This window comes from Trichocoleus sp. FACHB-262 (genome assembly GCF_014696035.1).
Lineage (GTDB): Bacteria > Cyanobacteriota > Cyanobacteriia > FACHB-46 > FACHB-46 > Trichocoleus.
This window is the reverse complement of sequence record NZ_JACJPK010000072.1, coordinates 235,687-293,357: the sequence shown is the minus strand read 5'-3', so window position 1 is coordinate 293,357 and position 57,671 is coordinate 235,687. Positions and strand designations below refer to the sequence as shown.

At 50.3% G+C, this 57,671-nt stretch carries 45 protein-coding genes (2 of these 45 only partly in view); 23 read left to right on the top strand and 22 right to left on the bottom strand.

Annotation, left to right across the window (positions count from 1 at the left end; translation table 11 throughout):
• Window positions 1-2,411: the 5' portion of a DUF2157 domain-containing protein gene (locus tag H6F68_RS14555; protein WP_190559987.1), read on the bottom strand. The gene continues 1,504 nt to the left of window position 1, outside the view; only the first 2,411 of its 3,915 coding nucleotides appear in the window; its start codon is at window positions 2,409-2,411; the stop codon falls past the left edge of the window.
• A 724-nt stretch (window positions 2,412-3,135) separates the two neighbouring features.
• Between H6F68_RS14555 and H6F68_RS14550 the strand changes: the two genes are divergently transcribed.
• Window positions 3,136-3,342: a hypothetical protein gene (locus tag H6F68_RS14550; RefSeq protein ID WP_190433236.1), complete on the top strand. Its 207-nt coding sequence runs from the start codon at window positions 3,136-3,138 to the stop codon at window positions 3,340-3,342.
• 115 nt (window positions 3,343-3,457) lie between these two features.
• Here the strand turns inward: H6F68_RS14550 and H6F68_RS14545 are convergent, their stop codons facing one another.
• Window positions 3,458-4,876, bottom strand: a complete 1,419-nt coding sequence (locus tag H6F68_RS14545) for a cell wall metabolism sensor histidine kinase WalK (protein ID WP_190559985.1) — start codon at window positions 4,874-4,876, stop codon at window positions 3,458-3,460.
• A 229-nt stretch (window positions 4,877-5,105) separates the two neighbouring features.
• Here H6F68_RS14545 and H6F68_RS14540 point away from each other — a divergent pair, with 229 nt between their 5' ends.
• Both H6F68_RS14540 and rpsU read left to right on the top strand, forming a co-directional pair.
• Window positions 5,106-5,444: an RNA-binding protein gene (locus tag H6F68_RS14540; RefSeq protein WP_190433233.1), complete on the top strand. Its 339-nt coding sequence runs from the start codon at window positions 5,106-5,108 to the stop codon at window positions 5,442-5,444.
• Window positions 5,445-5,584: 140 nt separating this feature from the next.
• Entirely contained in the window at window positions 5,585-5,773 is a 189-nt protein-coding gene (rpsU, locus tag H6F68_RS14535) for a 30S ribosomal protein S21 (RefSeq protein WP_190433231.1), read from the top strand.
• A gap of 87 nt (window positions 5,774-5,860) precedes the next feature.
• Here the strand turns inward: rpsU and H6F68_RS14530 are convergent, their stop codons facing one another.
• Window positions 5,861-9,070, bottom strand: coding sequence for a glycoside hydrolase family 15 protein (locus H6F68_RS14530; RefSeq protein WP_190559983.1), 3,210 nt, complete (start codon window positions 9,068-9,070; stop codon window positions 5,861-5,863).
• 897 nt (window positions 9,071-9,967) lie between these two features.
• Between H6F68_RS14530 and H6F68_RS14525 the strand changes: the two genes are divergently transcribed.
• The 4 genes from H6F68_RS14525 (at window position 9,968) to H6F68_RS14510 (ending at window position 15,053) form a co-directional block, all read left to right on the top strand.
• On the top strand, window positions 9,968-11,287 hold the full coding sequence (locus H6F68_RS14525) for a DUF3644 domain-containing protein (protein ID WP_190559981.1): 1,320 nt from the start codon (window positions 9,968-9,970) through the stop codon (window positions 11,285-11,287).
• Between the two features lie 236 nt (window positions 11,288-11,523).
• On the top strand, window positions 11,524-12,288 hold the full coding sequence (locus H6F68_RS14520; protein ID WP_190559979.1) for a WecB/TagA/CpsF family glycosyltransferase: 765 nt from the start codon (window positions 11,524-11,526) through the stop codon (window positions 12,286-12,288).
• A 44-nt stretch (window positions 12,289-12,332) separates the two neighbouring features.
• A complete protein-coding gene (gene ftsE, locus H6F68_RS14515; protein ID WP_190559977.1) occupies window positions 12,333-13,145 on the top strand; it encodes a cell division ATP-binding protein FtsE in 813 nt (270 codons plus the stop codon).
• 240 nt (window positions 13,146-13,385) lie between these two features.
• Window positions 13,386-15,053, top strand: coding sequence for an ATP-binding protein (locus H6F68_RS14510; protein WP_190559975.1), 1,668 nt, complete (start codon window positions 13,386-13,388; stop codon window positions 15,051-15,053).
• Here H6F68_RS14510 and H6F68_RS14505 read toward each other — a convergent pair.
• From H6F68_RS14505 to H6F68_RS14495, 3 genes are all read right to left on the bottom strand, one after another.
• Window positions 15,050-16,177: a sister chromatid cohesion protein PDS5 gene (locus H6F68_RS14505; protein WP_190559974.1), complete on the bottom strand. Its 1,128-nt coding sequence runs from the start codon at window positions 16,175-16,177 to the stop codon at window positions 15,050-15,052. The two genes, H6F68_RS14510 and H6F68_RS14505, sit on opposite strands and share 4 nt — an antisense overlap.
• A gap of 74 nt (window positions 16,178-16,251) precedes the next feature.
• Window positions 16,252-18,168, bottom strand: a complete 1,917-nt coding sequence (locus H6F68_RS14500) for an ABC transporter ATP-binding protein (RefSeq protein WP_190559972.1) — start codon at window positions 18,166-18,168, stop codon at window positions 16,252-16,254.
• Between the two features lie 93 nt (window positions 18,169-18,261).
• Window positions 18,262-20,652, bottom strand: coding sequence for a response regulator (locus H6F68_RS14495; protein WP_190559970.1), 2,391 nt, complete (start codon window positions 20,650-20,652; stop codon window positions 18,262-18,264).
• 401 nt (window positions 20,653-21,053) lie between these two features.
• Here H6F68_RS14495 and H6F68_RS14490 point away from each other — a divergent pair, with 401 nt between their 5' ends.
• The gene (locus H6F68_RS14490) at window positions 21,054-21,656 is read left to right on the top strand and encodes a 5-formyltetrahydrofolate cyclo-ligase (protein ID WP_190559968.1); all 603 of its coding nucleotides are present in this window, start codon (window positions 21,054-21,056) and stop codon (window positions 21,654-21,656) included.
• Between the two features lie 21 nt (window positions 21,657-21,677).
• Here the strand turns inward: H6F68_RS14490 and alaS are convergent, their stop codons facing one another.
• Window positions 21,678-24,584 carry an alanine--tRNA ligase gene (gene alaS / locus H6F68_RS29050; protein WP_242065505.1) on the bottom strand — a complete coding sequence of 969 codons (2,907 nt, stop codon included), beginning with the start codon at window positions 24,582-24,584 and terminating at the stop codon, window positions 21,678-21,680.
• 402 nt (window positions 24,585-24,986) lie between these two features.
• On the opposite strand from alaS, the gene H6F68_RS14480 reads away from it, so the two are divergent.
• The 3 genes from H6F68_RS14480 to H6F68_RS14470 all read left to right on the top strand — a co-directional run bounded on the left by H6F68_RS14480 (window position 24,987) and on the right by H6F68_RS14470 (window position 29,519).
• The gene (locus tag H6F68_RS14480; RefSeq protein WP_190559965.1) at window positions 24,987-26,021 is read left to right on the top strand and encodes a diguanylate cyclase; all 1,035 of its coding nucleotides are present in this window, start codon (window positions 24,987-24,989) and stop codon (window positions 26,019-26,021) included.
• 359 nt (window positions 26,022-26,380) lie between these two features.
• The gene (locus tag H6F68_RS14475; protein WP_190559963.1) at window positions 26,381-28,213 is read left to right on the top strand and encodes a DMT family transporter; all 1,833 of its coding nucleotides are present in this window, start codon (window positions 26,381-26,383) and stop codon (window positions 28,211-28,213) included.
• Between the two features lie 37 nt (window positions 28,214-28,250).
• Window positions 28,251-29,519, top strand: a complete 1,269-nt coding sequence (locus H6F68_RS14470; RefSeq protein WP_190559961.1) for an inorganic phosphate transporter — start codon at window positions 28,251-28,253, stop codon at window positions 29,517-29,519.
• A gap of 100 nt (window positions 29,520-29,619) precedes the next feature.
• Here the strand turns inward: H6F68_RS14470 and cutA are convergent, their stop codons facing one another.
• Window positions 29,620-29,952: a divalent-cation tolerance protein CutA gene (cutA, locus tag H6F68_RS14465; RefSeq protein ID WP_190434982.1), complete on the bottom strand. Its 333-nt coding sequence runs from the start codon at window positions 29,950-29,952 to the stop codon at window positions 29,620-29,622.
• 128 nt (window positions 29,953-30,080) lie between these two features.
• On the opposite strand from cutA, the gene H6F68_RS14460 reads away from it, so the two are divergent.
• Window positions 30,081-30,788, top strand: a complete 708-nt coding sequence (locus H6F68_RS14460) for a DUF2834 domain-containing protein (RefSeq protein ID WP_190559959.1) — start codon at window positions 30,081-30,083, stop codon at window positions 30,786-30,788.
• On the opposite strand, the gene H6F68_RS14455 is transcribed toward H6F68_RS14460, so the two are convergent.
• The 3 genes from H6F68_RS14455 to H6F68_RS14445 form a co-directional block, all read right to left on the bottom strand.
• Entirely contained in the window at window positions 30,774-31,676 is a 903-nt protein-coding gene (locus H6F68_RS14455; protein ID WP_190559957.1) for a carbohydrate ABC transporter permease, read from the bottom strand. The genes H6F68_RS14460 and H6F68_RS14455 overlap by 15 nt on opposite strands.
• A gap of 86 nt (window positions 31,677-31,762) precedes the next feature.
• Entirely contained in the window at window positions 31,763-32,218 is a 456-nt protein-coding gene (locus H6F68_RS14450; protein WP_190559955.1) for a hypothetical protein, read from the bottom strand.
• A gap of 37 nt (window positions 32,219-32,255) precedes the next feature.
• Entirely contained in the window at window positions 32,256-34,037 is a 1,782-nt protein-coding gene (locus H6F68_RS14445) for an NAD+ synthase (RefSeq protein ID WP_190559953.1), read from the bottom strand.
• Window positions 34,038-34,208: 171 nt separating this feature from the next.
• Here H6F68_RS14445 and H6F68_RS14440 point away from each other — a divergent pair, with 171 nt between their 5' ends.
• Window positions 34,209-34,697, top strand: coding sequence for a hypothetical protein (locus tag H6F68_RS14440; RefSeq protein WP_199300083.1), 489 nt, complete (start codon window positions 34,209-34,211; stop codon window positions 34,695-34,697).
• Window positions 34,698-34,715: 18 nt separating this feature from the next.
• Here H6F68_RS14440 and priA read toward each other — a convergent pair whose 3' ends face one another.
• A complete protein-coding gene (gene priA, locus H6F68_RS14435) occupies window positions 34,716-37,244 on the bottom strand; it encodes a primosomal protein N' (protein ID WP_242065504.1) in 2,529 nt (842 codons plus the stop codon).
• 762 nt (window positions 37,245-38,006) lie between these two features.
• Here priA and H6F68_RS14430 point away from each other — a divergent pair.
• The 3 genes from H6F68_RS14430 to H6F68_RS14420 all read left to right on the top strand — a co-directional run bounded on the left by H6F68_RS14430 (window position 38,007) and on the right by H6F68_RS14420 (window position 40,210).
• Complete coding sequence (locus H6F68_RS14430; protein WP_242065503.1) at window positions 38,007-39,242, top strand: RpoD/SigA family RNA polymerase sigma factor; 1,236 nt, start codon at window positions 38,007-38,009, stop codon at window positions 39,240-39,242.
• A gap of 103 nt (window positions 39,243-39,345) precedes the next feature.
• A complete protein-coding gene (locus tag H6F68_RS14425) occupies window positions 39,346-39,861 on the top strand; it encodes a GNAT family N-acetyltransferase (protein WP_190559949.1) in 516 nt (171 codons plus the stop codon).
• A 142-nt stretch (window positions 39,862-40,003) separates the two neighbouring features.
• Window positions 40,004-40,210 carry a glycogen debranching protein gene (locus H6F68_RS14420; protein ID WP_190559947.1) on the top strand — a complete coding sequence of 69 codons (207 nt, stop codon included), beginning with the start codon at window positions 40,004-40,006 and terminating at the stop codon, window positions 40,208-40,210.
• A gap of 5 nt (window positions 40,211-40,215) precedes the next feature.
• Here H6F68_RS14420 and H6F68_RS14415 read toward each other — a convergent pair whose 3' ends face one another.
• Window positions 40,216-41,241: a nuclease-related domain-containing protein gene (locus H6F68_RS14415; protein WP_190559945.1), complete on the bottom strand. Its 1,026-nt coding sequence runs from the start codon at window positions 41,239-41,241 to the stop codon at window positions 40,216-40,218.
• On the opposite strand from H6F68_RS14415, the gene H6F68_RS14410 reads away from it, so the two are divergent.
• Window positions 41,242-42,153 carry a peptidase gene (locus H6F68_RS14410; protein ID WP_399313997.1) on the top strand — a complete coding sequence of 304 codons (912 nt, stop codon included), beginning with the start codon at window positions 41,242-41,244 and terminating at the stop codon, window positions 42,151-42,153. It abuts the gene before it with no gap.
• Window positions 42,154-42,159: 6 nt separating this feature from the next.
• On the opposite strand, the gene H6F68_RS14405 is transcribed toward H6F68_RS14410, so the two are convergent.
• The 3 genes from H6F68_RS14405 to H6F68_RS14395 are packed head-to-tail and all read right to left on the bottom strand — an operon-like array spanning window position 42,160 to window position 45,490.
• Window positions 42,160-43,062, bottom strand: a complete 903-nt coding sequence (locus H6F68_RS14405; RefSeq protein WP_190559943.1) for a transglutaminase family protein — start codon at window positions 43,060-43,062, stop codon at window positions 42,160-42,162.
• Window positions 43,063-43,092: 30 nt separating this feature from the next.
• Window positions 43,093-44,043: an alpha-E domain-containing protein gene (locus H6F68_RS14400; protein ID WP_190434935.1), complete on the bottom strand. Its 951-nt coding sequence runs from the start codon at window positions 44,041-44,043 to the stop codon at window positions 43,093-43,095.
• Between the two features lie 13 nt (window positions 44,044-44,056).
• Window positions 44,057-45,490 carry a circularly permuted type 2 ATP-grasp protein gene (locus tag H6F68_RS14395; protein ID WP_190559941.1) on the bottom strand — a complete coding sequence of 478 codons (1,434 nt, stop codon included), beginning with the start codon at window positions 45,488-45,490 and terminating at the stop codon, window positions 44,057-44,059.
• 220 nt (window positions 45,491-45,710) lie between these two features.
• Here H6F68_RS14395 and H6F68_RS14390 point away from each other — a divergent pair, with 220 nt between their 5' ends.
• Window positions 45,711-46,361, top strand: coding sequence for a zinc ribbon domain-containing protein (locus H6F68_RS14390; RefSeq protein WP_190559939.1), 651 nt, complete (start codon window positions 45,711-45,713; stop codon window positions 46,359-46,361).
• Here H6F68_RS14390 and H6F68_RS14385 read toward each other — a convergent pair.
• Window positions 46,358-47,446, bottom strand: a complete 1,089-nt coding sequence (locus tag H6F68_RS14385) for a potassium channel family protein (protein ID WP_399313992.1) — start codon at window positions 47,444-47,446, stop codon at window positions 46,358-46,360. The genes H6F68_RS14390 and H6F68_RS14385 overlap by 4 nt on opposite strands.
• 162 nt (window positions 47,447-47,608) lie before the next feature.
• Here H6F68_RS14385 and H6F68_RS14380 point away from each other — a divergent pair, with 162 nt between their 5' ends.
• Entirely contained in the window at window positions 47,609-48,286 is a 678-nt protein-coding gene (locus tag H6F68_RS14380) for a TrkA family potassium uptake protein (RefSeq protein WP_190434922.1), read from the top strand.
• Window positions 48,287-48,436: 150 nt separating this feature from the next.
• A complete protein-coding gene (locus tag H6F68_RS29390; protein WP_255525014.1) occupies window positions 48,437-48,562 on the top strand; it encodes a hypothetical protein in 126 nt (41 codons plus the stop codon).
• 196 nt (window positions 48,563-48,758) lie between these two features.
• Here H6F68_RS29390 and H6F68_RS14375 read toward each other — a convergent pair whose 3' ends face one another.
• Window positions 48,759-50,396, bottom strand: coding sequence for a sodium:proton antiporter (locus H6F68_RS14375; protein ID WP_190435114.1), 1,638 nt, complete (start codon window positions 50,394-50,396; stop codon window positions 48,759-48,761).
• Between the two features lie 198 nt (window positions 50,397-50,594).
• Between H6F68_RS14375 and H6F68_RS14370 the strand changes: the two genes are divergently transcribed.
• Entirely contained in the window at window positions 50,595-51,863 is a 1,269-nt protein-coding gene (locus tag H6F68_RS14370) for an acetylornithine/succinylornithine family transaminase (protein ID WP_190559937.1), read from the top strand.
• 186 nt (window positions 51,864-52,049) lie between these two features.
• Here H6F68_RS14370 and cax read toward each other — a convergent pair whose 3' ends face one another.
• A complete protein-coding gene (gene cax, locus H6F68_RS14365) occupies window positions 52,050-53,147 on the bottom strand; it encodes a calcium/proton exchanger (RefSeq protein WP_190559935.1) in 1,098 nt (365 codons plus the stop codon).
• A 102-nt stretch (window positions 53,148-53,249) separates the two neighbouring features.
• Here cax and H6F68_RS14360 point away from each other — a divergent pair, with 102 nt between their 5' ends.
• Entirely contained in the window at window positions 53,250-54,284 is a 1,035-nt protein-coding gene (locus H6F68_RS14360; RefSeq protein WP_190559933.1) for a VOC family protein, read from the top strand.
• Between the two features lie 214 nt (window positions 54,285-54,498).
• Here H6F68_RS14360 and H6F68_RS14355 read toward each other — a convergent pair whose 3' ends face one another.
• Genes H6F68_RS14355 through H6F68_RS14345 form a run of 3 tightly spaced genes read right to left on the bottom strand, consistent with a single transcriptional unit; the run spans window position 54,499 to window position 57,415 of the window.
• The gene (locus H6F68_RS14355; protein WP_190559931.1) at window positions 54,499-55,809 is read right to left on the bottom strand and encodes a CHAT domain-containing protein; all 1,311 of its coding nucleotides are present in this window, start codon (window positions 55,807-55,809) and stop codon (window positions 54,499-54,501) included.
• A 24-nt stretch (window positions 55,810-55,833) separates the two neighbouring features.
• Entirely contained in the window at window positions 55,834-56,640 is an 807-nt protein-coding gene (locus H6F68_RS14350; protein WP_190559929.1) for a DUF1838 domain-containing protein, read from the bottom strand.
• 58 nt (window positions 56,641-56,698) lie between these two features.
• Window positions 56,699-57,415, bottom strand: a complete 717-nt coding sequence (locus tag H6F68_RS14345) for a Uma2 family endonuclease (protein ID WP_190559927.1) — start codon at window positions 57,413-57,415, stop codon at window positions 56,699-56,701.
• 178 nt (window positions 57,416-57,593) lie between these two features.
• On the opposite strand from H6F68_RS14345, the gene H6F68_RS14340 reads away from it, so the two are divergent.
• Window positions 57,594-57,671: the beginning of a hypothetical protein gene (locus H6F68_RS14340; protein ID WP_190559925.1), read on the top strand. Its footprint extends 621 nt past the window's final position; the window shows 78 of its 699 coding nt (coding positions 1-78); its start codon is at window positions 57,594-57,596; its stop codon lies off the right edge, out of view.

Sequence of the window (57,671 nt, the reverse complement as noted above, 5' to 3'; positions counted from 1 at the left end):
TAACCAATCGCCAATGTCGTCAAAGCGATCGCGACGGTGTAGCCCGCAGAGCGATCGCCAAACCTACTGTAAAGAGCTAAATCATAACCAGTCAGAATTAAAAGATTGGTAATACTGAGCGCGATCGCCCAACCGTTACTGGCTTGAGCATAGATCTTGGCTAAAGTCTGAGTTTGTCTACGGCCAATATCGTGGACCAACCACAGGATCAGCGTCGCGATCGCCACCAAGTTCAGCGCGATCGGCAATGTAAGCTGAGTCGAGAAACCCTCCCAAATCACCGCGATCGCCAAACCCAAGCTGAAACCCACGGAGAGAATGGCGGCACCTACATGCTGCAAGCGGTAAGTGTTTACCAGCATCAAACTAGTCGCCACACCTAAGCCGATTAAGCGAGGAGTCGCAAAGCCGAGTGTCAAAGGTTGCACGACCACAAGTGCGAATGTGCTCAACCAGCTTGCTTGGCGGATATGAGCCCACTGTCTGCGAGTTGCCAAACCAGTCATGGCAGCGGGAGCCAGCAACCAGAAACGCCCTACTGCACTCGATTCACTCAACCAAAGGCTGCCAAACAGTGTGTAGCTGATCGCGCATAAGAGTAAGCCGAAATACCAAGCACTGCGTTTCCAGACAGGCCAACGAGGAGCCAATGTAAAACTCCACTCCAATAGTGCTCCTGCTAGTAACACTCCCGCCCAAAGCTGAGTTGGTAAATTGGGAAATCGGAGGTCAATGGTAGAGGCGATCGCCGCTAAACCCGTGACATGCGTTAGATAAATTAGCCCAGAAGAAGCCTGAGGTCGCTGACGCACCACCACCGCTAACGTCAAGGTCGAGAGAGCTAGATTGAGCGATCGCAGCAGGGGATTGGTCAGACTAAACAAAGTCAAAGCAAGGCCCAAGCCTAAAGCTAAGGCTTCGCTCCAGTCAGCTATTTGCGGTTGTTGCCGTTGTCGCCAATACTGCGCTACTACTAGCGTCAACGCTAAGTAGGGAAAGAACCCAACTCCACCTAAACTCGCTGCTGTGAATGAACTGCCTGCGATTTGCTCGTTCCAACTCAGAAAAGCTTGCCTCCCGTCTACTGGAATTAACCACCACAGCAACCAGTAACCTTGTAGTCCTACTAGAAAAGCAGCGGTGAGCAAGGCAACTTGAGGCAAGCGCCATAAGCGATCGCTAAGCAGCCATAAGGCCAAGCCACTAATGGCGATCGCCTGCCACGGCGGTTGTACCGATACTGTGACTAACCATCCCAGTAGCAATAAAGCTGCGCCTGCCTGAGTCCACAAAACTCTGCCTGGTTTTTGTCTCGCCAGCCAGCACAACAGCCAGCCACAAATTCCCACCGCCAAGCCTAGTCGATGGATTGGAACTTGGGCGACCAAAACAGCTCTGGCAATCAGTAGCAAGGCTGAGGCTGCAACCGCAATGATGCTAGGAGCCAGCCATGTCTGCCCTGCTGTTGAAGAGGAAACGGTTTCTGAGTCAGGTGACGTTTCTAAACTTGTCTGAGCCGTGATAGCTGCTGAAGCTTGGTCTTGCTGCAACAAGACAAACGCCGTACCGACCGTACCCAGATAGGTGGCGATTAGCGGAAATCCAGACCACCCCCAGCCCCAATGCAGCCAGCTCAGGGCCACAGCATCCAGCAAGAGCCAACGTGAAGTAGCTACAGGGTGGACCGAGTTGCGTCTGAATCCCAAAAGTTGCAGCAGCAAAGCCGTCAGACCAAAGGCTGCAATAACCGCGATCGCTCCACCTCCAGGTTGTTGCCATAACTTAAACCCATCCATCATCCAGAAGTTGACTGGAATGATCAGCAACGTCGCCGTCTGCAACATCCGAGCCGTGAGCTGTAAGTTGGGTTGTTTCGCAGCCCATAGACCTGCAGCCCAAAAGGCCAAAGTATAAGCAAATAAAATGCAGTACTGTCCGGTAGGAGGAAAGTTGCGCCACTGGCTCGCAGCTAGCACTCCCGACGAAACCACCACCATAAACACGCCTAAGAATAGCAGCCAGATGACACTAATCTCAGCCATCAATGATTGCAGGCGTTCGGCTAAGAAGTTGCTTTGTCTGATAGTCGTGCCACCAACGCTAGTGGAGCTAGCAAGGCTGTCAGAGCGAACTGGAGAAGATCGAGCGCCTGTTCTGATCCGGGGTCTTCGCGACGATCGCTCAACTGGTTCAATCAGAAAGTCTGAGTCAGGTTCAGCATCCCTCACTGAATTATCAGTAACTGGAATAGGCTCCGGTAAGGCACAGGTGAGATAGCGATCGCCGATCTGCTTAACTTGCTCTTCTGAGAGTAGTCCTAAGTCTTGCCATACCTCTAATCCTTCCAGCAAGGCAGAGTTCGCCTGGACGCTGAGTTCAATCCTAATCAAGCGATCGGAGCCAGATGCCATGCTTCACTGCCCTCCCAGTCCAAGTTCGAGATAGCTAGCAAGATAACAAGCTTTTTCTACCTGGCTGCTCAGTACTCGCACTTTATTAAGCATCATCCCTTCAGAGGTGGGTTACTTAGAGCGATCGCCTATAAACCAACTCCAAAAACTAATGAAGTCTACGTTACAAAGCCAGGTCTTTGAGGACTGATCCAACGCTCAGCAATGCGACACTAAAGCAACAGTTACTTGGGCTGAAGTGTGTCCCTCAAGCTATTTGAAAGCCTGCTTTTGTGGTCTAAAACAACAAGGATTAAGTAGATAAACTTTTGTAATTGAGAATAAATACCTAGCTGATTCAAGCAGTAACGTTGAGTTTTGTAAGCGGCATCTCTCTTGAATAAATTGCTGCGTTACTTTCTGTAGCAATTTTGGCTGAATTTAGTCTTTTAAATTGACTGAAACCCTTTAAGCTCTAGGAGATTTGGCTTTCTTCTCTACCTAAGGATAGAGAACATAGAACCCTCAAGTCACTTTATTAAATCGCTCGTTCTTGACAGGTTAACGTCGATTCTTGATGATCCCTAAATTGTGTAACAAACACTGCTTTATCTTTTAGTAAATTCTTAAATAACTTAATGATCACTCTCTCTATCTAGTGATAAGCTTTTAGGAATCAAGCGAAGATGTGAACCAAACACATCGATAGTGAATTTAAAAAAGCTTAATGCCGGGGAGAAAAACCATGTCTATTACAGACAAGTATAATGTTCAAGTTGAATCAGGAACCCGTAACCACAAGGGGTTCTTTGTTGAAGATACAGACTATAAATTAGTTGGAATCGACCAATCAGGCTGGGCGCTGATTTGCATGAATGACGCTGTGTGCCACTATGTTGATCCCGACAACCTCACAATCTTGGCAGATGGCTCGGTAGAAATTGCCGAGTAAACGCAGTTAAGCAGTAGTCTTATAGACTCATTCTTGTTAATCGGCTGTCCACAAGGGCAGCCTCTATTTTTTGGGCTTTAATCTCGTCTTCTCTACTAGATAAAGCCGAACAGCTTTAAACTCTGGCGATCGAAGCGTTATAACCAGCCAAAGCAACGATAAACGTGGTTCCTTGCTCAGGTTTACTCTCAACAACAATATTGCCTTGATGATTTTCCACAATGGCTTGCGCGATCGCGAGGCCTAGACCAGAACCCGTAGTGGCAGGTTTGGCAATGCTAGTTTCAGCGTTTTCGTGGGTGCGGGCAGGGTCAACTCTATAGAAGCGATCGAAGATATGCGGCAGCGCCTCCAACGGAATGCCAATACCTGTATCCCGCACTTGCACTTGCAACTGCACAATATGATTGCGCTTCACCTGCTGTAGCATCACTTCAACCCGTCCATTTACGGGCGTGTACTGCACGGCATTGCCTACCAAGTTGGTGAATAGTCGGGCCAACTGATCGCGATCGCCTTGTAATGTAAAAGGTTCGGGAGGAATTTCGCCTTTACTGCCATTGCGGGGACGATGCTCTGGTGGGTTCTCTGCTGGTTCCTCTAAATCTAGAGATAAACTCACTCCTTTTTCTAAGGCGATCGCTTGTTGTTCTTCCACGACATCGATCAACAGCGCATCCAACGCCACCGCTGTCCAACGGGGCTGCACCATGCCACTGTCTTGCCGCGCCAAAAATAGCAAATCATCGACTAAGCGTCCCAATCGGCGAGTGAGACGCTCCACTACTTTCAACTGCTGTTGCTGCCATTGCGGATCAGGATTGGGATCGGAGAGGGCAACTTGCACATTAGTCTGAATCGTAGCGATCGGGTTTCTGAGTTCGTGAGAAGCGTCGGCGGTAAATTGCTTTAGTTGTTGGTAGGAAGCTTGGACTGGTTGCATCGCCAGTCCTGAGAGTAACCAACCAATAGCTGCGACTGCCACAACCATCAGGCCAGTCCCCAGGCTCAAGTCAAAGATTAACTGCCGAATTGGTTTCGTGACTTCAAACCAGGGATGACTGACCCGCAAATAACCCAGCACTTGCCGCCCTACTTGGACCCGTTGCGTCACTTGCCGCAGCAGATCGGGTTCCTGCACCCTATCACTAGGCTGCGATGGGAGATGTACTGTTTCACCGGTACTGTTGGGATGTAGAGCTACATTCAAGGGTGCCGAAAGAGTAGACCAAAGCAGGTCTCCCTCAGGGCTAAACCACTCTAAGTCAATATGATCATCTTCGACCGTGTCAGCATTGTTGCGAAAACTCGCTTCTATATTGATCCGTAAAGGACCACCCTCTTTATGGAAGTCCACGGGTTCTAGAACTAGCGATCGCTGCACCACTTCTACAACATGGTTGAGCGTGTCATCAATCCGCTCAATTAAGGTACTGCGGACATAAAGATAGAAGCCACTTGCAAATAGCAGCAGTAGTACAGCAGTTACTGTGGTGTACCACAAAGCTAATCGCCGCCGAGTAGTTTGAAACATCGTAAGTAAGTTAATACAAGTTAATGTTAAAGAAGCAAAACCTAGACTCAGTAACGAAAACGAGCTTTGCCATTTTTGTCAACGGAACAAGAGATGGCCTGGAAGGGCTAAAGATTCTGTGCTACCGTGTCTAGTGAGCATTAAGTTTCGGCTGACGGGTTTGTTCTTAGATTGACAGGCATCTCTCCGAATCTCAATCTCTACACTTTTTCTGATTCTGGAGTTTTCCATGTCAATCTACATCGGCAACCTATCTTATGAAGTTACCCAAGAGGATGTGAGTGACATCTTCTCGGAATACGGTACCGTAAAGCGAGTTCAACTCCCCGTAGACCGCGAAACAGGCCGCATGCGTGGCTTTGGCTTTGTTGAAATGTCAACCGAAGCTGAAGAAACCGCAGCTATCGAAGCTCTGGACGGAGCAGAATGGATGGGCCGTGATCTTAAGGTCAATAAAGCTAAACCCCGTGAAGAGAGAAGCCCCGGCGGTGGTGGCGGTGGTAACCGCAGAAGTGGCGGTGGCGGCGGTGGTGGTGGCAGCAGAGATGGATTCTCTCGCCGCTACTAAACCTCAGTCTTAAAGCAAGGCTTTTAACTTTAGAGTTGTGAGCGAGTGAGGCAGAGGCCAGCCCTTGTCTCACTCTGCTGAAGATGCACTGGGGTGATTCACAACCACCTAGCAAGTAGTCAAGCTCAGGAGGCAATCGCATGACCCAGGTGACTGTTGGCGAAAACGAAGGAATTGAGTCGGCGCTGCGCCGATTTAAGCGTCAGGTCTCGAAAGCAGGAATCTTTTCGGATATTAGACGACGACGGCACTTTGAGACTCCGATCGAGAAGAAGAAGCGCAAGGCGATCGCTCGAAGACGGAAGAGACGGTTTAATTCAGCTAGTTAAACAACCGGTTCTATGTGTAGCGGTTGAAGTATAGGAGTGTAGTGATTCGTTGCTACACTCCTACTGCTTTAAATGCACCTCACGCTGCTAGACCGGGTTCGCTTGGCCGAGTTGAGCCAAGAACTGGAGAGCCTTAACTACATAGCTGGCACAGAGATAGGGTGAGGTGTCATAGAACGATCGCCAAGCTGAGGCTTTGTATTGTGGGTATTGGTCGGCGCGATCGGGAAATTTGTCTAGCCAAGCGAGGCGCACTGCGTGACCGATCAACACATCAAGTGCGATCGCTTCTTCAATTTGTAGGTTGGGGTTGCGTTCTGCGATCGCCGCCAATTCCATTAAGGTTTCGATATTCACTTGGCGGTACTCTGGTGCTGGGATCTTGTTTAGCAAGTGCTCTACCCGCAAAGCAAAATTGGGTTCTCCAGGCGTCATCTCCGCCAAAATTAAATGACTATCCAAGCGGTTGCGACGCTCTAGCTTATCGCCAATCACCAAACCTTTGCAGTGCTTCAGCATTCGCCAAACTTTGAAGTAAAAGTCTTCCGGCACGCGATTGAGCGCTCCATCCAATTGACGTTTTTGTAACCAACTGCCCGTCGGCAACTCGGCATCGGATTGCTCTGGCAGCACCACCCAGTCGATCGCCTGTTGTTGTTTGACGTGCAGCGATTCTTGCTGGAACAAGGTCTGATTCAAACCCTCGTATCCCGCTAAAACTTGGCGGAGGCGCATTTTTAGCTCGAAGGGGCTGAGTTCCATCAAGTGTTCGTAAGCTTCGTCTTGGGTGACTTGCAATTCACGGGACAAAGCAGTGGTAATTAATAAGATTAGATAGCCCACTCGCAGCGTCAGCAAACCATCAAAAAGTTGTGGCTCCGATTGGATCAGCAACCCGCAGTAGATCAAAATTTCTTGAGTGAGGACGCGATCGCGAATGTCTTCACCGCAGAACTCCTTGATTTTGTCGATCACCTCGGTGTAAGACATGGGACGGGTAATTAAAGAAGCCTCACTGTAGGACTTGCCCACCGTAATTTGCTTTTGCCGCACCAAAATATCAGTCACCGCATCCGATAAACCAATATCTACTTTATTGAGCAAACCCGCTGCCCGACGAACTACCGCCCACAATTGCAACGTTCCAGCCTTGGTGTAGACCTCATTGAGGAGATCAACTACTGTCACCGAGCGTTGCGGGCCTTCAAACCCCGTCTCAAACTCTAACCCTCGCAACCTTACCAAGGTTTGTAAGAGTTCAATTTGCTCGTAGATGTTTTCCGTCTCTCGCAACCTGCTCAGCAGCAAATCGATGTTGGTTTCACATTCCAAGACAAATTCCTGAGTGTAACCCAAGGGGCCGCTCTTCTCTGGATTGAGCGCCAAGTACGAGCAAACAGGCGAAGCATCTTGAACTGAAGTGCTAGAAAACTCAAAATTATGCAGAAAATCAATCCGCTCAACTCCTGCCGTCAGGATCAGTTGGTTTAGTCGTCCCAATCGAACAGCAATGCCATTGCAGTAGCCATTCTGCAACTCTTGTATCAAATCCAGAAGCGCTCCGCGACCTGTTTCTAGCATTGCTTTGGTGATTAGCAATGTGAGAGTGGGTCTACCAAGTTGACACCAATGGGATTGAATATAGGCCAACTCACTTTTGATCTGAGCGACTAGAAAGTGGTAGTCCAGTGTTAGATAAAACTGTTGCGGATCGAGGCAAGAAGGCAAAAAGGCAATCGTTTCGCCACAAATACGGAAGACGCGGCAAGTGGTGAGACTGCGGAGCCGTCGTATAGGCCGACCACTCAGAGCAAGTTTATCGTTGCGACCAATCTGGGTGTACGCTGCCGATAACTCAGTGGCATGGCGAACTTGTAACGGTTCTACCTGCTTCGGAGTTTGGGTGGCAATACCATAGGCCGCGAGTTTCTCCTGAATGGCTTCATCCTCAGCCAGCATTGCAATCTGAATCAGCGGTTCGCGATGCCGCCCGACGCACAGATGCCGTCCTAGAGGATCAATATCTCCCAAGGCAATTAAACCATCGCTGAGCATACAGCCGAGGAAATAAAGGCTCTGTGCCCAAACCAGAGGGATGTTTTCATTGGGTAAACGCTTCTGGCTCTGGGGCTTCTGGCGCTCGGCATCAATACTTTCCTGGGGGACGTAGTACAGTTCTGGCAGCAGGTGCAGACCATCCTGCTCGACGAGCAATGTTTTCAGCTTGGCTTGGTAGTCTTCTACTTGAGTGCGATCGCCTTGGAACAAGCCATCTAGCAGTAAATAGGTGAAGAATAACGGCCACTCACATTCCACATGCTCGAATTGCTGCAACTCCCAAGGTTCGTAGTGCAAGCGGGTGGTGTCTTCCAAAACTGTCTGATGACCGTCTCGCAAGAAACGCTTACAGCCGTACTTGCCTTGCAGCTTTTTAATGATGGCGTTGCGAGTGCGCTCCATCAACGGGCGATCTTCCACAGCGAACGCAGGAAAACCAATCACACTCAACAAAGCCGCATCAATTTCTTTAGAGCCAGATTCCCGTGGCAATAGGGATTCTAGGGTAATTCGCGCCCGCGCAATCTCGTCGGGTAACACGTGAATGACTGATGCTTGGCTACCCCGCACGCCAAACAAATCTAGACCATTGATCGCCTCCAGCGCCGCCTTCGCCATGCCGATGGAACTAGCATTAAGCTCTGGGTTGCCGTGGTTGGTTTTGTTGCCCCGTTCCCAAATGCCGTAGTCTGGGGTGCGGTAAGCACGTCCAATGTAGTAGACCAAGTTTTGGATAAAGTTGACTTCGTCAATGCTGTAGACGATGGACAGTCCAGAAGCAGTCATCTGGGCCAAGATCAACAAAAACAAGGAGGTGGCATCGAGTTGTAGGTGGCCCCATTCCCCATCTCCTACGACCGTATCGCCAGTGTGGGTGTCGTACTTGGCGTGGAGTGCATCTAGCGCTGATTGCGTCGCCTTGAACTTCTCGACTTTGTGGGTCTGCCGCATCATGGCGAACAACAAGCCGCGCATCAACTTGACGACGCTGTGCTCTAGTTCGTAAGTACGACCTTGATCTTCGTCTACTTTGCGGTAAGCCAGTGCCAGCCCCCACACGGCCAGAATGCTATAGACGTTATCCCGCACCCAGGCATCGGTGTAGTCGCCGTGAGCATTGACCGCTGTACTGGCGGGTAGCAACCCTGTAATGGGATTTTGGCGCGTCAGGATGATGGTGTTGATTTGGCGGTAGTAGTCATCTAAGCGCGCTTGCAAATCAAGGGATGCGGTTGCCATGTTTCGGTTACTTGGAGAACTGAGCCTAAAGTTGTAGAAGTCAATTTTAGTCTTTCGGCCACGCCTGAGTGATGCGATCGCGAGGTTGCCAAAGCCTGCTGAGCTACAGGCTGAGTGCCTTTATTATCCCCGGTTTAAGAACGATTTATATCAAAAACGCGATCGCTGTCTCTGGTGCGCTCGATCCCAGTAATTTCACCATATCTTCATTGGAATATTTGAAGTCATGTCCGTATCTTTACGAGGAATCCGGTAGAACAAGAGTTAGAGCAAAAGAACGAGACGGAATCGATCATTTGGCAGAAGTAGTCTGCTCGGCCAATTGGATACATTGAAGCTAGGAGCAGACAAATTACTCATTTCTTACTCCTATTACGAGGTGGTTTGTATGTCCCGTCGCTGCAATCAAAATAAATCCCCTTTTCTTAAAATTGTCTACTCCCAAGTAAAAGTGAACGGCAAACTAGAACTCGTTCCAATGGAAATGTATGCTGATGGCTCTCTAAAGCGCTGCGAGTTCTAAAACTATGAAATCGTATTTTTGAACTGTTTTCTGTAATTTAAGTTTCATTCAAGCGATCGCTTCTATTAATTTTTTGGATTGGTTTAGTTTGCAGCTTCTCAAAGTTTGAGGAGTATTCTTGCGGCTTGTTGACAGAACTCAGAGTCTCCTGAAAAATTTAGAAGGTTTGAAAGGGAAAACTTGTAGAAAGTTCAATTTCTTTGTGCCATAAGTTGATTCTCAAATGTGCTTAATGAAGAGCTGCGCTGCTTTAAGTTAACTGTGAAGGTGTAGCTGAACGGTTGGCTGTGAGAGGTTCTTGCTTTAGAGAGTTGTTACTTAACATTAAGTGTAAAATGAAGCAGCTCAATTAAGTGCTAAGCGCAATCAACTCTATGACGGCGGCTTCATCACATAAGAATCTTCTTGATCTTTTTCAACAAAAAGAAGCTAAAGGCGAAGCCATCTCCAAAGAAGAAATTCTTGAAGCAAGTGGATGGCAGAACTCAACTTTCATAACTTATTGGAATAAGGGTCAACTCTCAGATTTTCTCAATAAGGTAGGCAATGGATATTTTGAAGCCTCAAACTCCGTTGGTCTCTCTGTGCAGCAATTTACACAAATTCTTTCACAGAGCAAACATAGAAGAGGGCTAGGACATAACTGTAAGTCAAAATTAGCGAAGGCGCTTCTTAGAAAGTCTAGGGATAATATGCTGCTGGCTCTAGAGCTTTATAACAGACCTTCATTAGAAAACAGGATGGATTGCTTCGTCCTCTGCTTTTGCATTGCTTGGGAACAGCTTTTGAAGGCAATTCTGATCGAGAAGAAAGGTGAATTATCAATCTTCAGGAAAAGCCATAATGCTGGAGGAATTCGAGAAACGATTTCACTCCGGGAATGTCTAGGTGAAATTTATAATGCCGATGATTTAGTTAGAAGAAATGTTGAAAGAGTTGCATTCTACCGAGATCAAGCTGTTCATTTACTCATGCCTGAATTACAAGGCATCATGTCAAGAGTCTTTCAATCAGGTGTGCTGAACTACTCAACTAAATTTCAGGAGTTCACCCAACAACCTTTCATTTCCTCAAGCCACTCAGGAATGCTTTCACTTGTGGGAGATTTGAAGCATCCCTCTATTGCGATATTGCACAGCAGTTATGGCAAGGAAGTAGGAGATGAAATTTCCAGCCTAGTCACTGATTTGATAGATGAAGCAAAAAATTTAGATGATATTCAGTTTGCAATACCCCTAAACGTAAAGCTAGTCTTCGCCCGAAATGATGAACAAGGTAATATGATCACCCTGGCAAAGGCAGAGGAAGGTATGGAGGGATTGAAGAAAGCAATTATTCTTGAAAAGCCAACAGACCGTGAAAAAACGCATCCATATAGAGAGAGCGATGCGATTCGTGAAATCAATAGAAGACTTTATGAGAAATACCCAGCGTCTAGATTAGAACTTAAGCTAGTTTCTCGTAATAAGAAAACTAATAGAGCCGAAATTAACACTCATTGTTTTCGATCCGTTGTTACGAAGCTGAAGTGGAAGAACAGCAACAATCGATATCACTATGAGAACAAAGATCCTGAGTACCACTATTATTCAGATTTTGCTATTGAGGAATTCATTGAGAAGGTCATGGGTATTGAAGGTTATCTAGAGAACGCTAGAAGAAGTAATTCTTCTAAAACGAGCAAGAAGAAATAATTACTCATAGTTCTCGATTAGCCTCATGATCGTTTTGCAGCAGCGAACAAAGTATTTCATAGCTTGTAATTCGTCAGGATCTGTCGCGATCGCACCCGTAATGGGTAGTTGAAACGAAAACTGCGAAACCAGCAGCAATTTAGTAGCGCTCTGGGCTAGAGTGCGGTAAAATCTAGCGCCTGAGAGGGCTACTCAACAACCATTACTAGATGCGTGAGGCAGTGCAAGTGCGGTCCATGTCTGAAGCACTCAAACCATTTCCTGTACTGGGCCTTCCAGTTCACCTATCGAACGACTATGCAGGTTGGCTTGCCGCTCGGCTGCAAGAAAAACGAGGGGTGCATGTCGTCACGCTCAATGCGGAAATGACCATGCAGGCAGAAGATTCCCCTGCTTTAGCTAACATTATTCGCCAAGCTGAGTTAGTGATTCCCGATGGGGCTGGGGTAGTGCTGTACCTGCGATCGCAAGGGCGACGGATAGAACGGTGTCCAGGGATTGAACTTGCAGAAGCCCTCTTACAGCGCGCAGGACAAGCAGCCGAGCCTTGGTCTGTGTTCTTTTACGGCGGTGCTCCTGGTGTTGCGGAGACTGCGGCGAACCATTGGCAACAGCAAGTCCCAGGTTTAGCGATCGCGGGAGTGCAAAATGGTTTTCTTCCCGCCGAAGCTCAGCCAGAGTTTCGACAAATGCTGCAAACCTTACAACCTCGCTTAATTTTTGTCGGCTTGGGCGTGCCTCGCCAAGAATTGTGGATTGCCGAGCATCGTCACCTCTGCCCAGAAGCCGTTTGGATTGGGGTAGGTGGTAGCTTCGACATTTGGGCAGGGGAGAAAGTGCGAGCCCCTGTTTGGTTGCGAGATAACCATTTGGAGTGGGTTTATCGGCTATATAAAGAACCTTGGCGGTGGCGACGGATGCTGGCGTTACCAAAATTTGCAATTCGAGCCCTAATTTATCGCTTGACCCAGAGACATCCAGTCAGCCAACAGCTACCATAATCTCTACGTCACAATCACGCTGCTCAAAGGCACTGTTTTTCTCTATGCCCCAGGTTTTGCACGGCAAATCTCCCCAGGCTGCTGCTAATAGTTCTGGTTCCCCAGCCAGCGATGTTTATGCCCACCTCCAGGCACCGCTCAGTGACACTCAGTCCCCAGGCAACTCCACACCGCAGCCTGCTGCCACCAGACCGATCATTCAGTTGCAAAGCGTCACGAAAACTTATCCCAATGGCAGTCGTGGCTTGTTAGGCGTGAATTTAGAAGTTAAGCGGGGCAGCTTTTTATTTGTGACTGGCCCCTCTGGTTCCGGTAAAACTACGTTCTTGAAGCTGCTTTACGGTGCAGAACGTCCGAACCAAGGCGATGTAGTAGTGGATGACTACAATTTATCCAAGCTGCGGGGCGATCGCTTGTCGCTGCTGCGGCGGCGGATTGGCATTGTCTTTCAAGATTACAAGCTGATTCCTCGTCGGACAGTGGCTGAAAATGTGGCCTTTGTCCTGCAAGCCCAAGGCTATACCCGCAAGGAAATTCAGCGACGGTTGCAGCCCACACTCCGGATGGTGGGTCTGCAAGACAAAGCCGACTGCTTCCCTGATGAACTGTCTGGGGGAGAGCAGCAGCGGGTGAGCATTGCCCGTGCCGTGGTTAGTACACCACCGCTACTACTGGCCGATGAGCCTACAGGTAACTTGGATTCAGAGAATTCTTGGCAAGTGATCAAGATCCTGAAAAAGCTCAATGGGATTGGAATTACGGTGATTGTTACCACTCACGATGAGCAACTGGTGAGAATGTCTAACCATCCCGTCGTGCAAATCAAAAATGGCAGGTTAAGCTCCGTAAAATCTTAATAGGTTAACCAAGCGTGTGACGTAGGCAGCCGCAATCTGCAATAGTCCCGCTATGAGGGGCTTGCTGCGAAACATTAGGTATTAAAATTTACCAGGGATAGATTCTGCTGCATTAGCAGAGCCAATAGCGATTAAGCGCAAGGGCACTATCGGGAATACTGATAGAAGATACTTGCTAGCAAGCGCAACCCTAATTCATGCCCACTAGCTTAAATCGCCCTCGGTACCCAGGAAAATCGTATGCCAGCCTTCCTGAATAACCTATTTTCTTCAGGACCCTTCATTCCCCACGGACATTGTTATTTATGGCAGCCAGGTTTGGTATGGCTTCACTTATTAGCTGATGCTCTAATTGCTTTAGCCTATTATTCAATTCCCATTACGTTGCTTTACTTTGTCCGCAAGCGAGATGACCTACCGTTTAGCTGGGTCTTTCTCCTGTTCGGCTCGTTTATCATTGCCTGCGGTACCACGCATCTAATGGAGATTTGGACGCTGTGGCACCCTACCTACTGGCTCTCAGGCACGCTCAAGGCTGCCACAGCAATGGTATCGGTTTACACAGCGCTCGAACTCATTCCTTTAGTGCCTCAAGCCTTAGCATTGCCCAGTCCAGCCCAACTAAAGGCAGCAAATCAGGCACTGCAACAGCAGATTTTAGAGCGAGAGCAAGCCGAGAAGCAGATTCAAGCGCTGAATGCCGAACTTGAGCAGCGGGTTTCGGCACGGACTGAACAACTAGAGGCTGCAAATCGGGCCAAGGATGAGTTTCTCTCTATTCTTTCTCATGAGTTGCGGACTCCGTTGAATGCCATGCTGGGGTGGGCTAGGCTACTGCGATCGCGCCAGCTCAACGAAGCTAAGGCAGAACATGCGATCGAGACGATTGAGCGTAACGCAAAGCTTCAGGCCCAACTAATTGACGATATCTTAGACATTTCGCGCATCATCCAAGGTAAACTGCGCCTCAACGTTCGTCCTGTGGAACTTGTTGCTGTGGTAGAAGCTGCGATCGATGTCGTCCGTCCTGCTGCTGATGCCAAAGCGATTCGGATTCAGACCATTCTTGATCCGTCCGCAGGCTCGGTTTCTGGAGACTCCGATCGACTCCAGCAGGTGATGTGGAATTTGCTCTCTAACGCCGTGAAGTTCACGCCGGGGGGAGGCCAAGTTCAAGTCTGCCTGGAGCGCATTAATTCCCACGTAGAAATTACAGTTAAGGATACAGGTCAGGGGATTACTGCTGAATTTCTCCCTTATATTTTTGACCGCTTTAGTCAGTCGGATAGTTCTACCACGAGAGTGCAAAACGGGCTGGGTTTAGGTTTAGCCATTGTGCGTACCCTAGTTGAGCTGCATGGGGGCAGCGTCTATGCGGAAAGCACAGGCGACGGTAAGGGAGCTACTTTTAAGGTGAGCTTGCCTTTAATGATGATTCCCGGAGAACTGAAGCATTTAGATAGGCTCCGCTCTACTGCAGGCGATGATGTCGGGTTTCCAGGTACTGCTGCTCTAAATGGCTTGCAGGTGCTAGTGGTGGATGATGAAGTGGATGCACGCAGATTAGTGACGGCTGTCCTAGAGCAATGCGGTGCTAGCGTTACGTCTGTCGCTTCTGCTAGTGAAGCATTAGAGGCCATTGAACGCCTCCAGCCGCATGTCTTACTGAGTGACATTGGCATGCCTCATGAAGATGGCTATGCCCTCATTCGTAAAGTGAGGGAACTGGCGTTGGAGCAAGGGGGTACCATTCCGGCGATCGCCCTGACTGCCTATGCCAGGTTGGAAGATCGCATCCAGGCGCTCTCAGCCGGGTTTCAAATGCATATTCCTAAACCCATTGAACCCGCTGAGCTAGTAGCAGCCGTAGTCAACGTCGCTGGACGCACAGGCCAAATCGGGACTTAAGACCACTGACGATAACGAGCGATCGCTTCCTTAGCTTCGGGGGTAGCAATTTCGGCTAAAGCTCTGGCAGCACTTTGGCTAACTCGTTCCACTTCATCCCTAAAGGCTTCGATCAAGGCAGGCACAGCGACTTCCGCATGCTTGCCCATGAGTTGCAGGGCATAAGCCGTACTGGCTCGTACTGATGCCGCTTCATCCTGTAACAACGGCATGAGCAGCTCCGCGATCGCCGTATTCTCCGATTCAATTTCTCCTAAGGCTTTCGCCGCCATTGCCTTGACTTCATCTGACTTGTCCTCCAACGCCACAATCAAGTTGGGAACAGCGGCAGTGGCGACAGGGCCAAGACCTTGAAGTGCTTCAGCCGCTGCTCGGCGGAGACCTGCGTCTTCCTGCTGCAAAAATTTGATTAATGCAGGTACGGCGGCAGCAGAACCAATTTCTCCAATCGCTTCAGCCGCCCGCGCTCTCAGATCTTCATGCCCTCGCTCAAGCGCTTCTAAAAGACGCGGGATGGCTGCTTGCGCTCCAGGGCCAATGCTGCCTAGCGCCGAAGCTGCGTAAACCTCAATGTCATGCCAAAAGGCATCGATCAGGTGAGGCACGGCTGCCTCGGCTTCATCCCCAAAGCACTGAATCGCGATCGCGGCATCTTGACGAACTTCTGCTTCTGCGTCGGCTAAGCCCGCGATCAAAATCGGCAGCACTTCATCTACAGGAGCCAACTCACCCAGCGTCGCCATCACCGTAGAACGAACAAACCAACTACGGTTATTTACGGCTTGAGCTAGAGCTTGAAACACCTGCTGTTTGGTCGAAGCTGGCAACTCGAAGCGCTCCACCATCGTAGAAATGCCTCTAGCGGCACTAGTTCGCACCCGATCGTCGTCATCCTCCAAATTCTGAATCAGGGCTGAAACTGTGGAGCCGAGGTTGATTTTGCTGAGAGAGGCGATCGCACTGTCTCTGACTGCCGCAGAGCGATCGTTAACAGCCTTGAGTAAAGCGGGAACCGCTGCTTTGGCGGTTGCACCATGTTCACCTAACGTTTTGGCAGCGCCAGCCCGAACCTCAACGGCTGGATCGCTGAGGTTCTGAATCAGCTCAGATATAGTCTCACTCATGGTCTGGGTCTCGCTGGGTCTGGGTCTCGCTGGCTGGAAAAGCAATTTGGCTTCAAGAAACGCTGCATACGGGATTAACCCACTGCAATGCCTCGCTCGACTTGACGTTCCCGAATGCGTTCTAGACTACCGACTGGAATTGCTGCAATCAACTGACGAGTATAAGGTTGTTTCGGTTCGCGGTAGATCGCCTCCGCTGGGCCAATTTCTTCAATCTTGCCGCGATTCATCACCATGATGCGATCGCTCATAAACTTCACCACACTCAAGTCATGAGAGATAAAGATGTAGGTGAGGCCAAATTCGCCTTGCAGTTCTTTGAGTAGGTTCAGGACTTGGGCTTGCACTGACACGTCTAGCGCGGAAACCGATTCATCGCAAATAATGAACTTAGGGTTTAAGGCTAACGCTCGTGCGATCGCAATCCGTTGCCGTTGTCCACCCGAAAATTCATGGGGATAACGGTGCATTAATTGTGGATCTAAGCCCACTCGCTCTAGCAAATAGGCCGCTCGTTCCCGGTTCTGCCGCTGATTGCCCCGGCGATGGATTTTGAGTGGTTCAATCACTGCCGCGCCAACGGTCATGCGCGGGTCCAGCGAACCAAAGGGATTTTGGAAAATAATCTGCATTTCTTGCCGCAGTTGCCGCAAAGCTTTACCTTCTAAGCTATGGGCTGGGCGGCCTTCAAACAAAATCTGGCCTTGAGTCGGCTCGATCAAGCGCAACAAAGTCCGAGCCAGTGTGGTTTTACCACAACCCGATTCTCCCACCAAGCCCAGGGTTTCCCCCGGATAAACATCAAAGGAGACACCATTCACAGCCATGACGTAGCGCTTGGTTTCTCCCCAAACCCCTCGCACAGGGAACGCGACTTGTAAGTCCCGCACCGATAGCAAAGGAGATTGCTGTTGCAGTTCGGTGAGTCGATGGTCTAGGTCAAAATCACTCATCTCCGCCGCGTTCCGCACTGCTTGGAACATATCAGTTGGCTTTTCTTGGATGACAGTCTCGCCGCTGGGAGTGGTAACTACTTCCATAAAGTCGGAGACTGTGGGGAGTAATTGCAAACGGCGATCGGGTCTGGGGCGACAAGTGAGCAAGCTCTTGGTATAGGGATGCTGTGGGCTAGAAAAAATCTGCCAGACCGAGCCATACTCTACGATTTTGCCTTGATACATCACCGCCACCGTGTCGGCAATATCCGCAATCACGCCCAAGTCGTGAGTAATGAACATGATGGACATGTTGCGGCGATCGCGCAGTTCCCGCAGCAAATCTAGGATCGTGGCTTGGACTGTGACATCTAAGGCCGTGGTGGGTTCATCGGCAATCAACAAGCTGGGGTTGCAGCTAATTGCCATTGCAATCATCACTCGCTGAATCTGACCACCGGAAAGCTCGTGCGGATAGCGGTCTAAGATCGATTGCTTTTGCTCGTTAATGTGGCGATTCAGGTTTGCCTCGCTGGGAGTGGGTCGGGCGAACTCGCCTTGGGGTACTTCTTCTAAGTAGCGCTGTTTCAGTTCTTCATCGCTGGGCAACAGCTTCACTTCTTGGAGTAGGGCGATCGCTTGCCGCCGAGCCTCAGCTTCAGAAATGTTTTGGTGCAGGCGGATCGCCTCGGTGAGCTGAAATCCACAGGTGTAAACCGGATTCAGCGAACTCATCGGTTCCTGGAAAATCATGGAAATTTGGTTGCCCCGATAGGTGCGGCGATGGCTGGGCGGCACCTTGACCAAATCGATCGCCCCTGTATCGCTCTCTGCCGCTTGGAACCAAAGTTCGCCGCCTGCCACTCTGCCCGGTGGAGGCACCAACCCCATCACTGCTAGAGACGTGACCGATTTGCCTGAGCCTGACTCTCCGACAATCCCTAAGGTTTGTCCGCGTTTAACCTCAAAGGAAATTCCATCTACTGCTTTAATCAACCGTTCATCGGTCTGAAACTGAACGTGCAAGTTGCGAACGTCGAGGATGGTGTCAGTCATGGAGTCGTAGGCCACAGGCTCACTGAATCTAAATGAAAATTAGCTGCATCATAACAACACTGAGGAAGGGATGGTGACAGTTGGTCTGGTTTTTTAGTAGGTCGTCAGTACAACTCGTAAGTTTTGCAGTAACTCTTCTGAGGTATAAGGCTTGGGTAAAAAGCTCTTGACGTTGTTGCTATTGGCAAACTCAGTCATCGGACAATGGGAGATCAGCCCGCTGACGCCAATAATCTTGACTTGAGGATTGATCTTTTGCAGCGTCCGAATCGTGGTGGGGCCATCCATTGAGGGCATCATCATATCGACGAGCACCACATTAATTTCGCTTTGGTGACGTACATATATGGCGATCGCTTCTACTCCATCTTTGGCCGTTAAAACCTTATAACCGTAGTACTCCAGAGAGGTTTTGGTGACCTCACAAATCGCATCCTCGTCATCCACTACCAGCACGACTTCACCGTGTCCAGCTTTGAGTTCGTCGTACTCAGTTGCGTCCGGTTTGAGGTCATAAGTTTGGGCGATCGGCAAGTACAACTTAAACTCTGTGCCTTGACCAACTCGGCTCTGAACTTGGACAAATCCACCGTGACCTTTCACAATCCCCACGACGGTTGATAACCCTAGTCCTGTGCCTTGACCCACCTCTTTCGTGGTGAAAAAAGGTTCAAACACGCGATCAATGATGGCGGGAGGAATTCCAGTTCCCGTGTCAGTCACGGTAATGAGAACGTAAGGCCCCACTTTGGCATCAATATTGAGCTGGGCGTATTCTTCATCTAGCCAGATATTGGTAGCCGCAATCTTTAAGGTGCCTCCATTGGGCATGGCATCGCGGGCATTGACGCAGAGGTTGAGCAGGGCTTGATGCAGTTGAGTCGTGTCCCCAGATACCATCCAGAGGTTTGGGTCTACCTCGACTTCAACTTCAATCCATCTAGGAAAGGTTTCTTGAGTAATTTGTCTAATTTCTGTAATGAGGTGAGACATTTGCAAGGTAATGCGCTTACCTTCTACGCCCCTTGCAAACAGCAGCACTTGCTTGACCAGAGCAGCGGCTCGCTTGGTGCTAGCTTCCATTGTTTTTAGCAATTGCTGCTTTTTAGCTTCTGGCAGCTTTGTCGGCATGAGGAGCAGTTGGGCCGACGACAGAATAGGAGTAAGCAAGTTGTTGAGGTCGTGAGCAATGCCGCTGGCTAAAGTACCAATGCTTTCCATCCGCTGGGCTCGGAGGGCTTGAGACTCCAATTGTTTTTTGGCAGTGACATCTAGCAACATAGCAATCACGCCCGTCACTTCACCTTGTGCATTGCGGAGTGGGGCGGCAGAGAGGTTGAGTTCTAGGAAGGAACCATCTCGCTTTTGGCGACTTACCTCTACGCCTGTAAAAGATTCTCCTTGGAACACCCGTTGCCGAAATGCCCGAAATTCTCCTTGCTTAGCCGTAGGCACGATGGGCAAAATTTCGCCCAAAACTTCTGATTCGCTCCAGTCAAAAATTTCTTGGGCGGCTGGGTTCCACACTTGCACTCGTCCTTCTGGATCAAGCACGACGATCGCCAAAGGAGATGCTTGGATCAGTGCTTGGAGCATCTGGCTGGTTTCACGTAACGCTTCTTCGTGGCGCTTGCGATCGCTAATATCTACAATGAACCCTGCCATCTGGACCGCCTGACCATCGCTGTCCGCAAAGAAATAACCCTTGCTCTCGACTGTGATGTAAGTACCGTCTTGGCGAGCAACTCGAAATTCTTGGTGAAAGGGCTGTTTCGTAACGATGACGCGATCGATTTCTGCATGAAAGCGGCTACGGTCTTCAGGATGGATGAGAGTGACCCAGCGATCGAGCCCACCTGCCATTTCCTCTGGCGAGTAGCCCAAGATAGCAGTTAAGTTGCCGCCGTAAGTGACTTCGTGGGTCCGCGAATTCCAGTCAAAGAGAATTTGCCCACTGGCTTGAATGATCGCTTCGTAACGATTTTTCCACTCGGCCAACTCAGCGGTATGATGCCGCAAATCTGCTTCGATCCGTTTGCGCTCAACCACTTCCTGCTCTAACTGTAGATTTTGAGCTTGCAACTGCTTCGTTAAGTTCCGCAAGTTGAGATGCAATTTCACCCGTGCCAACACTTCTTCGTGTTGTAATGGCTTGGTGATGTAATCGACCGCTCCTAAATTTAGACCTTTGACTTTATCGATGGTCTCGGTCAGGGCCGTCATAAAGATGACCGGAATGTCTTGGGTAGCGTGGTTCAACTTCAACCGACGGCAAGTTTCAAAACCGTCAATTTCTGGCATCAGTACATCGAGCAGGATTAAATCAGGAGAGGCATACTCAGCGGTTTGCAAAGCACTTTCGCCATCCTCAGCGATTAAGACTTGAAACCCAGTATCGGCCAGAAAATCGAATAAAACTCCCAAATTAGCGGGGATGTCATCCACGATCAAGATCACGCCTGACGCGGTAGTATCAACGTTCATGGATGCCTCTTGTTCATACTCTTGGATGAACGCTTGAATGGGTTGGGCTTGGCCTGCTCGGACCAATGGAGCTGAGCGAAAAGAAGAACCAATGGAATAATTGCACCAGTGCTAAGTTTTGATGGAGACTGACAAAATATGGGATTTGCACCATAACAACACTGTGCCCAAGGCAACAGACCGCCACCCAAAGAGTAGCAATTCTATATCTACCTCTATAGGATGACAAACCCCTCAATAAAGCGTCTCTTGTGCAACCTTTATTTACGAGTCTCAGTACCTTCTAGTATCAGTTTAACGATTCAGCTATAGGAGCGACCGCCGCGACTGTCAGGCTGGTTGGAGTAAAGCTGCTGTCACTAGGCTGTTGTCGCTGATCTTGATGTAAGGAATCTTTAACTGTGAAGTCTGAGAGCGACTCACCCAATCAAAAAGTAGAGTTACGGCGGCTTTTGTTGCAACAGCGGCAAGCGATAACAACTGAGGATTGGCGAGCTAAAAGCGATCGCCTATGTCTCCAAATACAAGCAGCTTCTCTATTTGCTAAATCCCAAACTATCTTGGCTTATTTCAGTTTTCGCCAAGAACCAGATTTGATGCCTTTAATCAATCAGGCTAGCGATCGCGTTTGGGGATTTCCGCGCTGTGTGGGTAAATCGCTGTTCTGGCATGCTTGGTCCGCTACCAGCAATTTGCCTTTGCAGTCGGGAGCTTATGGAATTAAAGAGCCTCATCCCGACTGCCCCGCTCTAGAACCTGAGCAAGTTGACTTGATTTTGGTCCCTGCTGTAGCTTGCGATCGCCAAGGGTATCGGCTCGGTTATGGCGGTGGCTTTTACGATCGACTACTTAGTGACCCAGCCTGGGCTACCAAACCTACGATTGGCATTGTGTTTGAGTTTGCTCACTTACCAAACTTACCCGTTGATGCTTGGGACCAGCCTCTATCAGCGGTTTGCACAGAAGCTAGCCTGTTCGAGGTGCCAGAGATGCCAGAAGTCTGACCCCTAATATCTTCTGGCTTTTTAGTTAGCGTTGCTTAGACTGCGATGCAACTGCTCGCGGGCTTCAGCAAGGGCTTCAGGTAGTTTGCTGGCATCTCGCCCGCCTGCCTGCGCTAGGTTAGGTCGGCCACCACCACCGCCGCCGCAGAGTTTGGCGATCGCGCCGATAAATTTACCTGCCTGCAAACCAGACTTGACTACGGCAGGGCTAAACGCGGCGACCAAACTAACTTTGTCGGGTTCAGGCACCGAAGCTAGCACAACTGCACCCTCACCAAGTTTCTGCGCTAAGCGCTCTGCCGCAGTTTTCAGCGATTCCGGATCTACACCTTCTAGTTGCGCCACCAAGAGCTTGAAGGTACCTACAGATTCAGCTTGGCCCAGCAATTGATCTGATTTGGCGAGCGCCAGTTCAGCCTTAGCAGTTTCCAGTTGCTTCTGGGTGTTTTTCAGTTCATTCTGCAAACTGGTGACACGATCGGTGAGTTCTTCTGGCTTGGCTTTGAAGCGATCGCTCAGATCCCGCACCACGCGATCGCGGACATTCAGGTAGTCCAACACGGAAGGGCCAGCCACCGCCTCAATCCGCCGCACGCCGGAGGCAACCCCCGTTTCCGAAATGATTTTGAACACGCCGATTTCTGCGGTGTTGCTGACATGGGTACCGCCACACAACTCCATCGAAACGCCAGGGAAATCCAGCACGCGAACTTGATCGCCGTACTTCTCGCCAAACATCGCGATCGCCCCTTTGGCTTTGGCTTCAGCGATGGGTACCACCTCAATTTGGGCTGTATGAGCCTCAGCCACCCAGAGGTTGACTTGCTCCTCGACTTGTTGCACTTCTTCCGGAGTCAGAGGGCGAGGGCAGTTGAAGTCAAAGCGCAAGCGATCGAACGCTACAAGAGAACCTGCTTGAGAAATTGAGTCATCCACCAATTTCCTCAACGCAGCTTGCAATAAATGGGTGGCGGAGTGGTTGGCTTGGGCACGTCGCCGACAAGCTTGGTCAATTTGCGCCGTGACCGTACCGCCTACTTGCAGCGTGCCTCGTTCAATCCGCCCGAAGTGGACAAAGAAATCTGATTCTTTCTTTACATCATGGACGCGCACCAGCACTGCATCTCCAGAAAGATAGCCGCGATCGCCTACCTGACCACCGGATTCCGCATAGAAGGGCGTTTTGTCTAAGATGATCTGGACTTCGGTGCCTGCTTCAGCCGCTTCAGCCGATTTGCCATTGACCAGCAATACGGCAACTTGAGCCGTGGCCGAGCGTTCTACATAGCCGAGAAACTCGGTAGCGTGAACATGCTCAGCCAGAGTATCTAGAGAGCCTTGGACAGTCAGGTCAATGGTTTCGTGAGCTTCACGAGAGCGATCGCGCTGCTTCTCCATTTCGGCGTCAAAGCCTTCGAGATCAACGGTGAGGTTTTTCTCCTCGGCAATCTCTTGGGTCAACTCGACTGGAAAACCATAAGTATCATAGAGTTTGAAAGAATCCTGACCGCTGACCGTCAGTATGGTTCGTGCTGCAACATAACGATTCTTCTCTAAAGAGACCTCTCGCTTTGCCCATAGCTCCTTTAATGGATCTGCCTCATCTGGAGGCTGGCGAGTATGTTCCGACTCTTGTGCGAAAAGTCTTTGTTGTTGTTTTAAACTCTCAAGCGTAGTTTTAACTGACTCTATAGGTAAATCCGAAAGCTCAGAGATTTCTTGAAGGATTCTCTGACGCTGAGTTTCCTCTGACTCTTCCCATCGCTGTATTGCTTTTACAATCTGCTTGACTTTGATTTCTATTTTTTCAAGAATTTCTGCTAGCAGCTTTTCGCCACGATCGAGGGTTTTGAGGAATTGGGCTTCTTCGCGCTGCAACTCGGTTTTGATGCTGTTTTCCTTGAGCCGCACGTTCGGGTAAGCCGAATCAGCCAGGGCAATCGCGGCCTCTGCCACCCGTGTCGTGAATTCGCCCTCAATGCCAATCAAGCGGCCATGCCGCACCACCCGACGAATCAAGCGCCGCAACACATAACCACGACCGATATTAGAGGCCGTAATGCCATCCGTGATCATGTGGACAACTGAGCGAACGTGATCCCCGATTACCTTCAGCGAGACTTTGGTAGACTCGTCAGCCTGAGCGTAGTCAATCCCCGCGATTTCTGCGGCGGCTTGAATAATGGGGAAAATTAAATCGGTTTCGTAGTTGTTCTGGACTCGCTGAAGGATTTGAGCCATTCGTTCTAGACCCAATCCGGTATCAATGTTCTGGTTTTGCAGCGGCGTCAGCTTACCTTCGGCGTCCCGGTTGTACTGCATGAACACCAGGTTGTAGAACTCGATAAACCGAGTGTCATCTTCGAGGTCAATGTGGGCATCGCCTTTTTCTGGGTGGAAGTCGTAGTAAATCTCGGAGCAAGGTCCACAAGGTCCGGTGGGGCCAGAAACCCAGAAGTTGTCCTTCTCACCCATACGCTGAATTCGGTGCGCCGGAATACCGATTTTGTCGCGCCATAGGGCAAACGCTTCATCGTCTTCCTCAAACACACTCACGACTAAGCGCTCTGGAGGCAACCCAAATACCTCAGTCGCCAGTTCCCAGGCCCAAGCGATCGCTTGCTCTTTGAAATAATCGCCAAAGCTGAAGTTGCCCAACATTTCAAAGAAAGTGTGGTGGCGGGCGGTCCGACCCACGTTCTCAATATCATTAGTGCGGATACACTTTTGAGATGTTGTCGCTCTGGGGAATTCCGGCGATCGCTGTCCTAGAAAAATTGGCTTAAAGGGCAACATACCCGCGATCGTCAGCAGCACCGTCGGATCTTCGGGAACCAACGAGGCACTCGGTAGTATCTGATGGCCTCTGGCTGCATAAAAATCAAGAAACTTTTGCCGAATTTGAGTGCCGCTGAGGGGGGTAAACATGGAACCTTTTTAAAGCGAATTCAGACTGAACAATGACCTCTCATCTATGATGCCGCATGATTCGCCAACTCTAGGCTTTGGTAGCATCAAGATTCTCAAGAGGAATGTTGTGAGCATGAAACCCAACTACACCTGATCATTTGTCTTCCCCGGGAAATATACGGCTTCAGCTTTGGCTGAAAGTCCTAACCTATCAAGGGAATCAGTAATTCAACTGCTGGTTGCGGATGGTCGTTAATGGTAGGTGTAGATAGTTTCAGCCTGAGTATACTCAATAACACTTAGAGGTGGGATGCCACTCCTAAGGCGGATTTGCGAGATCTAGGCGTTAACAGCAGTAGCAAAGTCTTGGATTTGCTAAGGTTACGGCCTTGATTTTTTCACTAGGCTTCTAAAACGCCAATGACTGCTTCGATCCTGATAGTTGGAGAAAATTATTTTCTAGCCGCCCTTCTAGATCGGGTTGGCGATTTGGCAGACTGCACCATCGAAACAGCAACGAGCGCCAACGAGGCAATTCCGCTGATTCAGGCTCAGCAGCCCGATTTGCTAATCTTACAGGCTAGTTCCGACAGCCTCTATTTATGTCAGCAAATTAAGGAACAGTCTCGGCTGGCCTGGATTTATTGTCTGTTGCTAGCAGATGATGCCCCAAGGCTGAGTGAGGCCGTTTCCCAGATTTCTAGTCAAGCGGTGGAGTGTTCGGCAGAAGCCTTAGAACGAGGAGCCGATGCTTACTTAGTGATGAATTTGAGTGTTCAGCATGGCAGCCTGGTTGTGGCAGAATTGTCGGCGAGACAAAATCGTCTCCTCCAAGCTCAAGTCCAAGCGGGATTGCGAGTGGTGCGGAATCATCGAGAGCTGATGCGGGCCAATGATTTACTGTCAGCGATCGCCCTCTCCGACCCTCTCACCGAACTGAATAATCGCCGAGCTTTGGAGTGGGAATTGCCACGCCAGATCCAGAACGCCCGAACTCGCACGTTGCCTTTGAGCTTGGTGATGTTGGATGTGGATTATTTCAAAGCGATCAATGACACGTATGGACATTTGGTGGGCGATCGCATGCTGAAGCTGCTTTCGGCTCGCCTGCGGCATAATCTCCGCTTCTACGACACCCCTTTTCGTTACGGCGGCGAAGAATTCGTCATTATTTTGAGCAACACCGATGGTCATGAAGCCCCTATCGTGGGGCAACGCATTTGCCGTCTGATTAGTGAGCAAACTTTTAGAATTGACCCAACCTTAGAAATCCACGCCACGATTAGCGCTGGCATTGCTTCCTTAGAAGCAGAGGATGACTCTAAAGGCATTAGTTTGCTGCGGCGGGCCGATCAAAATTTGTTGCGAGCAAAATCTGAGGGTAGAAACCGAGCGATCAGTAGTGCTCCAGATTGCTCTCGATCGCTGGCTTCAGATTCAGCTCCTTCGATTTAACACAGCTATCAACCACTCTGGGTCACCCAGCTCAGCGCCATCTATAAGTGAGAAAGTGAGAGATTTAAACTTAGGGAGCTTGAGCCTTAAGAATTTCTGTAGATACACCACGAAATTCAGTAAGTGAGCCAAAAGAGTAGCTGAATCTGATAATCTCAAGGGATTTCGGCATGTTTTCGGCTCGATCAAACAGCTCAAAGGCGCTAATTCAAGGTGGTGCAGGCCTGATTGCGGGCGGAGGAGTTCCTGATCAAATTAGACTTAATTTATAAAAAATACTGGGAATACTGACAGAGACGCTGACTCAGTTGTAAGGATAGCGATCGCTCAATGGCCAAGAGGTTAGAGGTTAAACGCTCATGGGGCAACTGAATAACACTCCATCAGAACCGCTCCGCGACCCATTAGCAAGCGCGGAAGCAGGAGAGCCACAGACGGAGCAGACGCTCAAAGCCGTGTCGCAGGACCTGAAGCGCCTGCATCAAGACTTAATTGTGCAGTTTGCTCAAGATATCGCCCGCCTTCAGGCCGAGAAATCTCACTTAATCGAAGATATTGATCAACTGCGCGACCAACACCAGCAGTTGAAAGCTGACGGTCACGAGGTGTTAGGTCAGCGGCAATTTGTTCAGCAGCAGACTTGGGCTAAGCAACTAGCGCAGGCGATCGCGGACCATTGGCAAATCTTTTTGAGGCAGCGACTCAACCAGTCAACTGCTCCAGTTCGTCAGCCTTGGGGACAGGCAACCAACGCTAACCCGTTGAGCCAAGGCAGCCTTGCAACCAATGACGAGATTTCCCAACTGCTGCTGCCTTTAGAGAAAGCTTTTAGCACCACCTTCAAAACTTTGCAGCAGGAGCTAGACAGCCACCAAAGCTGGTTATCACAACAGTTGAACCGGGTGGACAGTCCAGAACAGCAAGGAGAAATCATTTTATCTGCGCTAGTTCAGCGCTTACGCGAGCAACTCCAGGCAGGAGAAAACAGCTCTGCTCAACTATTAGCAGGCGATCGCTTCACGCCGTCTTTGGATGCCACTTCAGAAGGGCGATCGCTGACTCAATCTTCGCAAGCAATTAATCTGCCCTTTGAGCCTAGACCGAGTTCCAAACCAGAACCTCCCTTAACTGCACCGTTACCCAGCGCTCAGGGTGCTCAGGAGCCTCCCACCGTTTCCCCTCAGGTGAAGCCCCAAGCCAAGCGCCCCTCTCAAGTGCAGGTGGGTTTAATTTTAGTGTTGCTCTCATCTGTGGCGTTATCGTTCCATAACGTCGTGGTCAAAGTCCTGTTTAGGTCTCACGAGGTCCTCGGTTTAGGTCAGATCGGTGGCGTGATTATGCCAGGGCTGGGCAACTCGTTACTAATCTTGTGGATGCGGATGTTGATTGTTGTGCCTTTACTGGCTCTACTGGCACCCGTGCTGTATCCCCCCATGTGGCGTGACATTAAACGGTTTTTGCTAGCACCCGATCGGCGGCCTTTGAGGAATGTTGTGGGGAGTGGGGGGTTTTTGTTTCTGTCGCAAGTGCTGATCTACACGGCTCTGGCTCAAATTGCGGCTGGCACTGCAATCACCATTTTCTTTATCTATCCCACCATTACCGTGTTGCTCGCCTGGAAAATCTTTGGCGATCGCCCCACTGTATTTCGCTTAGTGGTCATGGCAGTGATTTGCTCTGGCGGTGTTTTAGCCTTACCCCAAGTTACAGGCCCCGCAACCGGTAATCTCTGGCTAGGAAGCGTTGCCGCTGCCGCCTCTGGATTTGCCTTTGCTGGCTATGTGATTTTGACTGGGTTGTGTACCCGTATGCTAAATCCCGTACCAGTCAGCCTGATCCAATTCGTCACAATTTTTGTTCTCTCCAGCGTCGTTTTGATGTTCCCAGCTCAAGCTCTGACTGTCAAGATTCAGCCAGCTATGTGGCCTGGTTTCATGCTGGGCTGTTTAGTTTTAGGCGCTGCTACTCTGCTGGGCTACCTCTTTACTAACATTGGTATTCGCTTAATTGGTGCCGCTCCTGCCTCGATTATTAGTGCCACAGGGCCCGCATTCACCGCTATCCTCGCTTGGTTGATTATTCAAGACCAACTGGAAAGCCGCCAGTGGTTTGGCGTGCTGTTAGTCACGCTAGGAGTAGCAGGCTTGAATTTAGAACGGCTGCGAGGACAGTTGAAACCGAAGTCCAGCTAGTAGAATGCTTGGCATATAGCCTGGATCTTCGGAGTTCATGTTGCATCAAGCATTTCTACCGCTAGCCCTAACGAGTGGACTGGCGCTTTATTTAGCCTGGAACCTGGGAGCCAACGATGTAGCCAATTCAATGGGTACTTCCGTGGGTTCAAAAGCTGTCACATTGCGGCAAGCGCTGGTGATTGCAGGCATTTTGGAGTTTACAGGCGCGGTTTTGTTTGGGCGTAAGGTTGCTGGAACTCTAGCAACAGGGGTAGTAAACCCAGAATTATTTGCGACGCAGCCCCAAGTTTTAGTCGCAGGAATGGTGGCAGTTTTACTCAGTTGCGGTCTGTGGTTGCAAATCGCCACGAGCTTAAGTTTGCCTGTATCTTCCTCCCATGCGGTGGTTGGAGCTTTAGCAGGCTTTGGTTGGGTTGCGGTTGGGTCGCAAGCAGTAGACTGGCAAGCCATTGGTTTAATTTCTTTGACCTGGGTGGTTACGCCGCTGATTAGTGGAGCGATCGCCGCCTCGTTCTACGGTTTGGTGAAGCGTTGGATTCTCGATCAACCCAATGCGATGCAGAGCTTATATGAATGGATTCCTTGGTTGAGTACGGCTTTGTTCAGTGTGTTTGGGGTGATTGTGTTGCCATCCCTGAGTCAACCCATTCAGCAGTTTTTCTCGATTCAGTTAGGTGTGACGCTACCTCAGCACGATATTCCATTGCTGCTAGGCGCGATCGCCACGATGGGATTAACCTGGGTGAGTTGGCAACAACTCGCTGAGCGTGGGCAGCAGGATGATGCTAGCAACCCGGTAGAGCGGCAACTTGGGCAATTTCAAGTGTTGAGTGCTTGCTTTGTCGCTTTTGCTCACGGCTCTAATGATGTGGGAAATGCCGTCGCTCCTTTGGCTGCGATCGCTTATATCCAGCAAACGGGTACAGTCCCGACTGAGGATTTTAGTGTTCCTATTTGGATTTTGATCCTGGGTGGCGCAGGCATTGTGGGAGGGTTGGCCGTTTGGGGCAAAAAGGTGATTGCCACGATTGGTGAGGGCATCACAGCTTTGCAGCCGAGTGGAGGATTTTGTGCTGAACTCGCCACCGCGGCAACCGTTCTGTTAGCATCTCGTGCTGGTTTGCCTGTCTCTACTTCTCATGCCCTGGTTGGGGGAGTGGTCGGCGTTGGTTTAGTGAAAAATTGGCGAGCTGTGAAATTCGCCACCTTGCGGGAGATTGGTCTTGCCTGGTTAGTTACTATTCCGATTGCAGCGGTGCTGTCAGCCCTAATCTTTGCTGGCATCCGCCTGCTGTGGTTATAAAAGCGATCGCTTCAGTGCAACCGATCCGGCTGACCAAAACATGGGATTGTCCGCAATCAAAACGCTGCTCCTGCGGCCCAGGCTACAGTTGACTAATAACCTATCTGCGTACTTGCTCACCTAACCACTGAAGATAGGCTGGGGAACCTGCCACGATCGGCAAGGCAATAATTTCTGGCACGTCGTAGGAATGCACTTCCTGAACCTTAGCGACCAAAGCTGCAAATTGCGCTAAATCTGTTTTGATGAAAAGTTGCCATTCTTGGTCTTTGTGGACCTGCCCCTGCCAGGTGTAAATCGAGTGAATAGGGGTGAAACTGACACAGGCTGCTAGCTTCGCTGTAATCAAAGTTTCTGCGATCGCCTCTGCTTCGGCTTGGGAGGTGGCTGTCACTAAAACAACTCCATAGCCATCGGTCGCTTCTAGTTCCATACTTGACCTCCCATTCAACTTCTGATTTAACTTTCGATTTGACTTGAGGCAGACGTAGCCCGCTGCGTTTCTACTTTAGACTGAGCGGACATCAATGAGCTGAGCGCTGCTTCAGGCGCTTTTCGGTCATGGTTAGAAAGATTTTGCTGTGGTGGATTTGGGCGGGGTTTGTCGTTTATACCATCCGCTTGGCACCGCTTGATCAACCTGATACTTGGGCGATCGCCCGCAAGTTGTTCACGCTTCAGTGGACAGACTTGAATACTTATCTGGTGGTGATCTTCTGGCTCATGGGAGTGTGGCCCATGATCTACGCCTGCCTGATGTTTGCCGATGGTCGGATGCAATCGATCCCGGCGTGGCCTTACTTTCTCGGCTCCAATGGAACAGGGGTGCTGTGTTTGCTGCCCTACTTAGGATTGCGGCAGCCGAATCAAGAGTTTTCTGGGCCTAAAGATGCCTGGCTACGAACGTTAGATTCTCGCTCTATGGGAATTGGTTTAACCGTTTGCGCGATCGCTTTGATTGCCTATGCGCTGCTAGTAGGAGATTGGGGAAACTTTGTCCAGCAATGGCAAACGAGGTCTTTTGTCCACTTGATCGCCATTGATTTTTGCCTAATGTGCCTGATCTTTCCGCTCTCGACCTTGTTGAACGATGACATGGCGCGTCGGGGTCTGCATAGCCCACAGCTTTTTTGGCTAGCTGCTCTGGTACCTTTGTTTGGGCCTTTGCTCTACCTCTGTCTGCGGCCTCCCCTGCCAGAATTAGACCTGACTTCGTCGCCTCTCGCACCACCAACCGCAGGCGTTACTTACGACTCAACTCACGGCTGATTCTTGGCCCCCAATCCAGAGGCGCACAAGAGATAAGCTCAGAATGATCAAAAACAGGACTAGCCCAATTGTGCAGGCGTAGCTCATCTCTAAGTCTTGAAAGGCTTGCTCGTAGAGGTAATACACAATTGTTTTAGAGCTATTGCGGGGTCCTCCTTGGGTCATGATGTAAATTTCTTCAAAGACCTTAGTGGCTGAGATTGAAGAAATCACCGCCACGAGAAATAAGTAGGGCTGCATCAAGGGAACCGTGATATCCCAATGTTTTTTGATGCCATCGGAGCCATCGATCGCGGCGGCTTCATATAAGTCTGCCGGAATTGATTGCAGACCCGCCAGATAAATCACCATGTAGTAGCCCAACCCTTTCCAAATCGTCACTGCCATGACGCTAAACAAGGCAAATCGAGGACTGGTTAACCAAGGAATGCCTTCTGCCATCCCGAACGCCTTGAGAAATTGATTCAGCAGGCCATTGTCGGCGTATAGCCAACGCCAAGCAATCCCAGCCACGACCATCGAGATGACGACAGGTGTATAGAAAGCCACCCGAAACCAACGAATGCCGCGCAGCTTTTGGTTAACTAAAATCGCTAAACCGAGAGGTGCTATGACTAAAATTGGCACCACGCATACTAAGTAAAGCACTGTATTGCGGAGCGTTTGCCAAAACACCGGATCAGCCCAGAGACGCTCTAGGTTGCTGAATCCAGCCCATTGAGGAGTTTGGGTGAGGTCGTACTCGAAGCGGGTAAAACTGAGGTAAAACGCCTGTAGCGCAGGCCAAAAAACTGTTAGAGCCAAGACAATCAGCGCTGGCAACAGAAATAAGTAAGGAGTGAGCTGTTGTCTGAGAAAAACGCCATCTTTAGAAATTAATTTCTGCATTGCGGCTCAGAGAATGCGGCGAGAGAAATGGGAAGGACAAGAACAGTGCTTCGACTTTCATTATCGGTTCTGCCTGTCACTGCCAATCAAGGTTGAGCCCGAAAACTGTTGGTAATGTTGGTGCGAATTCTTTGTAGCTCTGCTTGGCTGACATCCCGACTGCTGACCAGGACTAAGACGCGATCGCCCAACTCGGAGCAAATCATGAACACCGAAATATTTAACTTGGAGTTGACATCGCCGTAAGTCAGGGTGCCGTCTGAGGCAACGCGAACAAAGCGCTGAGCTAGCAAAAATTGTCGGGTTCTACTCAAACAAGCAGTTTGGGTAGTCACTCTGGAGGGCAACCATTCCGACCAAGCTCCTCCTAGCCCACCTGCGGTTCCGGGAGCAGCCCAGAACAGATTTATATTGCTTCCTAACAAAGCTGCGATCGCCCAACTCGTTCGTAAAGATGCAGTGCAGGCCAAGGAAATGTAGGACTGGAGCGATCGTTGAGTCCAGCGAATTAGTAAATTATGTCTCAGACCAAGCGAAGTCATTAATTTGCAATTTGCGGTTGATTATTTTGTGAAAGGCTTACTGCTTAGGTGCTTCTGCCATAGAAGCCAATGCGGCAGTTGGAGTACTCGCCGCGACCCAACGACTAGCGATCGGCATCCGCCATCCGGTACCAAAAGCGCGATCGGTAATCTTGATCCCTGGAGGAGCTTGGCGGCGCTTGAACTCAGACCTTGTCACCATTTTGACCACGCGATCGACCACGGCAGCATCATGACCAGCAGCTACGATCGCATCGGGAGGCTGGTGCTCATGAATAAAGCGATCAAGAATGTCGTCGAGAATGTCGTAGGGCGGTAAAGAATCTTGGTCTACTTGTCCTGGCTTGAGTTCGGCGCTGGGTGGTTTGGTGAGGATGTGAGTCGGGATCAGTTCGGATTTTGGATTTTGGATTTTGGACGTGAGATTCAAAAATTGATGGGCTTCACAAGGAGAGTTCAGCCATTCACAGAGGGCGTAAACGCAGGTTTTGGGCACATCTGCGATCGCGGCCAATCCACCGTTCATATCGCCGTAAAGGGTGCAGTAGCCCACCGCCATTTCGGATTTGTTGCCCGTCGAGAGCAGCAGATGACCGAATTTATTAGCGATCGCCATCAACAAGTTGCCCCGAATCCGAGACTGGATGTTTTCTTCGGCAATGCCAGGATCAGTACCAGCAAATAAGTCTGCTAATCCTTGATCGTAATCCTGCATTAAATTTCCGATCGGCAGTGTATGACTTTTGATCCCCAGTTTGTCGGCTAAATCTAAGGCATCCGTAATGGAGTGCTCGGAACTATGGGGTGAGGGCATCAGCACACCAAAAACATTTTCTGGCCCCAATGCTTCTGCTGCGATCGCGGCTACCAATGAGGAGTCAATGCCACCGCTCAGACCCAATACCACCTGCGAAAAGCCACACTTGCGGGCATAGTCTTGAACCCCTAGAACGAGAGCGGACCAAATTTCTGCCATTTCGGAACTGGGGTGAGGGGCGATCGCAGCAGGAGAAGCATCCAGCGCTCTTAAATCTTGCTGTTCTGCGTCATACTCCAGTAACACTAGGTCACTAGAGAATCCCTGAGCCTGGGCAATTAGCTCTCCTCGGCGATTCAGCACAAAACTGTTGCCATCAAAAATTAAGTCATCATTGCCACCAACTTGATTGACATAGATAATCGGCTGCTGATAGCGAGTGGCGCTATGTTGCAACATAGCTTGGCGGGTTTTGCGTTTGCCAACGCTGTAGGGGGAAGCAGAGAGGTTAATGGTGAAAGCCACACCTGCTTGAGCTAAATCAGCGATCGGGTTGGTCGTGTAGCTGCGCTTGCCCCAAAATTCTTCATCATTCCAGAGGTCTTCGCAAATGGTCACGCCCACATGCAGGGAGTCCAGGTGAAAGTGATTGATTTGACGACCTGGCTCGAAGTAGCGGTCCTCATCAAACACGTCATAAGTAGGTAACAGCCGCTTGTGAAAAATCTGGCGTACCTGTTGCTGCTCTAAAAGCGCGGTGCTATTGAATAACGGCTTGCCACCTTCTTCGAGCGATCGCTCATTCCACTCCACCGTCCCCACTAAAGCGGCTAATCCGGGTGGTAAATCCTGGGCCAACTGCCGCAACACTCGTTGCATTGTTTCTAGAAAGCTGGGATCTAACAGCAAGTCACGGGGTGGGTAGCCACACAACGACAGTTCTGGGGTCAGGAGTAAACGCGCACCTTGGGCCGCTGCTTGTTGGGCCGCTGCCAGAATCCGCTGAGCGTTCCCGGTCAAATCGCCAATGGTGGGATTAAGTTGAGCGATCGCAATTTTCATCTACAGATTGCTGAAATCTTTTGGAGCTGAGCTGTTTTCAGTTTAAATGAGTTGCCAGATTAGTTCTGGTTCAAGGTGATCAGATCTAGGTGTAACTTGGTTTCAGCTTATCCGCGCTACAGTTGCGATGTATATAGTGCGGTATTTGGCTCGCTTCTCCCCAAATAGGCAATGGAACTCAACCGTTTGCTCTACGAAAAATCAGTTCCTGACAAAGGTCATTTGATTATTCCATTTGTCTTTGGCAGGGCGGACAAAGCTTACATCTACTCCTATAGCCTGCTAGCGGAGGTAGGACACAAAAGCGAATTCCACCAAGCAGAAAATCCAGCTCAGATGTACTCTAGTCACCTAGATGAAATTATTCGCATTGGTCAAGAGCATTTAGCCGAAAACTCTCTGTATGAAAGCAGCCTAGAGAGCTTTAAGCATCGCTATACCTACTGCCATAATTTGATTATTGTCTCTGAAATGGCGGGTAAATATTTCTACGATCACTATCCACCCAACCGACTCAACAACATCGCTGCCCCCAGAATCTTTTCTAGTGAATCTGAGTGCATCAGCTGGGTGAAACAAGGTTTAGATCAGTCTCGATCCACACCCAAACCAGAACTTACCACAGAAATTGTAGAGCCTGGTTTGTCACCACCTGATTAATATTTGGTAGAGCTGAATTTAGAGCAAGTTCAGCGGATCGACATCGACGGTCATACTGACGTTGGGTGGGCAGAGCGATCGCAACTCATTCCAGTCTGGCAACTCCACTGCTCGATCCAGCGGCAACTTCAGCAGCACCTGCCAACGATACCGCCGCGCTACCCGCAAGATACTGGCTGGCGCTGGCCCCAGTAATTCATAGCCTGACTCAGCTTGTTGAGGCGCAAGCACCGCAGCAATGCGTTTGGCTGTTTTCTGGACCGCTAGTGGGTCAGGACTGCTAAATTTCAGCAGCACCAGTCGATTGTGAGGCGGAAATCGTAAGGTTTGGCGTTGCAGTAACTCGGCACTGACAAATGGCTCGTATTCGTGCCGTTGCACCGCCTCAACCACAAAATGCTCCGGTGAATAGGTTTGGATAATCACTTGTCCAGGTTCATCGCCTCGGCCTGCTCGACCTGCGACTTGGGTCAGAGTCTGAAAAGCCCGCTCACTGGCCCGAAAGTCTGGTAAGTGCAACAAGCCATCTGCTGCGATCACGCCAACTAGAGTCACTTGAGGCAGGTCAATGCCTTTAGTCAGCATCTGTGTGCCCACCAACAAATCTGCGTCTCCTTGGGCAAACTGCGTTAATAAAGCTCGGTGCGATCCTTTGGTGCGGGTGGTATCGCTATCAAACCGCAGACAGCGCAGGTCAGGTAAGTGCTTTGCCAGTTCTTGAGTGACTCGTTGGGTGCCGCTGCCAAAGAATTTGAGATAAGGGGAGCTACATTCCGGGCATTGAGGCGGATGGATAGCAGTATGGTTGCAGTAGTGGCAGCGCAGGAGTTGAGTCGCCTCAGCATGGGTGTGATGGTAGGACAGGGAGACATCACAGTTGGGGCAATCCACCACATAGCCGCAACTGCGACAGGAAACAAAGGTGCTGTGCCCTCGGCGATGGATAAATAGAATGCCCTGCTGACCTCGTTCTCGAAGTCGTTCTAGGGCTACCTGCAAAGCGCGACTGAAAATGGTGCGGTTCCCCTGCTGAAATTCCTGCCGCATATCAACGACTTCAATCGGTGGCAGCGGCCGCGATCGCACGCGACTAGGCAAAGACAAGTAATGCGGTGCGGGCGGGTTAACGTCTTGGTTAGCTTTGGCACTGACCCAAGTTTCAATCGAAGGAGTGGCGGAACCTAAGATCAAAGGGCAGTTGACTAACTCAGCTCGCCATTGAGCCACAGTACGCGCATGGTAGCAGGGAGCAGGTTGGTCTTGCTTAAAGCTGGAGTCGTGTTCCTCATCTAAGATAATCAGGCCGAGCTGCGGCAATGGCGCAAACACCGCCGATCTCGTCCCAATTACCACTTGGGGGCTACCGCTAAGCATTTGCCGCCAAGTATCGTACCGCTCCCCCTCCGAGAGGGCGCTGTGGTAGACACAAACCTTGCTGCCAAATCTAGCGCGGAAGCGATCGGTGAGCTGAGGCGTTAAACCAATTTCTGGCACCAACACTAACGCTGACTGACCACGTTGCAGGACGGGGGCGATCGCCTGGAGATAAACCTCGGTCTTACCGGAACCCGTTACTCCATGCAGTAACACTTGGGCAAAGCCAGAGAGTGAGGTGATAGTCGCGAGGGCTTGAGCTTGATCGGGGGTAAGGTCTTTGGGTTGGTCGGGCGCGATCGCGACCCCTGCTTCAGCCCGTAAAATTTCGCGCGGCTGAATAACAATGCAACCTTTTTTAGCTAAGGTTTGCACCGTACCAGAACTAGTCCGACAAAGCTGGAGGAGATCACTGAGCCACAGATCCCCTCCTTCTCGCTGAAGGGCTTGAATAATTTCTTGTTGGCGTGGGCTCAGGCTGCCTTCTAGATGGCTAGCCGCTACTAAAGTAACTGCTTGACGTAGCTTCGGACGCACTGTGGCAGGAGGTTCCAGGTAACTCTCGATCCAGCCTTGCTTCAGCAGTTCTCGCAGTCCGCGATTGGCACCTGGAATTTTTTGCTGGAGATACTGCCAAGTATAGCTACCCTGTTTTTGAGCTTGGAGCCTGATTAAAACTTGCTGCGCGACTGAACTTAATCCGCTGGGATCAATTCCATCTAAAGCTTTTAGCTCAATTAGTCGGACTCGTCGTTGCGATCGCCCTAATAAACCAGGAGGCAGGGCTACCCGAATCACTGCCATCAGCGAAGTGCAGTAGTAGTCAGCAACTTGGTTCAGTAGAGTCCAATAGGTAGCCGGAAAGAACCCTGTGCTGACTACCTCTTCAACCTCTCTAACCTGGGTTGGAGGTAGATCTGACGGAAGCTGAGCTAAAAGGTGAATTGCGATCGCACCGACTTGTTGAGCCCCAAACGGCACTGTCAGAATATCCCCCGGCTGCACCGTCAAATCAGGCGGCAAGGCATAAGTGAAAAGCCCTTGGGCTCCAGGGCAGTCTACTAAAACTTCAACCCAGGAAAAAGTGGCAAAACGATAAGAGTCATTGATCCCAGACTCAGCCAATAGGGGAGTAGCAAGACTAAGACTGGAATCAAACATACGAGAACGCATCCCAACTGCAAAGGCCCGAGACGACCCGTAAAATCGCTCTGTCTCATTTTCGCCTAACTTCCTCGATCCAGAAGAAGCCAGCCTAAGTTTGTCCTAACTTCTTGGCTCAGGCGCCAAATCAAGAGATTTAGCGCTCAAAACTATAAAGCTAATTGCTGAGTTCGTATTAATCAACTGCTAGATAAAATTAATATTAAATAAGAAAGATTTTCTGCGATTCAGACTTCAATCTAAGGAGCATAGGGCATTTCTCCCCAACGGTAGAGAAGGATGTTTTTGCCAATATGAGATCCTGTTGTTACAGAAAAGTTGATCAATCCAACTTTAAAACTAAAAAAGTTAAATGATTTTATCGCACCTACTGGATATTCTTTTAAGTACTAGTGCTTTTTCTGACTAGTCACTACGGATATCAGTACCCCGCTTGACAGAACAGGGTGCTTCCAGGGACTGCGAAATAAGGGTTTGCAAGTTGATTTCCCCATCAGCTTCAGAAGACCTAGGTTGACTTTTTAACACTCGTACTAGAGAAGAAAGTGCTAAAAATTATTTTTGGCCAACTTTATTCTCAAAGTACCTAATATTCCAACTGGAGCAATTTGTCTCTGGTAATTTACGTACCCTATTTCAAAACTGGAATCAAATATCACTTATATGGTTGTTCTTGGATTCAGTCTGAGTGAATGAAGCGCTTTAGCCGCCTTAAAAGCTTAAATCTTAGCCCCAAAGAGAACACTGCTAAGCCAAGTGCTACCTCGTTATATGTATCCACCCAATAGCCTCTCTAACCCAGACACCCAGTTAGATTTTGATATGCGCTTTTCTGAGTTTGACCCTGCCAATACCTTACAAATCGAAACAGAACCTGACTTCACAAGTGTGACGACTTTTGAGGAGGCTGATTTAGCTGGAGGTGAGGTAGAGCCAGGTGTAGCCGATTTGGTCACACCCGACGCTCTAGATTTAGGGGATAGCAGCCTCTTAGAGTTGGAAGATCCAGATACCACGGTACAAATCGCTACTAGGCTGTCAGGTTATAACAAAACTGTATCGGATGACGCTGTAGGTGCCTTCTTCAAGGAGATGGCTCGCTATCCGCTACTCAAAGCCAACGAAGAAATCGAGTTGGCGCGGCGAGTCCAGTATCTCGTTGAAATCGACGAACTGCATGAACGCCTCAGAACTGAATTAGACCGTCATCCCAGCAAAGCAGACTTAGCGGCAGCTCTGGAATTGACAGAACGGCAGCTCGAACACCGTCTCTATCAGAGCCGTGTAGCCAAGCGCAAAATGATTCGCTCGAACTTGCGATTGGTGGTCTCGATCGCCAAACGATATTTGAACCGGGGCGTGCCTTTCCTAGATCTGATTCAAGAAGGTGCTTTGGGTCTGAACCGCGCTACTGAGAAGTTTGATCCCGATAAGGGATACAAGTTTTCTACCTATGCGTACTGGTGGATTCGCCAGGGGATCACTCGGACGATCGCCAATGATGCGCGGACGATTCGTCTTCCGGTGCATGTGGTGGAGAAGCTAAATAAGCTGAAAAAAGTCCACCGTGATCTGAAGCGGGAACTGGGTCGTAACCCTAGCGAAGAAGAAGTAGCAGAAGCCTTAGAAGTCTCACCTCGGCAACTCCGGGAGCTGCAACAGGTACGGCGGCGATCGCTCTCCCTCAATCATCGCGTCGGTAAAGGCGAAGACACCGAGCTGATGGATCTGCTAGAAGATGGCAACACCCAATCGCCAGAAGCGCAGATCAGTGAAGTGATGATGAGCCAAGACATTTGGGAAGTGTTGGCCGATGTGCTGACACAGCGAGAGAAGGATATTATCTCTCTACGCTATGGCTTAGCCACTGGAGAACCTTGCACCTTGGAAGAAGTTGGTGGTTTATTTAATCTTTCGCGAGAACGAGTGCGCCAAATTCAGAGCAAGGCGATGCGGAAACTGCGCCGTCCTCAGGTGGCTGCACGGTTGAAGGGTTGGCTGAAATAAGAACCTAACCCCTAACCCCTTCCCTAGTAGGGAAGGGGAATAAGATTGTAGGCTAGAGCGAGGGCTGTTTGGTAGCCCTTGACGTGTCTATCCTGTTGTCTTTATGGCCTTGTCTACTGCTTGTGTGGTGCGTCCTGCGATCGCCGCCGATGTCCCGACTATTTTTGCCTTGATTCAAGCCTTGGCACAGTACGAGAAGCTATCTCATGAGGTGGTCGGAAGTCCAGCAGCTTTAGAGTCTCATCTATTTGGCGATCACCCCTATGCCGAAGCGCTAGTGGCAGAAGTGGCAGGCCGAGGCGTGGGGTTTGCGCTATTTTTTCACAACTATTCCACTTTTCTGACTCAGCCAGGAATTTATCTGGAAGACTTATTTGTCCTGCCAGAGTACCGAGGGCAAGGAATTGGCAAAGCGTTGCTGACCTATCTAGCTCAACTTGCAGTGACTCGAAACTGTGGTCGCCTAGAGTGGAGTGTTTTAGATTGGAATGCTCCAGCGATCGCGTTTTATCAACGCATGGGAGCCGATGTTCTACCCGATTGGCGTACTTGTCGAGTCACGGGTCAGTCATTAGCGAATTTGGCCGCGATCGCCCCTGCTACAACTCCATCCAGTTAGGCGCAACAAGTTTTGGTACTTGGCCTTATAGATTCTGGGAAATTGTTAAAAAGGATACGATTTTTCTTGCTCTGAACCGTCCTGTCCTGTAGAAATTTCTTTTAGATAGAATAGTAAACCCAAAGCTTGGAGATACGACGCTATGACAATTTGGGTAAACGAACAAATTGATCCTTCTGGCATTCTTTACTCTTGCATCGCTTCTTGCAGTGAAGATCACGCGAAAGATTGCCATGAGTCGTTTGAGAGTAACCTCACAGAAACCCAAAAACAAGCAGGCTGGGTTGCAACCATGCGGACGGTTAATTCTTGGGATGAAGTTCCTGCGAGTGCTTTAAAGTTGGACTAACGGCCTCAAGGATTTGTGTGAAATAGCGTAGATGTGCCACAACTGGCGCACTCTGCAAAAAACTGTTTGCCACTTTTGCGAATTTTCGCTTTGGCATTGCAAGCAGGGCAAACCGCCTTAATTGAGTTATTGCCGCTACATTCAGAGCATTTTAAGTAGTAGCCATATTTGCCATACTCGACCGACAAGCTGGAACTGTGGCAATGTTGGCAGCTTTGAGGTTGGGCTTGGGCAACTACTGCCTTTTTAGGCTGTGGGGTCTCTTTAAACTCTAGGGATGGCCGAACCTTGGGCATTGGTGTAGCTGCCTGAGTTGGGGGAGCGCTCTGAGGGGTTTTGAGCTTTGGCATTTCCGCTAAAGGTGGTTCAGAAACGGGTTGAACTAGAGGTCGATGGTGCTTGAGTAGGAACTCCAGAACTCGCTCCAGTGATGCTTCACTGAATGAATAAATTACCTCTTTGGATGTGAGGTTAAACAAGTTGTTGGCTTGGCGGCGCTTTTCAAGCACATTCCGAATGCGATCGGGTGCATAGTCAGCTTTACAAACTTTTTCCGGTGGATTGCTGGTGGAGCGATCGATAATTCCAGAGTCGGAGACGGCTACCAAAATATCAATCGGCATTTTGGTGAAGTGAATTTGAAATCCTAAAAATTTTCTCAGTAGCGACTCAACATGCTCTTCTAGGTAATTTCTTAGGAAGTCGCTTTGGCGTTTAGCTTGCTGAATAGGCGAGGGCATACCTTGAAGAGTTCCATTGAACCCTCTGGCCCACTCTCCATGTTCATTGACTTGAATTCGAGTCGTGACGCTTTTGCTTTCAATGATGATCATGCCGTGCTCATGAATGAGTAGGTGATCTATTTGAGCTGCATCACCATCCTTCTCTAGCCTCAGACCGTTTAGTACGTGGAGTTTCTTGTCATCGGCAAAGGCGCGGCGTAGATAGAATGCCATTTGCTCCTCCGCTGTACGACCCGCTTTGGCAAACTTATCCTGCGAGACAAAGGCATCCAATTCTTTGACAATCATTTGCTATCCTGCGTCATTCTTGAGATAACCAGCGGAGCGATCGCTTGTCCCAATCTTTTAAGGCGATCGCTCATCTTAAAAAAAGTTTTCCCAGAACGGCTCTGGCTCTACAATCAAGGGAAATTCTTCATCCCCGAACCCACCGTGACTTACTGTCTGGGAATCCTGACTAAATTTGGTTTGGTCATGGCTGCGGACTCGCGCACCAATGCTGGCGTTGACTACATCTCTACTTATCAAAAGCTGTTTGATTTATCTCAGCCCGGAGAGCGGATTCTACTGCTTTGCACCTCAGGCAATCTGTCGGTGACGCAAGGCGCTTTAACCCTGCTGCGGCAAGACCTCCAATCTGGGGCGGCAGTGAATCTCCATACCTTGCCCAACTTCTACGAGATTGCCCGTTACATTGGTGAAAAGCTGCGCCAAATTCAGGAGCAAGACCGCTCTTGGTTGCAGCAAGATGGCATTGATGCCACCTGTACCGTGATTCTCGGGGGTCAGATCAAAGGGCAAGAGCCAGAGCTGTATATGATTTACAGTCAGGGCAACTGCATCCATGCCACTAAAGACACCCCATTTTTGCAAATTGGCGAAACTAAGTATGGCAAGCCGATTCTCGATCGCACCTTAACTTTTGAGACGCCTCTAGAAGCAGCCGCTAAATGTGCCTTGCTGTCGATTGACTCCACCATGAAATCCAATATCTCGGTGGGGCCGCCGATCAGCTTGGTCATGTATGAAATCGATAGCTTCCGGATCAAGCATGAACTGCGGCTCCGGATTGGCGCACCTTACTTAGCTCAAATTCGCAGACATTGGGAAGCCTGCTTGCGTCAAGCCTTTGAATGTATGCCAGAGATTGAGTGGGAGCACGCCCTGCAAGACTCAAACGAAGATATCCCCATTGATTAGAAGCGATTAAGTGTTCGTGGCAAATTGGGATAGCCCCGAGTCTGTGCGGGCTTGAATCGATAAGTGGTATTTCAGGCTAGATTGCACTGCACCCGCTCGATTCAATGTCCCAGAAATGGGAGCTGCGTAAGCTGGAGCGGCACTGGCAACTAAAGCAATATGATGATCCGCCACCGCTAGACCTTGTGTGGGATCATAGCCGCGCCAGCCTGCTCCAGGGAGATAAACCTCTGCCCAAGCATGGAGATGTCTCTCGGTAGCTTGGCGATCGCCCGCCTCATAACCACTGACAAACCGCGCCGCCAACCCCATCGCCCGACAAGCTTCCATAAACAACACTGTCAAATCGCGACAGGAGCCTAGGCGTTGCGCCCAGGTAATTCCTGGTGCTAAGGGTTCGCCAAATTCGCGGATTGTATGTTTACAGGTTTGGTGAATGCGTTGACTCAGCTCGGAGAGAAATGCGATCGCATCTCCTCCAGTGGCTTGATGAATCTCCTGGGCCAATTTCACGGCGACGGGATCAAGGCTGGTAGAGTAATGCAGCGTTTGCCCGCTTAGATAGGGTTTGAGCTGGGTATGGAGGGAGGCAGGATAATCAATTGGCAACTTCAGCGCCCAAGCCTCCATCAAATAGTCGAAAGGGTTGCTGCGGAGGGTTTCAACTTGCGACAACACTTGAATCTGCAAGCGATCGGTCAACTCTTGCTGGAACCACAGCTTAACCACCGCATTGCCATCTAAATCCGTGATCTGCGAGATGCCCAGTGGTTTGGGATCAACCACCAACGAGAAGGATTGCAAGGATTGGCTGGCATCACAGCGGGGACGCAGCCTGACCAAGTGTGGAGCCAGCGTCACAGGCTGACTGTAGCTATAGGTGGTAGTGTGGGCGATTTGGTAATGCAAGGAAAGTCAGGAGGAGTGAGGGGCCAATGCTTATACCGGATTGACGGCGACAAAGGTAGAAAAGACTTTTTCGCCTATGTCATTCAGTTGTCGCTGAATTTTATCTAAAAACTCATGTAACCCTGCTTCAATGATGTCGTCAATCGTCAGGTAGCCGAGTTCAGATCGTAACCGTCCCACTGCCCGCTCAGTCGGATTGCTCCAGGTTCCGGTTGGGGTGCCCGTAATGCGATGCAGCGATCGCTCTGCTTGCAGGATGCAAAACTGAATCGACCGGGGGAATTCGCGATCGAGAATCAGAAACTCCGCTACAGCAGTGGGGTTAATTCGGTGCCGCTGCCGCTTACGGTACATTTCATAAGCGCTCGCTGATCTGAGCAACGCCATCCATTGCAACTCATCCAAGGTGGTGCCCACATCTTTGGCGGAGGGGAGCAAGATGAAGTACTTCACATCCAGAATCCGCGCTGTTTTGTCAGCTCTTTCTAACAAGCGACCAATCTGCCCAAAGTGCCAACCTTCGCCGTGGGTCATCGTGGCATCCATGATGCCTGCGAACAAGTGACTAGACATTTTTACCTCAGTAAAGAAGTCCTGCCACTCTGGCAGCGAATCAGTCTCAGCCGCCTCTTTTACCATGAAGTAGAAGGCATTGAGCTGCTGCCACATCTCGGAGGAAATCACCTCACGCACAGAACGGGCATTCTCTCGCGCTGCTGACAGACAAGAGAGGATGGAATTGGGATAGTGGCGATCGAAGGTGAGAAACCGCATTACATTCTCTGCGGTCGCCTCACCATAGCGCTGTTGGAATAACGGCAAATCGCCTGTGGTCAGGATTAGAGGTTCCCATTGCTGGGTAACTCCAGGGGGAGAATCTAGCAATAAATTCAGATTCACTTCAATAAAACGAGCGACATTTTCGGCTCGTTCCACATAGCGATTCAGCCAGTAAATTGAATCCGCGACTCGACTGAGCATCACTTTTCTCTCCTTACTTGCAGACCACCCAAGTATCCTTGCTGCCGCCGCCCTGCGAGGAGTTGACGACGAGAGAGCCTTTCCTTAGTGCCACCCTGGTTAAACCGCCAGGACTGACATAGATGTTTTTGCCGTAGAGAATGTAGGGGCGCAGATCGACGTGGCACCCTTCGATTTGCTCTTCCATCAAGGTAGGCACCCGGGAAAGACAAAGGGTGGGCTGAGCGATGTAATTGCGGGGGTTAGCCTTAATTTTCTCGGCAAAGGCTTCCCGCTCTGCTGCCGAGGCTTGGGAACCAATCAACATGCCATATCCCCCCGACTCGTTCGCTGCTTTGACCACTAGTTTGTCTAGGTTAGCCAAAACATGGCTTTGCTGTTGGGGTTCCCAGCACAGATAAGTCGGGACGTTGGCGAGCATTGGCTCTTCACCTAAGTAGTAGCGAATGATTTGTGGCACATAGGCGTAAATCACTTTGTCGTCAGCGATCCCAGTTCCTAACGCATTGGCGAGGGCGACTCGTCCGGCGCGATACACGTCCATCAAGCCTGGAACACCGAGCATCGAGTCTGAGCGAAAGGCTAGCGGGTCGATAAAATCATCATCAATGCGACGGTAGATCACATCCACGCGCTGCAAGCCTTTGGTGGTTCGCATTTGCAGATAGCCATCCGCCACGACTAGATCACGCCCTTCCACCAGTTGCACGCCCATCTGCTGGGCCAAAAAGGAATGCTCAAAGTAGGCTGAGTTATAGATACCAGGGCTCAGCACCACCACGGTAGGATCGCTTAGATGCTCTGGGGCTAGATTCAGCAAGGTTTCTAGCAGGTGACTGGAGTAGTCCTCTACGGGCTGAATCGGCATGGTGTTGAAGAGTTGCGGGAAAGTACTCTTCATGACGCGGCGATTTTCTAGCACATAGGACACGCCAGAAGGACAGCGGAGGTTGTCTTCCAGCACATACCAGCGACCATCGCGATCGCGCACCAAATCAGTCCCAGTGATGTGACACCAAATGCCTCCCGGTGGATTCAGCCCCAGGCAAGGCTTGAGAAATCCAGTGGCTGAATAAATCAGCTCTGCCGGAATCACACTATCCCGCAGAATTTTTTGCTCGTTATAGATGTCATGCAGAAACAAGTTCAGCGCGTAGATGCGTTGCTTTAAGCCTTGTTCTAGTTCTTTCCATTCCTGCGCCGAGACAATGCGAGGAATGATGTCAAAGGGCATGATGCGCTCGGTGCCCTGACCATCGCTATAGACATTGAACGTTACGCCCAACTTCATCAAGGCGATCTGGGCAGATTGCTGGCGACGTTTGATTTCACTAGCGGAGAAAGAATTAAACCGCTCGATTAAGAGGGTGGCTTCCGGACGGGGCTTACTTTTGGCAATAAACAACTCGTCATAAAAACCCTCTGGATCATAATGATCAAATCGCACGGCAAACCACCCACCTTGCTGGACTCATTCATCCTTGATAGAGGCTGAGAGAGTTCGATACTGTAGCCACTGATACGGAATCTTCTTTAGAACGCTTTAGAGTCAAATAACAATTTCTATCACTCGCCGCTGTTCCTGAAACCTGCCCGAAACTTTTCTAGGGAATCTTAATACCCGTTCTCCGAACTTCCACGTTAACTTGCTAGTGAACGCGATCGCCATGCTTAATCTTTCTATGGCTTACATTGGCAATCTCAGCAGTACCGAGCAACTCCAGGTCGAGAACGTAGGAACCCAAACTGCGATCGCCTTGACCAGCGCCAGTACGAGTCAGCAGCAGAGTCAGTGGACTAGCCTCACCACAGGTCATTGGGTGGTGCCGCCCACCTTATTCCGAACTTCGGCTGGCTGGATCTTGCGGATTGAATCGGCTCAAGGTCAATTCTTTGTGCAACTGGCAGGGGGCAGGCTCAATCTGTTGACTGCGCCACCCAGCTTGACAGGGGCAGAAACTTTACCACTCCAACCAGTGGCTGGAACCAATACTGGTGCTGCTGCAGCATCATCTATGCCACCCATGCTGCCGATCGCTCCCCTATCACCCCTGCCGCCGATGTCGCCGCTGCCGTCTATGCCGCCCATGCAGATGGGAGATATGCAAATGCAGCTAGAACCCATGCAGATGCGAATGGGCAATATGCAAATGCAGATTGGCACCCCTCCCGTCACTTCAACTCCTTTAACTCCCGCTCCCGCTCCCGCACCTTCCTCCACCGAATCAGCCCAGCGCTTCTGCTCGCAGTGTGGCAAAGCAGTTAGCCTCAGCGATCGCTTTTGTGCTCAATGTGGTCATGCTTTAACCGCACCTTAAGTGTGCTTAGGTAAGCGGGGCACGCGGTGGCGAATCGGACCTAGGACTTGATTGAGTTCGCGCAGTTGCTCGGCGGTTCCCATAGAAATGAGCACATCCCCGGTCATCAAAGTTGTGTCGGCAGTGGGACCGGCAATCAAGCTACCGTCGGCCCGACGAATTGCTAGCACTAAGGCTCCGGTTTGCGATCGCAGACGAGCTTCCCGTAGAGTTTGGCCGACATAGGGGCAAGTGCCTGGCTCCAGTAAGCACTCCTCCATGTAGAATGCTCGGTCTGTCCCAGTCAAAATACCGTCGACAAAATCCATCACTTGAGGTCTGAGGGCAGCGGCGGCCATGCGTTTACCGCCCGTGATGTAAGGCGATACAACAGCATCTGCACCCCCTCGTTGTAGCTTTTTGAGGGCTTCTTCGGTGCTGGCTCTGGCGATCGCCCGGACTTGCGGATTCAGAGTTTTGGCCGAAAGCACGGTGTAGAGATTCTCGGCATCGGAAGGCAAAGCTGCTACCAAACAAACGGCTCGCTCAATCCCCACCCCAGTTAGTACCTCGTCGAGCGTGGCATCGCCTTGAATGGCCACATAGCCTAGCTCCTGCGCTTCGTGCACCTCCGCCAGATCAGAATCAATGGCAATAAAGGGGATGCCCTCAGCCTTAAACTCTAAAGCAATCTGACGACCCGTTCGCCCAAACCCACAGAGAATATAGTGTTGTGTCAGTGATTCCATGATGCGCCGTCGCTGCTGTAACCGCAGTCCTGCTTGAAAGTACCCTTGAATCAATGCTTCTGTGAACCGATTGACGATATAGCCGATCGCCACCACTCCCATCAAAATCAAGATGATAGTAAATAACCGTCCGCGATCGCCCAGCTCATGGACTTCCATAAAGCCAACGGTCGCTAGAGTAATTACGGTCATGTAGGCAGCATCCAGCCAGCGCCACCCCTCAACCCAGCAATACCAAATCGTGCCAATCAGAAACACTCCCATGAGAGCGATCGCGCCGCCGATCAATTCAGCTTTGATGCGTCGATATCTTTGCTCAATGGTGGCTTGAGAGTTAAAGAGGTTATCGGGATTCACATAGCAACGCTAAAGGGTCTCTGTTTGCAGAATACCCGCGATCGAGGGGTGTGGTGCAAAAACGTTGCGAGCTCCTCTCTCTAGGACAGGTGACTCGTGGTACAGCCGCGAGTTGTTGACAACTTGTAAAGTAAAGCAAGGGGCCTTCATCAAGGGAAAGCAATGTACGTACTGATTGGGGGAGCAGGGCTAATCGGGCTTAACTTGGCCCAGAGATTGGTGGATTTAGGACATACGGTGGCGGTGATAGACATTGACCCAGTGGCTTGCCGCTACGCCCGCGAGCAAGTGGGAGTCATGGCTTTTGAAGGCAGTGCTGTCAGCACAGAAGTTTTGCTGGAAGCGGGAATTCGCAAAGCCGATGCTTTGGCTGCGGTCCTGCGAGATGATGCCCTGAATTTAGCAATGGCTACTTTAGGTAAGCATTACGGGGTGCCGCAAATCATGGTGCGGATGCGGCATCGAGACTTTGGTGAACCCTACCGCATTGCTGGAGCGACGCATGTGATCAATGCGATCGAGCTAGCGGTATCGACAATGGTGAATGCGATCGAATATCCAGAGGTGGAATCGATCATGCACTTTGAGCAAGGCCAGATTGAAGTATTAAAGCTAGCAATTCCCAACCAATGTCATGTGGTCGGGCGCAGTGTGGCAGAAGTGGCACAAGATCAACGCTTTCCGACCGGATCTTTGATCATTGGCTATCAAACCCACCCGCAAACCTCGCTGAAAATCCCCAACGGCAGCACTGTGTTAGAACCCGGATCAACCATTTTAATTGTCACTAAGCCAGGAACCTTGCATGAGGTAATTGATTTTGTGCAGGGCTGCACTTGATACAAAAGCCTTTTGAAGGAGATATGTCATGAGGTGGAACTCCTACATGGAGTTAGCCTTGCATCACAATGCTTGAGATAGAGAAAATTTAAGGGCTCAAACTACTAACATGAAATCTGAAATATCTAATAACAAACACCCTTATTACTTATGAAACCCGAATTTGCCATTCCTTATCAAACTGGTGCTAAGTTATCTCAGCCTTCTGATGGTCAGGTGAAATCCATTTTGCCAACTCCACCTAGTAGTCAAGAGCCTTCTAAAGTGCAGAAATAAGTAGTTATTTGCTAGGGGTGGTCGCTATTGAGGGCGAATGAAGTCAGGCATTGACTCGGCCCTCAAAAAGTTAAGGTAGAACCACCTCAAGCAAAAACTTAGATAAAACTTCCTGTCAAATTGAACTTCGCGATTCGGCGATCGCTGCTTCTTATTCTGTTCTAGAAGTTGAGAAATCAGAAATTGAATACTAGCTTTAATCGTCTTCTAGCTTTAATAATTGCTCATCAATCTGGCGCAAACGCGATCGCACGATCACTTCAGACAAAACCCGTTTCCGCAGCGCATCATTGAGCGCGCCTTTCTCTACCAAAAGTAAGCGTCTGCGGATGGCATCGAGCTTAATGCGATCGCCAAAGGTTTCTGCCGCTCCATTGCCCACATTGGCAGTATCAATGCGGCGGTTGAACAAGTCGCGTAGAGTTTTTTCTGCCGATACCACGCGCACCTGATAGCCAGAGCGCATTTCTTCAAAGATAGAACGGGGTAACACTCCAGTTTTGAGTAAACCATCCAACTCGTCTTGAGCCGCTTTGGCAGCAATTAGCTGCGCCTGTAACTCTTCCACCTGTTGGCCTGCATCGGAGATTTGAGACAGTTGCAACTGCCGAACGACCCAAGGTAAGCCCAATCCTTGAACCACCAACGACAGCAACACTGCCCCAAACACCAACACAATTAATTCGCCGCGCCCGGGTAAGCTGGCTGGCAAGCTGAGCGCTAAGGCCATCGACAACGACCCTTTGATGTTGCCGAGAAACAGCACATGCTGCCAGCGCAACGGCACAGCACGGTCGAACCAACCGACGACTGCCAGCAAAGGGTACACACAGAGCGATCGCCCGACTTGGTAGGCCAAGACTCCTAGCAACACCGCAGGCAGCGTCCGCCACAGCACGGGTAAATCAATTTCTAAGCCAATTAGCAAAAAGATAAAGGTATTGACCCCGAATCCCGCGTAGTCCCAGAAACTCAATAGCGTGATCCGACTGGATGCAGACACCCCCCGCGACAGGCCCAAGTTACCGAGAATTAACCCCGCCACGACCACCGCTACCACCCCAGAAACAGCAATCAATTGGGAAAGCTGAAAGGCTCCGAGGGCCACGGCCACAGTGAGCAAAATGCTGCTGAGTGGGTCATCTGAGCGCACAAATAACTCAGTGCTTAAGTATCCTAAAGCCGCCCCGACTAAAGAACCCCCCACAATCACCACGATTAGTTCTTGAATACTTTCGCCTACAGTGACGGAGCCCGTTTCATAAACCTTCAAAATCAAGCTGAATAGAACGAGAGCAATGCCGTCATTGAATAAGCTCTCTCCTTCGACGATGGTGGAAAGTCGTGCTGGAACGGGAACTTCCTTAAACACAGCAATGACCGAAACCGTATCGGTGATTGCTAGAATCACGCCAAGCAGGAGGGCTGGAATCCAGGCGAGTTCTAAACCAAATTTCAGGATGATGGCCGTGATCCCCGACGCGATCACCACACCCGGTCCTGCCAACAGCACAATCGGCTTTATCAGACTCCGCAGACGACTGATATCGGTGTTGATCGCCGCTTCAAACAACAGAATTGGCAGAAACAAATTCAGAATCAGGGAAGAATCCAAGCCGATGCGATTGGGCAAAAATTCGGCGATCGCGAGTCCTGCCAACACCAACCCAGTCACATAGGGAATCCGAAATCGCCGCGACAACAAGGCAACGACCGTAGCGACGAGCAACAGAATAATCAGCGTGGGAACTAAGGCTGCAACTTGCCCTTGATTGGAAGTGATCAGCAATAAAGATATGTTTCCAGAAAATCCAGTCAGTTGGCTCAAGTGCATGGCTTAGGAAAGAGGTAGTTGCAAACGACAAGATTGATTGAGCAAGCTGAAGTTGCCCTATAGTTCAGTCCAAAGTTTAGTCGTTAAGAAACCTTGAATAAACTCTGCCTAGAAGCTGCACAGGTTTTCGCAAAATTCGATTAATCTAGGAGTTTGACCAGTTTTTCGCAGTTTAGTACTCGTACAAGGATTAAGTCTGTGAGCCCAGAAACGCTAGTCCCACATCTTCCTGTAGAGCCAGCAGCTGCTCCCTTTAATGCAGCTGAGTTTGATGAATATGTCATGACCACCTACGGGCGTTTTCCCTTGGCGCTGGAGCGAGGATTGGGTTGCCGCGTTTGGGACACAGAAGGCCGAGAGTACCTAGACTTTGTGGCGGGGATCGCCACCTGTACTTTGGGTCATGCTCACCCCGCTTTGGTGGCCGCTGTAACGCAGCAAATCCAAACGCTACATCACGTCTCCAATCTCTACTACATTCCGCAGCAAGGTGAACTGGCGAAGTGGCTGGTGGAGCATTCTTGTGCCGATCGCGCCTTTTTCTGTAACTCTGGCGCGGAAGCAAATGAAGGAGCGATCAAGCTAGCTCGTAAGTATGCTCACACGGTTCTAAATATTAGCGATCCGGTGATCATCACAGCTCATGCCAGTTTCCACGGACGTACCTTAGCGGCGATTACGGCTACAGGCCAGCCCAAGTACCAGAAGAACTTTAATCCGCTGGTGCCAGGGTTCCACTATGTGCCCTACAACGACTTGGCAGCGCTAGAAGCAGCGATCGCGGAGTTAGACAGCCAAGAGCGGCGAGTGGCGGCAATTCTACTGGAGCCGTTGCAAGGCGAAGGGGGCGTAAATCCGGGGGATGTGGCTTACTTCCAGCGGATTCGCGAAATTTGCGACCAAACAGGCATTTTGCTAATGCTGGATGAAGTGCAAGTCGGCATGGGCCGCTCTGGCAAGCTTTGGGGCTACGAGAACCTGGGGATTGAGCCGGATGTCTTTACGTCTGCCAAGGGTTTGGGTGGTGGCATTCCGATTGGGGCGCTGCTGTGCAAGTCTTTCTGCGATGTCTTTGAGGCAGGCGACCATGCCAGCACTTTCGGTGGCAATCCGTTTGTCTGTGGCGTGGCTTTGAGTGTCTGCCACACGCTGGAGCAGGAAAACTTGCTGGCGAATGTTCAAGCCAGGGGAGAGCAATTGCGGGCTGGGTTAGAGGCGATCGCTCAGCGTTATCCCACCTTGCTCGCTGAGGTGCGCGGTTGGGGCTTGATCACTGGCTTGGTGTTGCAGCCAGAGGTGGCGTTGACGGCGGGTGATATTGTGAAGGCGGCAATGGCGGAGGGGTTGTTGTTGGTTCCGGCGGGGCCGAAGGTGCTGCGGTGGGTGCCACCGTTGATTGTGAGTGAAGCGGAGGTGGCTCAGGCTTTACAAGCGGTGGAGCGGGCGATCGCAAAGTTGGCGATTTAGCTCACTTTGAGTGAATCCGAGCCTTGGGGGCACTCGCCCCCAAACCCCCGCTGGGGGACGCAACCGTCCCCCAGACCCCCTCCAAACGAGTTTAAGTGTGAGGGGTTCGAGTCTTTGGTCGTTACTTTTTAGCTTCTGACTCCTTACCCCTCTCTCCTCACCCCTCTCTCCTCGCTTTCTCTCCCCCTACGCTGGATGGAAGTAAAAAGCGGCTCCTAGGACTGTGTAGGTTGCGAGCAAGAGTGCACCTTCTAGCCAGTTGGAGCGTCCGTCTAGGCTGATTAGGTTGGCGACGACGACGGCGATCGCGACGGCGACGATTTCAAAGGGGTTGAAACTGAGGTCCATGGGTTGGCCGATGATTTGTCCGACGAGGACTAAGATGGGGGCAACTAGCAGGGCGACTAGGAGGCTGGACCCCATCGCGACGGAGACGGACAGGTCCATGTTGTTTTTGATGGCGACGCGAACGGCGGTCACATATTCTGCGGCACCACCCACTAGGGGCAACAGAATAACACCAGTAAAGAGGGGTGTCAGTCCTAAGCCTGCGGTAGCTTCCTCGACGACGCCGACAAACAATTCTGACTCAAAGGCGACTCCCAGCGTGGCTATGATCAGGACGCTAATCCAGAGCGGTAGGCTGGGTTTGTGCGTAGTTGTCTCGGAGTGCGAAGTTTGGGCAGCCGTTGATTCTTCTAAATCTGATAGCCCGACTTCATAGAGATAACTATGGGTTTTAAGAGAAAACAACAAAGTTAAGCCGTAAACAATGATCAGAACTGCGGCGACGGTGAGGGAAAGGTTGGTCATCGCCGTTGGTTCAACACCATCGGAGGTGTAGAGCACGACCGCAGGTAAGACGAGTGCGGTCACTGCCAGGGTCATGGATGAACCATTGACCCGCGCCACAATCGGTTGAAAGTCTTGCTCTTTATAGCGCAAACCACCCAAAAACATCGATAGGCCCATCACCAAAAGTAGGTTACTGATGATGGTTCCTGTGATGCTGGCTTTCACAATATCAATCAGGCCTGCCCGGAGTGCAACCAAGGCAATAATCAACTCGGTGGCGTTGCCAAAAACGGCGTTTAATAACCCACCAATGGAGGGGCCAGTGATGACAGCAACTTCCTCGGTGGCTGTACTCAACCAAATTGCCAACGGAACGATCGCGATCGCCGAGGTGATAAAGACGGCCAGTGATCCCCAGTGCAGTTGTTCTGCCGCAATGGAAATAGGGATAAAGACTAATAGACCAAGCGAAAACAGTTTTTTTACCATAAAGCCACTTGTGGCGTGGATAAGATAACGGGCATTGCCAATCTAGCAGGCTAGATTAGAATATGCTGCCTATACACTTCAATTTCGTTGGTGGCATTTTCGATGATTTCCAGCCAACCCAAAATTGTTGCAGGCATCTACGAAGTTTGTATCGGTGTGGTAGACCCACTAGCACCGCTTCAGTACTGGGAGCAATTTGGCTATCGGATTGGGCAAATTGGCGAGTTGCCGTCAGAAACTGCTCAGCAATTGTATGGCGTGAATTCAGCCGTGCGATCGCTGCGGTTATTCCACCAAAACGTTGATCATGGTCTGATTCGCCTCATGGTTTGGGAGCACCCTACCAACGAAGGCTTAGGGTTAGGCTCCATGAAGGTGAAAGGCAACCGTTGGGCCACTACCATGACCGCTGATGCTCTCACTCTGTGGAACCATGCCGAAGAAGCTGCTGCTGCGGGATGGCCCATCCGCTACATCCAGCCTCACTGGGAAGTCATTTATAACAAAGATCGCAAAAGTCAGCCTTTTACCGGCGATGCGATCGGCGTGCGCGAAATGCTGCTCCTGCAACCTCTAGCCCGCCAAGTCTTGTTTCAGCGATTTGGCTACAGCCTGCCCCATTACGGCACCATCCACGAACATGCCCGCTTCCAAACCAGCCAGTTCACTCACATGGGCTTGGTGATTCAAGACGACAGCAAAACCACTCTCAAATTTTACGAAGACGTGCTGGGCTTAGTGCGCGTGCGAGACGACGTCGAAACCAGCTACGAAAGCTCACCCGCCGGACGCCAAATCTTTGACCTAGCACCCGGAGAACACTTCCTCGTCACCGCCTTCGACGAACCCCGCTCCTCCACCACAGACCTGCAAGCCGCCCGCTCCGGTAGACTCTACATCATTCGTTTTCCCGAATCTATTCCACTCCGCGATCGCCACACCCAGGCCCAACCCGGAAGCCTTGGCATGTCCCTTTACACCTACCGCGTCCAAGGACTAGAAGCATTCCGCGATCGCATCCAATCCAGTTCCGCTCAACAAATCACAGCCATCATCCCCAACGAATTTGGTGAATCCAGCTTCTCCTTTACTGCTCCTGATGGTTACTTTTGGACATTAGTGGGTGGGGAAGGATGAGGGATGAAGGATGAAGTAGGAAGGATGAAAAAGGAAGAGTGAAGGGCGAGGAATCAGACGCTAAAAAGTAACGACCCCAAACTCGAAACACCTAATCATCAGCTTCGTTTGGAGGGGGTCTGGAGGACGCAACCGTCCCTCAGCGGGGGTTTGGGGGCGAGTGCCCCCAAAGGCTCGGATTCAACAGACTTCGCTATACCCCAACACCCCCAACCTACCAAGGACTCCCCACCACTGTAAACGCCGCCCAATAATAAGGATGCGAGAGATCCTCATTCTGCCCTGCCAGTTCTGGAGGTAGCGAAAACGGTCCCCTAGAACTGCGTAACTGACCATTTTCAATCCGCACCTGCTTCTGCAATAGCGAGATCTGCACTTGCCGCAAAGCCTCCGCCTTAATCGGAGCCGTTTGTAGTTGGCGATAAAACTCACTCATCAAGCTTAAAGTCCCTCTATCGCTGACATACCACAAACTCGCGATCGCCGACTTCACCCCCGCTTGCACCGCCAGCCCCGCAAACCCTAACTCCGCATTGCGATCGCCAATTGCTGTTTTACAGGCACTCAGCACCAACAAATCCACCGGAGGCTTTTGCCAACGCAACTGCTGCATTTCGTTCAGCTGCAACTTGTCATCCCACAACTGGATATAGGAATGGCGAGGAGATCCTGGTTGAAAGTCAGCGTGAGTCGCCAAGTGAATAATTTTGAAAGCTTGACTGGTGCGTTGGCGCTGCAAATTCGCCAAAGTGAAGTCTTGATTGAGAAAAAATCGCCGAGATTTAGTATTCCGAGCCACCAAGAATAACTCTACGGGAACGCTTGGCAAAGGGATATGCTCCTTAAAGCTAGAAGCGCCCATCGCTAAAACAGGTGCCCTACGAATATCGCTGTAGAGAGTATCCGTCAAAGTAAAAGCAGGAATCCGAGACAGACTGTACTTCTCGATTAGAAACTGCTGCCCATCATGTAGCGCTGACAAGGGTAATGTACGCAGCCCTACCCCTAAGCAAAAGATCAACGTGTCGATTTTTTGAGCAGCCAACTCTGCTTCTAACGGCGCAATCATCCATTCATAGAGTTGCTGGGCGGCTGGCAAATACTGATTGCTAGGCTTGAGGCGAGGGTCAGCGATCGCTAGGCTAAACTGCTTGACCTTAGGCAACAACACCGAAGCAGGAGCCGCTGCAACGCGTTTTTGCACTGGGGGTTGACCAGGGCTAATGAGTACCAGTTCTAGTTGTTTGGCTCTGGGCACAACATAGATCAGAGCTGGCTTTTGGCCTGTTTGCGTTGCTAGTTGACTCAGGGTTTTGGCTACATCTGCCGCCGTAATAGTTGGGTCTGGAAAATTGACGCGAAAGTAATCTTCGTATTGCTTTTCCCAAGTTTGTTCAATCAGAGGGACTGCATCTGTCACCCTGCCTTGGTCAAGCGCCGTGTCTAGTGGGGCAGCATGAGCGACAGAGGTGAGGAAGAGGGAGAGTGCCAGCCATAAACCAATCCAGCGAATCACTTGTTTCATGATGATTAAACCGGGCGCAGTTTCTCATTCTGAAATCGGAAAGGTGGCTCCTGATAAATAGTCGGCAAAGTGCTGTTTGAAGTAGATCCAAGAAGTTACATCTGACTCATCTTGAGGAGCTTGAGGAGCTGATTGGTAAGCAGGAACTCTCGTGTTGATCTCTGACTGTAACTGTGGCGGTAAGTCAGCTAAGCCATTCACCTTACTGCCATAAGCACTGTAAATGAGCTGACCAGGGCGATCGCCCATCTTCATCCAGGGTAGCCAAGGCCCAATGCGATCCCAACCGAGGTGCAATTGAGAAACCGAATTGAGTTCAGGATTGAGCAGCTCTGCCAAAGGCACCGTAAGTTTGAACAGTTCCGCCGCTTGATAGATAGCTTGAGGGCTGTACTCCCGAAACCGATCGTCTCCCGCTAGAGGGTTGGGATAAGTTGGGAACAAATCAAATACGAAGGTGGCAATTTCACCATCCACTTGGGCTGGAAACTGACCTTGAAAGTAACCTTGCACCGGGTTGTTAGCGACATGCATTACAGGCAATGTCTCACCCGTCCAAGGATTGTGCCATTGATGCAAAATCTCGTTGGTATGAGGGTCGAGGTAATAAGTCAGTTCTCGTGAGACAAAGTCCCAGACTCCCTCCTGCTCTGCTGGTATACAGCGGCTGACGCTCATACCCACCATTTTGAACAGCCGTTGCCGTTTCTCTCCGGGAATGAAGGCATAAATTGAGCCTGCCCAAGTTAACCAGCTTTGTTCCCTCGCATCCAGAGAGGCCCGGACTTTGACAAAACTCTTGGCATCAAACTCTCGAACTTCAGCAACCATGAATTTCCTCCTGGAATGCTTTAGTCTCAAGTTAGCTCATGCTTGGGCGATCGCTCTGCTAAATTTCTGAAGGATCTACGCCTAATTCTCGTAACTTCGCAGCAAGGCGATCGGCTCGTTGCTGCTCTTGTTCGGCTCGCTGTCGTTCCGCCTCCGCTGATTCTTCTGGTGTGGGTACTAGCTGGCCTTCAGCCGTAAAGAAGCGCAACTGAGCTTTATGAATGCCCAAAAATAGCTGTAATTGCTGGCTCCAGAACAAACCTTGAGAATTAGGTTCTAAGGGTTCGTAGCGGCCATCTACCAGGTGAAAACCAGCAAATTCCAGGCGTTCCGGGTCGAACCAGAAATAGTCTGGGGTCCGAAAAATATCTTGATAAATTTGCTTTTTCAAACCTCGGTCGGTATCAGCAGTAGAGGGCGACAGCAGTTCCACAATGATGTTGGGATATTTGCCTTCTTCCTCCCAAACCACCCAACTTTTCCGAGGCTTCCGCTCTGTGCCAAGGACGACAAAGAAATCTGGCCCCCGGAATTGCTCAGACTTGCGTTGGCGAGGGCTGTAATAAATGGTGAGATTGCCTGCCGCAAAATAATCGTCGCGGGCTGTTAGTCCTCCCTGGTGCCAGCACCAATCCAGGCACTTTAACAGCAGCAGGAGTTGTTGCAAGTGCAAATAGCTTTCCAAGGGTGGCTCATCACTCAGCAAGTCACTGGGGGGAAATATAACATCCTCTAGTGCATCTTCTGGCGTGCCCAAGTTAGGTGCATAAGTCATGGCAGCGGTGGCAACTTTAAGCTTAGTTTAGCCAAGTTTCTGGTGGGTTCCGGCTCATCCTCACCGAGTCGTGATTTCCCCTAGGCGATCGCCCGTTCTATTGGAGACAATAGAAGGTAGAGATTTTGATTCAAGTTCCCGCCTGACTTCAGGCATCTAGTTATTGCACCCCAAACCTATGAAACTCGAAGAAATTCTGCCGCAACTGCAAGCGTGGTTTCTGCCAGAGGAGCACAAAGAGCGAGACTTGCCCGGA

What these genes read in the sequence shown, in the direction of transcription:
- H6F68_RS14550 (WP_190433236.1), top strand. Translation starts at nt 3,136, where the DNA reads ATGTCTATTACAGACAAGTATAATGTTCAAGTTGAATCAGGAACCCGT.
- H6F68_RS14545 (WP_190559985.1), bottom strand. Translation starts at nt 4,876, where the DNA reads ATGTTTCAAACTACTCGGCGGCGATTAGCTTTGTGGTACACCACAGTA.
- H6F68_RS14540 (WP_190433233.1), top strand. Translation starts at nt 5,106, where the DNA reads ATGTCAATCTACATCGGCAACCTATCTTATGAAGTTACCCAAGAGGAT.
- rpsU (WP_190433231.1), top strand. Translation starts at nt 5,585, where the DNA reads ATGACCCAGGTGACTGTTGGCGAAAACGAAGGAATTGAGTCGGCGCTG.
- H6F68_RS14530 (WP_190559983.1), bottom strand. Translation starts at nt 9,070, where the DNA reads ATGGCAACCGCATCCCTTGATTTGCAAGCGCGCTTAGATGACTACTAC.
- H6F68_RS14525 (WP_190559981.1), top strand. Translation starts at nt 9,968, where the DNA reads ATGACGGCGGCTTCATCACATAAGAATCTTCTTGATCTTTTTCAACAA.
- H6F68_RS14520 (WP_190559979.1), top strand. Translation starts at nt 11,524, where the DNA reads ATGTCTGAAGCACTCAAACCATTTCCTGTACTGGGCCTTCCAGTTCAC.
- ftsE (WP_190559977.1), top strand. Translation starts at nt 12,333, where the DNA reads ATGCCCCAGGTTTTGCACGGCAAATCTCCCCAGGCTGCTGCTAATAGT.
- H6F68_RS14510 (WP_190559975.1), top strand. Translation starts at nt 13,386, where the DNA reads ATGCCAGCCTTCCTGAATAACCTATTTTCTTCAGGACCCTTCATTCCC.
- H6F68_RS14505 (WP_190559974.1), bottom strand. Translation starts at nt 16,177, where the DNA reads ATGAGTGAGACTATATCTGAGCTGATTCAGAACCTCAGCGATCCAGCC.
- H6F68_RS14500 (WP_190559972.1), bottom strand. Translation starts at nt 18,168, where the DNA reads ATGACTGACACCATCCTCGACGTTCGCAACTTGCACGTTCAGTTTCAG.
- H6F68_RS14495 (WP_190559970.1), bottom strand. Translation starts at nt 20,652, where the DNA reads ATGAACGTTGATACTACCGCGTCAGGCGTGATCTTGATCGTGGATGAC.
- alaS (WP_242065505.1), bottom strand. Translation starts at nt 24,584, where the DNA reads ATGTTTACCCCCCTCAGCGGCACTCAAATTCGGCAAAAGTTTCTTGAT.
- H6F68_RS14480 (WP_190559965.1), top strand. Translation starts at nt 24,987, where the DNA reads ATGACTGCTTCGATCCTGATAGTTGGAGAAAATTATTTTCTAGCCGCC.
- H6F68_RS14475 (WP_190559963.1), top strand. Translation starts at nt 26,381, where the DNA reads ATGGGGCAACTGAATAACACTCCATCAGAACCGCTCCGCGACCCATTA.
- H6F68_RS14470 (WP_190559961.1), top strand. Translation starts at nt 28,251, where the DNA reads ATGTTGCATCAAGCATTTCTACCGCTAGCCCTAACGAGTGGACTGGCG.
- cutA (WP_190434982.1), bottom strand. Translation starts at nt 29,952, where the DNA reads ATGGAACTAGAAGCGACCGATGGCTATGGAGTTGTTTTAGTGACAGCC.
- H6F68_RS14460 (WP_190559959.1), top strand. Translation starts at nt 30,081, where the DNA reads ATGGTTAGAAAGATTTTGCTGTGGTGGATTTGGGCGGGGTTTGTCGTT.
- H6F68_RS14455 (WP_190559957.1), bottom strand. Translation starts at nt 31,676, where the DNA reads ATGCAGAAATTAATTTCTAAAGATGGCGTTTTTCTCAGACAACAGCTC.
- H6F68_RS14450 (WP_190559955.1), bottom strand. Translation starts at nt 32,218, where the DNA reads ATGACTTCGCTTGGTCTGAGACATAATTTACTAATTCGCTGGACTCAA.
- H6F68_RS14445 (WP_190559953.1), bottom strand. Translation starts at nt 34,037, where the DNA reads ATGAAAATTGCGATCGCTCAACTTAATCCCACCATTGGCGATTTGACC.
- H6F68_RS14440 (WP_199300083.1), top strand. Translation starts at nt 34,209, where the DNA reads ATGGAACTCAACCGTTTGCTCTACGAAAAATCAGTTCCTGACAAAGGT.
- priA (WP_242065504.1), bottom strand. Translation starts at nt 37,244, where the DNA reads ATGCGTTCTCGTATGTTTGATTCCAGTCTTAGTCTTGCTACTCCCCTA.
- H6F68_RS14430 (WP_242065503.1), top strand. Translation starts at nt 38,007, where the DNA reads ATGTATCCACCCAATAGCCTCTCTAACCCAGACACCCAGTTAGATTTT.
- H6F68_RS14425 (WP_190559949.1), top strand. Translation starts at nt 39,346, where the DNA reads ATGGCCTTGTCTACTGCTTGTGTGGTGCGTCCTGCGATCGCCGCCGAT.
- H6F68_RS14420 (WP_190559947.1), top strand. Translation starts at nt 40,004, where the DNA reads ATGACAATTTGGGTAAACGAACAAATTGATCCTTCTGGCATTCTTTAC.
- H6F68_RS14415 (WP_190559945.1), bottom strand. Translation starts at nt 41,241, where the DNA reads ATGATTGTCAAAGAATTGGATGCCTTTGTCTCGCAGGATAAGTTTGCC.
- H6F68_RS14400 (WP_190434935.1), bottom strand. Translation starts at nt 44,043, where the DNA reads ATGCTCAGTCGAGTCGCGGATTCAATTTACTGGCTGAATCGCTATGTG.
- H6F68_RS14390 (WP_190559939.1), top strand. Translation starts at nt 45,711, where the DNA reads ATGCTTAATCTTTCTATGGCTTACATTGGCAATCTCAGCAGTACCGAG.
- H6F68_RS14380 (WP_190434922.1), top strand. Translation starts at nt 47,609, where the DNA reads ATGTACGTACTGATTGGGGGAGCAGGGCTAATCGGGCTTAACTTGGCC.
- H6F68_RS29390 (WP_255525014.1), top strand. Translation starts at nt 48,437, where the DNA reads ATGAAACCCGAATTTGCCATTCCTTATCAAACTGGTGCTAAGTTATCT.
- H6F68_RS14375 (WP_190435114.1), bottom strand. Translation starts at nt 50,396, where the DNA reads ATGCACTTGAGCCAACTGACTGGATTTTCTGGAAACATATCTTTATTG.
- cax (WP_190559935.1), bottom strand. Translation starts at nt 53,147, where the DNA reads ATGGTAAAAAAACTGTTTTCGCTTGGTCTATTAGTCTTTATCCCTATT.
- H6F68_RS14360 (WP_190559933.1), top strand. Translation starts at nt 53,250, where the DNA reads ATGATTTCCAGCCAACCCAAAATTGTTGCAGGCATCTACGAAGTTTGT.
- H6F68_RS14355 (WP_190559931.1), bottom strand. Translation starts at nt 55,809, where the DNA reads ATGAAACAAGTGATTCGCTGGATTGGTTTATGGCTGGCACTCTCCCTC.
- H6F68_RS14350 (WP_190559929.1), bottom strand. Translation starts at nt 56,640, where the DNA reads ATGGTTGCTGAAGTTCGAGAGTTTGATGCCAAGAGTTTTGTCAAAGTC.
- H6F68_RS14345 (WP_190559927.1), bottom strand. Translation starts at nt 57,415, where the DNA reads ATGACTTATGCACCTAACTTGGGCACGCCAGAAGATGCACTAGAGGAT.